The 57,099-nt window shown below is 71.1% G+C and carries 50 protein-coding genes and 5 tRNA genes (2 of these 55 only partly in view); 21 read left to right on the top strand and 34 right to left on the bottom strand.

What is annotated here, in order from left to right; translation table 11 throughout:
• The 4 genes from EDD39_RS07735 to EDD39_RS07720 form a co-directional block, all read left to right on the top strand.
• Positions 1-39 carry the final stretch of a hypothetical protein gene (locus EDD39_RS07735; protein ID WP_030905420.1) on the top strand. 210 nt of this gene lie to the left of the window's left edge, so 39 of the gene's 249 nt are visible here — the last part of the coding sequence; its start codon lies beyond the left edge, outside the window; its stop codon occupies positions 37-39.
• A 280-nt stretch (positions 40-319) separates the two neighbouring features.
• On the top strand, positions 320-883 hold the full coding sequence (locus EDD39_RS07730) for a tRNA adenosine deaminase-associated protein (RefSeq protein ID WP_123560217.1): 564 nt from the start codon (positions 320-322) through the stop codon (positions 881-883).
• 29 nt (positions 884-912) lie between these two features.
• Entirely contained in the window at positions 913-1,503 is a 591-nt protein-coding gene (locus EDD39_RS07725) for a nucleoside deaminase (RefSeq protein WP_123554259.1), read from the top strand.
• 52 nt (positions 1,504-1,555) lie between these two features.
• Positions 1,556-1,645 (top strand) — tRNA-Ser (locus tag EDD39_RS07720).
• Between the two features lie 129 nt (positions 1,646-1,774).
• Here EDD39_RS07720 and EDD39_RS07715 read toward each other — a convergent pair.
• The 13 genes from EDD39_RS07715 to EDD39_RS07660 form a co-directional block, all read right to left on the bottom strand.
• On the bottom strand, positions 1,775-2,170 hold the full coding sequence (locus EDD39_RS07715) for a hypothetical protein (RefSeq protein WP_123554257.1): 396 nt from the start codon (positions 2,168-2,170) through the stop codon (positions 1,775-1,777).
• Positions 2,171-2,241: 71 nt separating this feature from the next.
• Positions 2,242-3,468: a tyrosine-type recombinase/integrase gene (locus EDD39_RS07710; RefSeq protein ID WP_123554255.1), complete on the bottom strand. Its 1,227-nt coding sequence runs from the start codon at positions 3,466-3,468 to the stop codon at positions 2,242-2,244.
• 13 nt (positions 3,469-3,481) lie between these two features.
• The gene (locus tag EDD39_RS07705; protein WP_123554253.1) at positions 3,482-3,724 is read right to left on the bottom strand and encodes a helix-turn-helix domain-containing protein; all 243 of its coding nucleotides are present in this window, start codon (positions 3,722-3,724) and stop codon (positions 3,482-3,484) included.
• A 516-nt stretch (positions 3,725-4,240) separates the two neighbouring features.
• On the bottom strand, positions 4,241-5,716 hold the full coding sequence (locus EDD39_RS07700; RefSeq protein ID WP_123554251.1) for an ATP-binding protein: 1,476 nt from the start codon (positions 5,714-5,716) through the stop codon (positions 4,241-4,243).
• A 3-nt stretch (positions 5,717-5,719) separates the two neighbouring features.
• Positions 5,720-6,574 (bottom strand): bifunctional DNA primase/polymerase, encoded by an 855-nt coding sequence (locus EDD39_RS07695; RefSeq protein WP_123554249.1) that lies wholly within the window; start codon positions 6,572-6,574, stop codon positions 5,720-5,722.
• A 196-nt stretch (positions 6,575-6,770) separates the two neighbouring features.
• A complete protein-coding gene (gene traB, locus EDD39_RS07690; RefSeq protein ID WP_123554247.1) occupies positions 6,771-8,831 on the bottom strand; it encodes a plasmid transfer protein TraB in 2,061 nt (686 codons plus the stop codon).
• Positions 8,832-8,850: 19 nt separating this feature from the next.
• Complete coding sequence (traA, locus tag EDD39_RS07685) at positions 8,851-9,372, bottom strand: plasmid transfer protein TraA (protein ID WP_123554245.1); 522 nt, start codon at positions 9,370-9,372, stop codon at positions 8,851-8,853.
• A gap of 100 nt (positions 9,373-9,472) precedes the next feature.
• The gene (locus tag EDD39_RS39405; RefSeq protein ID WP_162869971.1) at positions 9,473-9,610 is read right to left on the bottom strand and encodes a hypothetical protein; all 138 of its coding nucleotides are present in this window, start codon (positions 9,608-9,610) and stop codon (positions 9,473-9,475) included.
• Positions 9,611-9,649: 39 nt separating this feature from the next.
• Entirely contained in the window at positions 9,650-9,991 is a 342-nt protein-coding gene (locus EDD39_RS07680) for a hypothetical protein (protein WP_123554243.1), read from the bottom strand.
• On the bottom strand, positions 9,988-10,266 hold the full coding sequence (locus EDD39_RS07675) for a hypothetical protein (protein WP_123554241.1): 279 nt from the start codon (positions 10,264-10,266) through the stop codon (positions 9,988-9,990). The genes EDD39_RS07680 and EDD39_RS07675 overlap by 4 nt, the downstream gene beginning before the upstream one ends.
• A 17-nt stretch (positions 10,267-10,283) precedes the next feature.
• Positions 10,284-10,640 (bottom strand): RRQRL motif-containing zinc-binding protein, encoded by a 357-nt coding sequence (locus EDD39_RS07670; RefSeq protein WP_123554239.1) that lies wholly within the window; start codon positions 10,638-10,640, stop codon positions 10,284-10,286.
• A 13-nt stretch (positions 10,641-10,653) separates the two neighbouring features.
• On the bottom strand, positions 10,654-11,529 hold the full coding sequence (locus EDD39_RS07665; RefSeq protein WP_123554237.1) for a DUF2637 domain-containing protein: 876 nt from the start codon (positions 11,527-11,529) through the stop codon (positions 10,654-10,656).
• Positions 11,526-11,810: a hypothetical protein gene (locus EDD39_RS07660; RefSeq protein WP_123554234.1), complete on the bottom strand. Its 285-nt coding sequence runs from the start codon at positions 11,808-11,810 to the stop codon at positions 11,526-11,528. Before EDD39_RS07660 ends, EDD39_RS07665 begins: the two co-directional genes overlap by 4 nt.
• A gap of 397 nt (positions 11,811-12,207) precedes the next feature.
• Here EDD39_RS07660 and EDD39_RS07655 point away from each other — a divergent pair, with 397 nt between their 5' ends.
• Together EDD39_RS07655 and EDD39_RS07650 are read left to right on the top strand one after the other, a co-directional pair.
• Entirely contained in the window at positions 12,208-13,056 is an 849-nt protein-coding gene (locus tag EDD39_RS07655; protein WP_123554232.1) for a GntR family transcriptional regulator, read from the top strand.
• Positions 13,053-13,739, top strand: coding sequence for an HAD family hydrolase (locus EDD39_RS07650; protein WP_123554230.1), 687 nt, complete (start codon positions 13,053-13,055; stop codon positions 13,737-13,739). The genes EDD39_RS07655 and EDD39_RS07650 overlap by 4 nt, the downstream gene beginning before the upstream one ends.
• 24 nt (positions 13,740-13,763) lie before the next feature.
• On the opposite strand, the gene EDD39_RS07645 is transcribed toward EDD39_RS07650, so the two are convergent.
• Entirely contained in the window at positions 13,764-15,269 is a 1,506-nt protein-coding gene (locus EDD39_RS07645; RefSeq protein ID WP_208765463.1) for a TIR domain-containing protein, read from the bottom strand.
• 524 nt (positions 15,270-15,793) lie between these two features.
• Between EDD39_RS07645 and EDD39_RS42660 the strand changes: the two genes are divergently transcribed.
• From EDD39_RS42660 to EDD39_RS07625, 3 genes are all read left to right on the top strand, one after another.
• Complete coding sequence (locus tag EDD39_RS42660) at positions 15,794-15,970, top strand: hypothetical protein (protein WP_162869970.1); 177 nt, start codon at positions 15,794-15,796, stop codon at positions 15,968-15,970.
• Positions 15,971-16,107: 137 nt separating this feature from the next.
• On the top strand, positions 16,108-18,648 hold the full coding sequence (locus EDD39_RS07635) for a toll/interleukin-1 receptor domain-containing protein (protein ID WP_162869969.1): 2,541 nt from the start codon (positions 16,108-16,110) through the stop codon (positions 18,646-18,648).
• A 640-nt stretch (positions 18,649-19,288) separates the two neighbouring features.
• A protein-coding gene (locus EDD39_RS07625; protein WP_425269741.1) for an IS5 family transposase occupies positions 19,289-20,082 on the top strand; the annotation gives its coding sequence in 2 pieces (ribosomal slippage) (positions 19,289-19,628 and positions 19,628-20,082; 795 coding nt in all).
• 494 nt (positions 20,083-20,576) lie between these two features.
• Here EDD39_RS07625 and EDD39_RS07615 read toward each other — a convergent pair.
• The gene (locus EDD39_RS07615; RefSeq protein WP_123554223.1) at positions 20,577-21,734 is read right to left on the bottom strand and encodes an IS701 family transposase; all 1,158 of its coding nucleotides are present in this window, start codon (positions 21,732-21,734) and stop codon (positions 20,577-20,579) included.
• Between the two features lie 365 nt (positions 21,735-22,099).
• The gene (locus tag EDD39_RS07610; RefSeq protein ID WP_162869968.1) at positions 22,100-24,124 is read right to left on the bottom strand and encodes a DUF7507 domain-containing protein; all 2,025 of its coding nucleotides are present in this window, start codon (positions 24,122-24,124) and stop codon (positions 22,100-22,102) included.
• A 543-nt stretch (positions 24,125-24,667) separates the two neighbouring features.
• Here EDD39_RS07610 and EDD39_RS39395 point away from each other — a divergent pair.
• The 5 genes from EDD39_RS39395 (at position 24,668) to EDD39_RS07585 (ending at position 28,612) form a co-directional block, all read left to right on the top strand.
• Positions 24,668-24,832, top strand: a complete 165-nt coding sequence (locus EDD39_RS39395; protein ID WP_162869967.1) for a hypothetical protein — start codon at positions 24,668-24,670, stop codon at positions 24,830-24,832.
• 76 nt (positions 24,833-24,908) lie between these two features.
• Entirely contained in the window at positions 24,909-25,202 is a 294-nt protein-coding gene (locus EDD39_RS07600; protein WP_123554217.1) for a Dabb family protein, read from the top strand.
• Positions 25,203-25,405: 203 nt separating this feature from the next.
• Positions 25,406-26,263: an RNA polymerase sigma factor SigF gene (locus EDD39_RS07595; RefSeq protein WP_123554215.1), complete on the top strand. Its 858-nt coding sequence runs from the start codon at positions 25,406-25,408 to the stop codon at positions 26,261-26,263.
• 156 nt (positions 26,264-26,419) lie between these two features.
• Positions 26,420-27,274, top strand: coding sequence for an RNA polymerase sigma factor SigF (locus EDD39_RS07590; protein ID WP_123554212.1), 855 nt, complete (start codon positions 26,420-26,422; stop codon positions 27,272-27,274).
• 102 nt (positions 27,275-27,376) lie between these two features.
• Entirely contained in the window at positions 27,377-28,612 is a 1,236-nt protein-coding gene (locus EDD39_RS07585; RefSeq protein WP_123554210.1) for an IS701 family transposase, read from the top strand.
• 282 nt (positions 28,613-28,894) lie between these two features.
• On the opposite strand, the gene EDD39_RS07580 is transcribed toward EDD39_RS07585, so the two are convergent.
• Together EDD39_RS07580 and EDD39_RS07575 are read right to left on the bottom strand one after the other, a co-directional pair.
• On the bottom strand, positions 28,895-29,743 hold the full coding sequence (locus EDD39_RS07580) for a tyrosine-protein phosphatase (RefSeq protein ID WP_208765462.1): 849 nt from the start codon (positions 29,741-29,743) through the stop codon (positions 28,895-28,897).
• Positions 29,744-29,847: 104 nt separating this feature from the next.
• A complete protein-coding gene (locus EDD39_RS07575) occupies positions 29,848-30,048 on the bottom strand; it encodes a hypothetical protein (protein WP_030457470.1) in 201 nt (66 codons plus the stop codon).
• A gap of 150 nt (positions 30,049-30,198) precedes the next feature.
• Between EDD39_RS07575 and EDD39_RS07570 the strand changes: the two genes are divergently transcribed.
• A complete protein-coding gene (locus EDD39_RS07570) occupies positions 30,199-31,155 on the top strand; it encodes an aldo/keto reductase (protein ID WP_123554208.1) in 957 nt (318 codons plus the stop codon).
• A 119-nt stretch (positions 31,156-31,274) separates the two neighbouring features.
• Here EDD39_RS07570 and EDD39_RS07565 read toward each other — a convergent pair whose 3' ends face one another.
• From EDD39_RS07565 to EDD39_RS41950, 3 genes are all read right to left on the bottom strand, one after another.
• A complete protein-coding gene (locus EDD39_RS07565; protein WP_123554206.1) occupies positions 31,275-32,243 on the bottom strand; it encodes a C40 family peptidase in 969 nt (322 codons plus the stop codon).
• The gene (locus tag EDD39_RS07560; protein ID WP_123554204.1) at positions 32,240-33,631 is read right to left on the bottom strand and encodes an SPFH domain-containing protein; all 1,392 of its coding nucleotides are present in this window, start codon (positions 33,629-33,631) and stop codon (positions 32,240-32,242) included. Before EDD39_RS07560 ends, EDD39_RS07565 begins: the two co-directional genes overlap by 4 nt.
• A gap of 211 nt (positions 33,632-33,842) precedes the next feature.
• A complete protein-coding gene (locus EDD39_RS41950; protein ID WP_162869966.1) occupies positions 33,843-37,274 on the bottom strand; it encodes an Ig-like domain-containing protein in 3,432 nt (1,143 codons plus the stop codon).
• A gap of 316 nt (positions 37,275-37,590) precedes the next feature.
• On the opposite strand from EDD39_RS41950, the gene EDD39_RS39390 reads away from it, so the two are divergent.
• Complete coding sequence (locus EDD39_RS39390) at positions 37,591-38,007, top strand: globin family protein (RefSeq protein WP_162869965.1); 417 nt, start codon at positions 37,591-37,593, stop codon at positions 38,005-38,007.
• A gap of 10 nt (positions 38,008-38,017) precedes the next feature.
• The gene (locus EDD39_RS07545) at positions 38,018-39,217 is read left to right on the top strand and encodes a globin domain-containing protein (RefSeq protein WP_123554198.1); all 1,200 of its coding nucleotides are present in this window, start codon (positions 38,018-38,020) and stop codon (positions 39,215-39,217) included.
• Positions 39,218-39,322: 105 nt separating this feature from the next.
• On the opposite strand, the gene EDD39_RS07540 is transcribed toward EDD39_RS07545, so the two are convergent.
• From EDD39_RS07540 to EDD39_RS07530, 3 genes are all read right to left on the bottom strand, one after another.
• Positions 39,323-39,398 (bottom strand) — tRNA-Arg (locus EDD39_RS07540).
• 34 nt (positions 39,399-39,432) lie between these two features.
• Positions 39,433-39,508: transfer RNA gene (locus EDD39_RS07535), tRNA-Arg, on the bottom strand.
• Positions 39,509-39,693: 185 nt separating this feature from the next.
• A tRNA-Ser gene (locus EDD39_RS07530) sits at positions 39,694-39,784 on the bottom strand.
• A 201-nt stretch (positions 39,785-39,985) separates the two neighbouring features.
• Between EDD39_RS07530 and EDD39_RS07525 the strand changes: the two genes are divergently transcribed.
• Entirely contained in the window at positions 39,986-43,312 is a 3,327-nt protein-coding gene (locus EDD39_RS07525; protein ID WP_123554196.1) for a PAS domain-containing protein, read from the top strand.
• Positions 43,313-43,319: 7 nt separating this feature from the next.
• Here the strand turns inward: EDD39_RS07525 and EDD39_RS07520 are convergent, their stop codons facing one another.
• Complete coding sequence (locus tag EDD39_RS07520; RefSeq protein ID WP_208765461.1) at positions 43,320-44,741, bottom strand: HAMP domain-containing sensor histidine kinase; 1,422 nt, start codon at positions 44,739-44,741, stop codon at positions 43,320-43,322.
• A 49-nt stretch (positions 44,742-44,790) separates the two neighbouring features.
• Positions 44,791-45,468, bottom strand: a complete 678-nt coding sequence (locus EDD39_RS07515; protein ID WP_030457479.1) for a response regulator transcription factor — start codon at positions 45,466-45,468, stop codon at positions 44,791-44,793.
• 134 nt (positions 45,469-45,602) lie between these two features.
• Here EDD39_RS07515 and EDD39_RS07510 point away from each other — a divergent pair, with 134 nt between their 5' ends.
• Positions 45,603-46,346 (top strand): hypothetical protein, encoded by a 744-nt coding sequence (locus EDD39_RS07510; RefSeq protein WP_123554194.1) that lies wholly within the window; start codon positions 45,603-45,605, stop codon positions 46,344-46,346.
• A gap of 108 nt (positions 46,347-46,454) precedes the next feature.
• On the opposite strand, the gene EDD39_RS07505 is transcribed toward EDD39_RS07510, so the two are convergent.
• The 3 genes from EDD39_RS07505 to EDD39_RS07495 all read right to left on the bottom strand — a co-directional run bounded on the left by EDD39_RS07505 (position 46,455) and on the right by EDD39_RS07495 (position 50,197).
• A complete protein-coding gene (locus EDD39_RS07505) occupies positions 46,455-47,042 on the bottom strand; it encodes a DUF4396 domain-containing protein (protein ID WP_123554192.1) in 588 nt (195 codons plus the stop codon).
• Between the two features lie 121 nt (positions 47,043-47,163).
• Positions 47,164-48,837 carry a long-chain fatty acid--CoA ligase gene (locus EDD39_RS07500; protein ID WP_123554190.1) on the bottom strand — a complete coding sequence of 558 codons (1,674 nt, stop codon included), beginning with the start codon at positions 48,835-48,837 and terminating at the stop codon, positions 47,164-47,166.
• A 283-nt stretch (positions 48,838-49,120) separates the two neighbouring features.
• A complete protein-coding gene (locus EDD39_RS07495) occupies positions 49,121-50,197 on the bottom strand; it encodes a DUF1906 domain-containing protein (protein ID WP_123554188.1) in 1,077 nt (358 codons plus the stop codon).
• A 140-nt stretch (positions 50,198-50,337) separates the two neighbouring features.
• Here EDD39_RS07495 and EDD39_RS07490 point away from each other — a divergent pair, with 140 nt between their 5' ends.
• Entirely contained in the window at positions 50,338-51,348 is a 1,011-nt protein-coding gene (locus EDD39_RS07490; RefSeq protein ID WP_123554186.1) for an EamA family transporter, read from the top strand.
• 213 nt (positions 51,349-51,561) lie between these two features.
• Here EDD39_RS07490 and EDD39_RS07485 read toward each other — a convergent pair whose 3' ends face one another.
• A complete protein-coding gene (locus EDD39_RS07485; protein WP_123554184.1) occupies positions 51,562-51,894 on the bottom strand; it encodes a hypothetical protein in 333 nt (110 codons plus the stop codon).
• 585 nt (positions 51,895-52,479) lie between these two features.
• The gene (locus tag EDD39_RS07480; RefSeq protein ID WP_123554183.1) at positions 52,480-53,844 is read right to left on the bottom strand and encodes an FAD-binding oxidoreductase; all 1,365 of its coding nucleotides are present in this window, start codon (positions 53,842-53,844) and stop codon (positions 52,480-52,482) included.
• Between the two features lie 223 nt (positions 53,845-54,067).
• On the opposite strand from EDD39_RS07480, the gene EDD39_RS07475 reads away from it, so the two are divergent.
• Positions 54,068-55,006, top strand: a complete 939-nt coding sequence (locus EDD39_RS07475; RefSeq protein WP_123554181.1) for an SRA domain-containing endonuclease — start codon at positions 54,068-54,070, stop codon at positions 55,004-55,006.
• 53 nt (positions 55,007-55,059) lie between these two features.
• Here the strand turns inward: EDD39_RS07475 and EDD39_RS07470 are convergent, their stop codons facing one another.
• From EDD39_RS07470 to EDD39_RS07460, 3 genes are all read right to left on the bottom strand, one after another.
• A complete protein-coding gene (locus EDD39_RS07470) occupies positions 55,060-55,959 on the bottom strand; it encodes a YDG/SRA domain-containing protein (RefSeq protein ID WP_244256633.1) in 900 nt (299 codons plus the stop codon).
• A gap of 148 nt (positions 55,960-56,107) precedes the next feature.
• Positions 56,108-56,193 (bottom strand) — tRNA-Ser (locus tag EDD39_RS07465).
• A gap of 63 nt (positions 56,194-56,256) precedes the next feature.
• Positions 56,257-57,099, bottom strand: the final stretch of a protein-coding gene (locus tag EDD39_RS07460) for a S1C family serine protease (protein WP_123554179.1). 852 nt of this gene lie beyond the right edge of the window; only the last 843 of its 1,695 coding nucleotides appear in the window; its start codon lies off the right edge, out of view; the stop codon is at positions 56,257-56,259.

Genomic DNA, 57,099 nt, shown 5'->3' with positions numbered 1-57,099 from the left:
ATGCGCGAAGCGCTGCGGATGCGCACCTTCCGGACCTGACCGCGGGCCGCGCCCCACAGCCGAGTTGCGCCCCCGTGAGTACCCGAACGCCCCCGCACAAGGGGCCGGACGGTCAAGATCCGCACCCGGAGCGGCCGGAAGCCGACCATTCCGACACGACCTGCGAAGACGCGCTGCCGAACACCCCCCGCAGCGGCGGCCTTTCTGTCACGATGCGGTGGGACGGTCCGAACAGCGGACCGCCTTCTGGCGCGGGGGCGGCCGGACCGCACCCGCCCGAGATCGCCGACAGCCGAGACCAATCTTGGGAGTGTCCCTGGTGGCGTACTTCGCTGCAGTGCTTGCTCGCACCGGTGCCGGGTGGGACGTGAGCGAAACCGAACTCGACGACGTAGAGACCCTGGCCGACCTGACCGACCTGGCCCGCGAAGCGGCCGAGGACGAGGACACCGTGCTGGTCTTCATCGAGCAGGAGGACGCGTGGTTCGCCGTCCTGCGCATCGACGGTGAGGACGACCCGCGGATCTTCGTCTCCGACGCGGCCGCCGCGGCGCGCAGCTCGTACGGCTCGGTGCTCACCGACGAATTGATCGAACAGGACGGGGAGGCCGACTTCGACGACCTCGACGGGCTCGTCGCCGGGCTCGACGACGAGGACGGCGCGACCGCCGAGGACGACTCCGACGAGGACGACGAGGAGCCGGCCGGCAGCCGGGCCGCGAGCCCGGTCGGGCCGATCGGCGACTCCGAGCTGCTGACCGAGTTCGGGATGGCCGCCGCCGACCTGCTGGAGCTGGCCGGCGAGGGCTCCGCGCCGGGCGACGCGCTGGGCGAGATCGCCGAGGCGCTGGGCTGCGGCGAGGTCCTGGAGGCCGTTCGGTAGCGGCGGGCCCGGTGCCCGACACTGGGTCCATGCAGCCCGCCCCCCTTTCGACCACCGACCTCGGTGCGCGGCCGCGGATCGCCCCGCTGCCCGCCCCCGAACGCCCCGATCCGGTCCGCGACCGGTGGCGGGGCCGGATGCGCCTCGCCATCGAGGAGGCCGCACTGGCCACCGCCACCGGTGACGTTCCGGTCGGGGCGTTCGTCCTCGCCCCGGACGGCACCGTGCTCGGCCGCGGCCACAACGTCCGCGAGGCGGACGGCGACCCGACCGGCCACGCCGAGGTGGTGGCGATCCGCGCGGCCGCCCGGGCCCTGAACGAGGCCGCGCGGAGCACCCCCGGCCGGGACGGCGACGCCCGCCGGGCCGGCGAGTGGCGCCTGACCGGCTGCACCCTGGTCGTCACCCTCGAACCCTGCACCATGTGCGCGGGCGCGATCGTCCTCTCCCGCCTCGCCCGGGTCGTCTTCGGCGCCTACGACCCCAAGGCCGGCGCGGCCGGCTCGCTCTTCGACGTGGTCCGCGACAACCGCCTCAACCACCGCCCCGAAGTGGTCGGCGGCGTCCTCGCCGAAGAGTGCACCGCCCAACTGCTGGCCTTCTTCGACACCCAGCGCTGACCGCCCCGGAACGGATTTCGCCCCGTCCCCCCGATCCGGTAGAGTTCCCCTCGGTAGCGTGTCCGAGCGGCCAAAGGAGCACGCCTCGAAAGCGTGTGTGGGGGCAACTCCACCGTGGGTTCGAATCCCACCGCTACCGCCACTGAGCAGGACAGACGAAGGCCCCCGACTGGAGACAGTCGGGGGCCTTCGTCATGGTGGTCTCAAATATGGTCTCAGTTGGCCCGAGACGATCCCAGTCGGCAGCAGGCTGGCTGAGGTACTTCAGTGCCTACTGTGACTCAATCCATGCGTTGCGTTCCCCCCAAACCTCGCTCCAATCCTTCCCGCTCTTCTCGATCGCGTCGAAGATGTCATCGACGCCATAGGTCTCGGTCAACCACTGGCGTTCGAGCTTGTCACGGCGGATCCGATCCGCTTCCCGCTGGGCTGCCCGGCGTTCGTCCTCTCGGCGTCGCTTGTCGGCTCGCTCGGCCGCTGCCTCAACCGCCGTCCGGTCCTTCTTGGTCCGCTTGGCTGCGCAGTCCAAGCCAACATGTGAGTAGTGGCCCAGTGGGTTACCATCACGGTCCGCAGTCTCCAGAATGATCGGACGTTGAACCGACTTCTGGCACGCATCGCAGTCTGCTGGCCGCTCGGCGGTTCCTCTGATGATGTACGTCTCCACTGCCGTCCCTCACCTCGGCTGCTGATCGGCACAGTCTCGCGGAAGCAGCGCTTCATGGATGACCGGTTTGGTCAATCGGTCTGCTCCTGAGCCACCGTCCAGATGAGTCCACCGATCTGCTGGGCCACGTCACGGCGGACCCGCTTCGTCACGTGCTGGTACCGGTGGGCCATGGCGGTGCTCGACCAGCCCATGATGTCCATCACGATCCGCTCGGGCACGCCGAGGATGAGCAGGATCGTGCCGGCAGTGTGGCGAGCGTCGTGGAGACGGCCGTCACGGAGCCCGGCGGCCTGAAGCAAGCGCTTCCACTCGTCCCAGTCGGTGCGCGGGATGAGCGGCTGGCCGGTCTCGGTGGCGAAGACCCACCCACCGTCCTGCCAGAGCTGCCGGGCCTGGAGCCGCTCCCGCTCCTGCTCCTCCTGGTGGAGCCGCAGCACCTTGATGAGCTGGTCGGGCAATCCGATCAGCCGCTTACCCGCCTTCGACTTGGTGGGGGCCGCCTGCTTGTTCGTCCGAATCCGCTCGGGGCACCGGCCGGCGTGCTTCTTCCCGCAGGACTCGCCCTCGCAGCCGTGACGGTACTTCGGCCGCTGCATGCTCTGGCGGACCCAGAGAGTTCCTTCGTCCAGGTCGATGTCCGTCCATTGGAGTCCGAGCGCTTCGCCCTGCCGCAGTCCGAGCGCGAGGGCGACCGCCCACCGGCCGCTGTTCCGGCGCTTGCCCGCCTCCAGCAGAAGCCGCTGCACCTCCTCGACCTCGTACGGCGTCACCTCCTCCTCTTCCACCTTGGGCGCCGTGGCCAGGGAGGCGACGTTGCGAGTGATGTGCCCGCGCCTCACCGCCTGGTTGAGCGCGGCCCGGATGGTGCGATGGGCCTGGTGAGCAGTGGCGGGCTTGCTGCCGTTGTCCTGCATCTTCTTGTAGAAGCGCTCCAGATGTTCCGGCTCAAGCTTCTCCAGCCGGTGAGCGCCCAGCCCGGGGATCAAGTGGACGTTGACCGCCACCCGGTAGCCGGACAGGGTGTTCGGCCGGACGGACAGAGCCGCAATGTTCTCGACCCAGTGGGTGAGCCAGGACGTGACGGTCCACTTCTTGCCGGCCTTCGGGATGTTACCCTCGTCCCGCTTCTTCTCCAGCTCCCGAACCTTCTTGGTTACCTCGGCCCGGTTCTTGCCCCTGATGTGACGCCGGTCGGGGGTGCCGTCGTCCTTCACACCGACGGTCACGCGGCCGTGCCATTTGCCGTCCTTGTCCTGGTAGATGCTCGAAGCGCCGTTGGGCTGACGGGTTGCCAAGGGTGAAGCCTCCTCAGGCTGCGATCGGGGCGAAGCCGGACTCCTGCATCCGGCGGCGGACGTACTGAGTCAGCGCCTCGGCCGGCACACGGTGGAGGCGACCGATGGGGATGCTCGGGACCTCGCCCGTACGGATGAGGGCGAACATGGTGGTGCGGCCGACACCGAGGCGGCGGGCCGCCTCTTCGACCGTGAGGGCGATGAGGGTTGAGTCGTGGTCCTGCGTGGCCGAGAGCTGGGGCAGGCTGGTGCTCAATGTGGTCCTCCCTGTGGCTCAGGCAGGCCGGACCGCTGACACATCCACCAGAACCGACTCAACCTGTGCTGACCGGTTCTGAGCTGGTGTTCGGAGCCTTCTTGCCGTGCGTGTGTCCGAGGTGGGGATTTCTGCGTCACAGCGTCACCGTCGTCACGCGGGCTTCTGACCTGTGGTTTTGTGTGGCGCGGGGGTTGGGGTGTGCGTCATGGGTGTGTCACGGGCTGCGTCATCTGGTGACGCGGTGACGCAGGGGTGACGCAGCGTCCGTCGTCTGCGTCACGGCTTTCGCCGCAGGTCGGGGGTGGTTTTCCGGCCGGCGTGACGAAGGTGACGCAGCGTCTTCCTACTTAGGACAAAAGAAGGGGTTTCTGTTCTGGGGCGGGTGCGCCTCAGAACGAGAAGGAGGAGCCGCTGCGCGGCACGTTCTGGGGCGGCGCAGCCGCCGAACAGCAAGAGGAGCACCCGTGCGTGGCGCGGCCGTGCTCCTCTTGCTGTTCGGTCTTTGAGGCTGGGTCAGAACAGCGGGTGCCGTTCGTGCGGGGGCGTGGGGGCGGGGCGGGCCATCTCCAGGTAGCGGCCTTCGCGGGTGCGGCCGGTGTCGATGAGGACCCGGCGGGCGGCGAGGGTGGGCTGGAGGCGCTTGAGCCGGTCGGAGAGGACCTTTCCGGTGGTGGGCCACCCCTTGGGCAGGGAGCGGAGTTCGTCGCCCGCGTAGAGGCGGCTGAGGGACGCCAGCCACTCGGTTGAGGTCATGCGCTGTGCCCCGCCCGGCTCGATGGTCTCGGCGTGCTTGAGAACGGTCTGCGCGAGAAGGTCACCCTCGATCACGTCATCGTTCAGGTCGTCCAAGCTGGCTCGGTAGGCGGCCAGCGCGCCGAGTCCGGTCGCGGCGTCGAGCTGCGCGCACAGGTGGGCGAAGTCCGCCATCCGCAGGTCGGTCGGGGTCTCCGCCTCGGCCGCCCGGACCTTCACCGTCAGGTCGAGCAGCGACCCGAGGACGACGGGCAGCACCTCTGCGTACTCGGCCCACAGCTCCGCCTCGGTGCGGCGGACGGCGGGGCGCTCCAGCCGCAGGGGCAGGAGCCGCTCCGCCAGGTCGGGGCGAATCACGCCGACGTCGATGCCGGTCAGCAGCAGCGGCCGGCGGTAGGAGGCGCGGTGGACGTCGCCGTCGGTGAACAGGGCGCGCTTGACGCTCTCGGCACCGGTGACGATGCAGCACATGGCGTCGGAAAGGTCCGGGGTCATGTGGCTCAGGTTGTCGAGGGCGGTGACCCATCCGGCCGCGACGGCGGCGATCAGGTTCTCCTCGTCCTTCGGGGCGCGGCGCAGGTCACCGCTCATGCCCTCGACAATCCGCACGAGCATCCGGCCGCCGGTGGACTTGCCCGCGCCCTGCGGCCCGGTCAGGAACGGGGCCGGCACGGGGACGGACGGACCGAGGCAGCCGATCAGCCAGGCGATGGCCAGGCACTCGGTCGGCGCGTCGGCGAAGTTGCACAGCCTCAGCAGCAGATCGAGCCCTTTGCCGTCGGTGTCCTTGACGGGGAGGGGGAGTTCGCCGGTGAGCTGGGTGCGTCGCCAGCACACCTCTCGCGGGTCCGGGGTGAGGATGTCCCAGCCGTTGGGGTGGATCCGCACGGACTTTCCGTCGGCGCGGCCGAGGTCGAGCCACGTCGCGCCGTCGAAGCCGGGGGCGACGCGGATGTGGACGGGCTGGACGTCCTCGGACAGGGCGAGTGCTTCGATCAAGTCCAGTGCCTCCTTGAGCGAGGTGCCGTTGAACACGCCGAGCCCGTCCCGGTAGAGACCGACCATGAGTTCCTGGCGGTGGCTGCCGGTCGTGCCCTGGGAGCGGATGGGCCGGGCCACAGGGTTGCCGTTGCGCTGGGCGTAGACGGTGCCGTCAGCGGTGCGGAAGTACCTGAAGTGGGAGTGGGCGTAGTCGGCGATGACCTCACGCCCCGGGTTCTTCTCGTCCTCGGCCACGGTCTACATCCCCAGCCTGTGGACAGCGTTCGCCCACGCGTCGGCGCAGTGCCGGGCGCTCTCGCCCTTCGCGCCGGCGGCGGCGAACAGCCGGGCGATGTGCGCCTCCGTCAGGCAGCCGCACCGGCCGTGGGTGGAGAGGACCGCCAGGAACGCCCCGAAGACGGTGGCGTGCACCGCGGCGGTGGCGGCGGCGATGCGCTGCTCGGCCATCGCGATCCCGCGCTCCAGGAAGGTCGGCGTGCGGTGCGGGCACTGCCCACCCCCGGCGGACGCGGTCACCGTGACGGGCGTCGGTCGGGCGGGGGCGGGCTCCCGCACCACCAGGGCGCGCACCGCATCGGGGAGGGCGGCCGTGGTGCCGGTTCCGGGGCCGAGCCACCGGGCGTAGGACATGGCCGACTTGATGTCCACGCCCGGGCGGACGGCGTTGGCGGAGGGCATGACGCCCCGGTAGATCCAGTGCTCACCACGGGTCGTCGGCACGGTCCGGGTCCCGGGCAGGTGCTCCCTCGCCCAGGCGATGGCGTCGGGGTTGTCGAGGTCCACGACCGTGACTCCGGCGCCGCCCGGGTGGTAGGCCACAGCGGCGGCCTGCTGCCAGGCCCGGGCCCACTCGGCGGAGTTGAGGGTGCCGGGTTCGGTGGTGGCGGCGGCCCAGCCGTGGCAGGGGGCCAGGCACGTGCAGGGGCCAGGGGTCTTCATGTTCGGCCGGCCGCCGCATGCGTTGCCGACGCAGTCCGGGCAGTTGCCGAACGGCACCTTCCCGGCCCGCAACGGCAGCACGGGCACGCCGGAGACGGCCAGAGAGAGCGCCACGGGCAGGTGCTCTCCCCGGATGAGGGTGGGTTGGGTCATGCTGGGTGTCTCCAGTTCTCTTCGCGGATGCTGGAAGACGGCGGCCCCGGTTCTTGGCAGAGGGGGGCCGCCGTTGTCGTTCGCCGGACTGTCAGAGCAGGTGTCAGACGCGGGTGTCAGAGAGGTGTCAGGCCGCTCTGACACCCGCGTCTGCCTAGGGGTTTGGGTGTCAGCGGGTGTCAGGTGTCAGGGGGTGTCAGACCAGCGCCGCAGCGGGGGTGATGCGGTACCGGCCCTTCTGCGCGGCCGGCACCAGACGGCCGTCCTCGACCATGCGACGGAACTCGCCCGACACCCACGGACGGGAGCGCCCGAGGCGGGCGGCCTGGTCCATGACGTCCTTCGGGCCGATGACCATCACGCCGCGCTGCTCGAACTCGGCGATGATGCCTTCCATCGCGGCGCGGGCTTCCTCTGGCGTGAACTCCGGCGCCGGCGCGCCGAGCGTGATCGCGGCCAGGGTGCCGGGGACCGGGGGGAGTTCGGCCTGCGGGTCGAGGTGGGCGTCCTCCGCGTCCACCCGCCCCGCCGCCTCCGGCTCCGGCTCGCGGTCGTCGTCGCTGTCGGCGAGGTACACGCTGTCCTCCGCCTGCTCGTCCTCGGTGGGGTGGCGGTGGGTGTAGGCGTTGCCGACGGCGGCGGCCGCGGCTTTCGCGGTGATGGGGTCGACGGTGGCTCCGTTGCGGCGGGCCCACGCGGCGAGCTGTTCCATGACCCGGGCGGCCTGCCCGGTGAAGCGCAGGGTGCGACTCGGGGCGCTGTAGCGCTGCTCCTCGACGCCCGGGGTGACCAGGTAGCAGTAGCCGGGGCGGCGGTTGCCCCACGCCCCCGGGTGTGCACCCGCGTCCAGCACCGACGGCGGGAGCGCCATGCCTTCGTCGCGCGGGTCCAGGCCGAAGCACAGGACCGACGGGATGGACGCGCGGGTGCTGGTGGAGATCTGGTCGTGGCTGGGGCGCTGGAGCGAGATGACCAGCGAGATACCGGCTGAGCGGGCTTCCTGGGCGATGCCGGTGAAAGTGTCTTCGCCCATGAACCGCAGGGTGTTGGCGGCTTCCTCGAACCACCCGACCAGGAACGGCATGCCCTCGCACCCGCACGCCCCGCCCTTGCGGCAGGAGTGCGCGCGGTCGGTCTGCGGCTCAGCAGCGGCCGGCACCCACTGGCGGTAGCCGTGCTCGCCGAGCCACCGGGTGCGGGCGGGAATGACCGCCTGCAGAGCGGTCACCATGGTCTCGGTGGCCGCGCCGCCTTCGACGGCCCAGTCCATTCCGGGCCGCAGCGGGCCGAAGTCCTGGAACGACTTCGGGTCGGAGAACCACACGATGACGTCGCGGCGGCCCATGATCTCGGACACCACGTTCAGCGCACCGTCGCCCTTGCCCGAGCCGGTCCCACCGCAGATCAGCAGGTGCGTCGAGTTGCGGCCTGCCTGCGGGTTGCCGGGCAGCCACAGCATCAGCGGCGACCCGTCGTCGTAGCGGCCGATGACCAGCGGATCAGCGATCGAGCCGCCCACCTGGGTGGGCATCTCCCACTCGACCACCTCGGCGAGCATGTCCTTCGGGACCACGGTGAGGGTGCCGCGCCGGGCGGAGTCCGGGTCGGGCAGGTACCGCACGGCCGTCGGCGCGACGTCTAGCGCGGACGCGATGTTGCCCAGCGACCGGGCCACGTCATCGTTCGTCAGCTCACCCGCCGGCAGCAGGAGTTCGGCGTTAACCCGGTTCGGCTCCACCTCCGCCTTGCGGATCTTCGCCCCGGCGAGCTTCACCTTCTCCAGCAGCGACCCGTCCGCGTCGGTACCGGCCTGGACTGCTTCGGGGTTGCGGCGCATCACCTGGCGCACGTTCCACGACAGCGCCAAAGCGCCGCCGCCGATCCAGAATGCCCCCAGGGTGAAGGAGTTCCACCCGGCCAGCGCCATCGTCGTGAACCATGTGCTGCCGGCCGCCACAGTCACGGCGGAGTGGAGGCGGCGCTGCTGCCTGGTGGACTTCCCCGCCCACGCGGTCACCCTGGTCACCGCGACGGATCCGAGGGTCAGGCCGACCGCGTAGCCGGGGGAGCCGTGCGCCGGAACCCACGCCACCGACCCCGCGACGCCGGTCGCGGCGGCCAGGATCCACGGCGGGGTGTAGGGCTTGGCCCGGTGCGCGACCCACGCGCCGATGCCTTCCAGGGTGCTGGCACCCTCCAGGGACTCCCGGTGCTGGGCCTCGGCGTCGCTGTTCTTGCTCGTGCTGTTCCTGCCCATGACGGGGCCTCCTGTCGGATCAGAACTGGAAGGGGCGGTGCTGGGGCTGGGGGCGCTGCGGGGTCATGACGTCGGCGTACTCGCGCTGGAACGCGGCCCACGCGGCGGCGGCGTCCTTCGCGGCGTCGGCCATCGCGTCGGCGGCCTTGGCGAGCTTCCGGGCCACCGAGCGAGCCCGGGTCTTCTGGCGGAACGCGTGGTCGCCGGGCAGCGGCGGGGCCTGCTCCAGGGCGGCCTTGAGGATCTCCGCGCCCACCTCGATCTCGATCGCGGAGTACGCGGCGAACGCCCGCAGAGCCTCGCAGTACGAGCGAACGTCCGCCGCGCTGTAGAACGCGGGCTCTGGGAGGGCGAGTTGGCTGCTGCGGCCCACCCCGGTGCCGGGGTTCGCCGCCGCGCCCATCTGCGGGCCGCCGGTGGTCTTGTTGACGTTGATGTTCAGCCCGGGAGAGAACGTCGCCCCGGAGCCGAAGCCGTTACGGGTGCTGCTCGTGCCGGTGCTGCTTGCGCCGCTGTTGGGTGCGGACGGGCGGTTGGCCATCGCGGTGCCTCCCCGATACGGGGCCGGGACTATCCCGACTCCCCACCCCCGCCCGGCCCTTGAAGGGTCGGGAGGGGACGGGCAGCCGTCAGATCCGCTGCTAGATGTCGTCGCAGCGGATCTGTTCGCAGTCGTCGCACATCGGGACGATCCAGACGGTTCCGTTGATCTCCAGGTCGAACGGGTCGGTGCGGGCCATGACGTCCGGCTTGGCCTGGCCGCAGAAGGTGCACTTCATGAGGTCTCCTCGACCGACAGGGGGGGTGGTATTGAGTCGTCAGTTCTGGCGCATGTCGCGGATGATCCACCGGATCACCAGCGCCGCCACCGCCAGCGCCAGCGCCGACATGCCGACCGCCAGCAGCGCGGCCGTGGTGGCGAGCAGCACCGGGATCAGCACCGCCGCCGCACCCGCGCCGGCCGCGACGTAGCCGCCCATGCGGGAGACGACCGCACCGGCTTCGGGCCGCGCGGCCACCGGCGCCGGAGCGGGGGCGGGGGCGGCGAGAAGCTGGGCGTTCTGGTTGGTGCTCAGTTGGGCGGCGACCAGCAGCGCCAGGCGCTCCAGGTCGACCGGTTCGCCGTCCGGGGCGGGGACGGCGGCGAGGTGACGGTTCATCGGGCGACTCCTTCGCGGATCGGTGCGGGCAGGGTGATGGCGCGGCACTCGCCGTCGTGGGCGTTGGCGCGGCCCCGGACGGTGCCGCGCTGGTCGGCGTAGTGGCTGCGGTCACCGCACCCGAGGCAGTGCCACAGGAAGGTGGGGCGGCCGTACTCGGTGCTCCCGCCGCTCTCGTAGAGGGAGACCAGGGCGGCGCCGAGGGTGAGGAACACGGCGACGGTCCCGCCAGGGAGCCCCGTCGCCGGGTCGATGTGCACGATCAGGTCGGACATGGCGTGCTCCAGAGAGGTCAGGCCGCGAGAGCGGCGCTGTCGGCGCAGGGCAGGCAGGTGCCAAGGTGCGCGGGGAGGACGTATCCGGCGTCGCGCTGGCAGGTGGGGCAGGTTCGGCGGGCCCGATTCGCGGCGTCCAGCGCAGTGGCCTTGGCGGGGGTCATCTGCCGCACGCGGGCGGCGAGTTCGACGCGGTACAGGTATGCGGCGCGGGGCTGCTTGGAGCGGCGGGAGCGGCAGAGGATCTGTGCGGCGACGGGTTGACCGCCCGGGCGCAGGCCGCAGGCGCGGAGTTGGCGGCGGGTCATCAGCCCTGCCGGTGCCATCCGCCACGGGTAGGTCGGGGTGCCGAATCGCTCCCCGTTCGGTCCCAGAAACGGGGGCGGCTCACGACGCCAACTCCCCGGTCGGCTCGGCGTCGGCGTGGTCGGGGACGGCGTGCAGGGCGGGCCGCTCGGCGGCGGCGCGTTCGGCCTTCAGCGACTCCCGCAGCACCCGCGCACGGACCGGGGAGGTCCGCAGTACAGTGCGGATCCGATCGGCCGTCAGCTCCAGCTCGCTCCAGTCGGCGGTCACCGATCGGGCCTCGGAGAGGAGTTCCTCCTCCGTGCGGATCGGCAGCCGGGTGCGGGCCGAATTCGGAACCGATCCGGTCGCCCGGCGCGGCCGTGACGGCACACCCGTCGACGCCCGCTTCCGCACCGGCTCCGGCGCGGGAGCGGGCTCGGGGATCGGCTCGGGATCGGCCGACTCGTACAGCGGCCACGCGTCGGTGGGGTCGGCCGATTTCGGCACGTCAGACCCCGACCGGTTCGCGGTGTTCTGGGTGTTTTCTGCCGGTTCGGGCTTGTGATGGAGGACCTTCGCCACCAGGTCCGATCCGAAGAAGATGCTGCCGACCGGCAGGCAGGACGCGAGCAGCACCAGCCCGTAGTGCGCGGGCGGCCAGTCGGCCAGCCGGACCCGGCCGCCGCCGTGCAGTGCCGGCACGAGCCCGTGCACGTAGTTCAGCACCAGGGACGCGGCGGTGTAGCCGCCCAGCACCCGCAGCGCGAACCTCCGATCCGATCCCGTCAGGATCAGCGCGGCGATCAGCGCCAGCGCCATCAACCCGTCCACCACCAACGGGTAGAGCCCGGCAGCGAGTTCGTCCGCGCCAATCGCACCGGCCACGTCCTTCAGCGCGTTCCACGACACCCGAAACGCCATCCCCACCACACCGAGCAGGGAGGCCACCATCCAGAACTTTCCCGCCCGACTCACGCCACCACCCCCAACACCGCCGACGAACGACGGCCGGCACCACGGCGGCCCACGTGGAGCGGGCGCGGGGCCGTGTCCATCAGGCGCTCGGCGTACGCGGCCAGCTCCGGGTCCTCCCGGCGCAGGTCCGCCAACACCTCCACCGCCACATCCGTCCGGGCCCGATACTCGGCCACCGACTCGCCCACCACGCCGGCGAAGAGTTCCGAGTCCACACCCAACGCCAACTCCGCGAACTCCTCGGAGCCCACGGCACGCTGGCCTGCAACAATCGACTTCACGGGTCTACCTCTTCTCGAAAGGCTGAGTAGGCCCACAGGGGCCGTCGCGCGACCGGCCAAGGAATGCGCGACGGCCCCGACTCGGGCCGAGACCACTCGTCACTCACGAGTAGCCATGACCCCCGACCCGCCACGCGGCGGCACGGATCGGGGACCAAAGACACTCGTTCGTTGATCAGCACACTGTTGAGTTCTCAAGGAACAGCCGCTTCCTTCGGGGGGCTGTCACCCCACCCCTCCAGGCACGTTCGTGGAGGTCAGAGCAGCCCGAAAAAGGCCCCTCTCTGCCGCTCCCGCATCTCCCGGTGGCGACACACTCAACATAGACAACCTGCCTAGGCAGGTCAAGATGCCTGGGTTTCTCGCGTGAGTTGGGCATCTGCCTTAGCATGAGTGCATGAGCCTCGACCCGGATGACTCCCGCCCGCCGTATCAGCAGGTCAGCAGCTCTTTGCGGGCCTCGATCCTCACGAAGAAGCCTGGCTTCGAAACCGGCGACAAGCTCCCGTCCGGCCCTGAGCTCGCCAAGCACTTCGGCGTGGCACGCGGCACGATCGACAAGGCCCTTGACCTGCTCCGGACCGAGGGGTTGATCGTGACCCGGCAGGGCAGCGGGTCCTTCGTGCGGGAGCGCACCTCGCGCCCGGTCGGTCTTCGCCCCCACCTCGAAGCAGCCTTCGAGCAGCGGCAGGTGACCCTCGACTTCGCGGGCTTCTCCAGTGAGACACTGCACAACGCCATGCAGGAACCCCTCGACAAGGTGCGCTCCGGACGGCTGGCGCCGGAGTCCATCACCGTGCGACTCCTGTTGCCGGACACGTCCGAGCCCATGGCCGTGCCCGTCCTGGTGGATGGGCTCAAGGACGAATCCGCGCTCCGGGAGCGCGCGCGCAATATCGCGCTGACCAACGCAGGCGGCATTGCTCACTCAGTCGAGATGCTGGCGGAGCTTGGTCTCGTACAGTCGGCCACGGTTCAGGTAAAAGTGCACCGGGCGTCCAGCCTGTTCAAGCTATACATCCTGAACCGCTCGGAGACGTTCTTCGGCTTCTACCCGCTCCGAGAGCGAACGGTGGCCGTCAACGGCAGCGACCACACGTTCTACGACGTCACCGGCAAGGACACGACGCTCTTCCACCAAGCCTCCGGTCCGGACGATGCCTCGCTCGGCTCGCAGTACGTCCAGCAGGCACAGATGTGGTTCGACAGCGTGTGGTCCACCATCGCGTACGAGCGTCAGCCGTGACCGACGCCCCCCCATCGCTCGCCGACGTGCTTCGCCCGGTGAAGCACGTCCTCCTCGACTTCGACGGCCCGGTCTGCTCGGTGTTCGCCGGACTTCCGGCGCCGGAAGTCGCACGACGTCTCCGTCTGAGCTTGCTCGCCGCTGGCAAGCAAGCCGTGGCCGGGGCGGAGACCGAGACCGACCCACTCGCGCTGCTCCGCCTGATTGCATTCGCCCGCCCAGATCTTGTCACGGTGGCCGACAACGCGTTGGCGTCACTTGAAATGGAGGCGATGCGGTACGGTCGGCCGAATTCGGGGGGCGAATCGGTCCTGCGGGCCTGCGCCAGGTCTGGCCGGTCAGTCTCAGTGGTCAGCAACAACGCGGGCGCGGCGATCGAGACGTACCTGGCCGATCAGGGGCTAGACGGCTATGTAACCCGTGTTTTCGGTCGAGCCCCTGGCGATCCGTCGTCCATGAAGCCGAATCCCCGCCTCCTCCTGGAGGCGATGGATTCGATCAAGAGTAAGCCGGAAGAGACCATCTTTATCGGTGACGCAGTTCGGGATGTGGAAGCTGGGAACGCGGCGGGGGTCTCAACCCTCGGCTACGCCAATAAGCCAGGCAAGGACACGAAGCTAGCCAAGGCTGGCGCACTAATCATCGTGAACTCGATGCAGGAGATCGCAGACTTTATGACATAGCCAATGTCAGCATTAGCTTCGCACCTAATCTCGCTCCGTGCTAGCCGCAATTCGGTACTCGCGAATCTTGGAGACAAGCCTATCGGCCATCGCAGCCGCCTGCGGCTGAATCGGCGATCCCCTGTCAATCATCTCGCCACCATAGTCTCGCGAGACATCAAAGACCCCGCACTGCGCTTCACTAAACCAGACGGGAATGACGGCATTCTCGCCAAATCGCTCCCGAAATTGCTGCGACTCAAACTTGGTCCAGATCCTCGACGGGTAATCCGGGCCAAGAATTGCAACTACAAAAGTGGCTTCACTCTTGTAGATTGGCGCGAGATACTCCTCAACGTTAGCAGCCAGGATCCTGTCCTGCTCGTTCGCATCGTAGAATACCTCGAGCTCCCGCTCCGTCAGCTCATCGAAAATCGCCTGCGCAACGTCCCTGTCCGACCCAGCAAAGGACAGCGCGAAGTCATATCGCGCAGAGAAAGTGACATCAAGGTAGCCAAGCCGTTCAGCAAACCTATTCCAGGCGAGATTCTTGATAAAGAAGAAAAACTTAGGATCCTCAGCGGCGAGAACCCGGGAATCGCTGTCATAGTGCAGAAGATCTCGAATTGAATCAATCTCTTCAAGCAGGTTGGTAAGGTGCCCCTTATCGACCACTTGCCCAACACTTCCCCTGAGAGCCGGCCTCTTCGACATCTCCCTATCGAGGTCAATTGTCCATTCGTCAGCCTCGGAAAGCCACTTCAGGATCTGGAGATAGGGCGCCCGCCCTTCCCTTCGAAGCTTCTTGCCCTTAGCGAACGTTTCCGCCCGGCGATAGAACGACTCGGATAGGCGGTCAAGAGCCCTCTCCCTGATGAGCTCAAACGAGACAGCGAGATCCGCCCGTTCAGTGCGAGTCTCCGTCAGGTCAGCCGTGAGACAGGCATCATGACAAAGCATTTGGGCAATGTTGAAGCTCCCATCCGCCGCGTGGACGATGTCCTTGGTGATGGAGAACTCGAAATTCAGCGCCACAGAGCCGGCGTCGACCAACGCCTCCACGCGATCATCAGGATTCCGGCCGAACTTGATGACCTCAATCCGGCCAGACAAATCCGGGGCGAGCGAAATTAGAGATTCGCCAGCACGGTTGATGCCGACGACAACAATTTTTGTATCTGCACGCTCTTCATCGGCCAGAACCTTCAGGTGGTCGGCAATCCTCAATTTAATGCGCGAGTTCAGCCGATGGAAATCGTCGATAATGACTAGCCCAGCGGCGTCAATGTCAGGGAGCTCGGAAATCAGCTCGCGGTCATTCGCCTTTCTGGCGCTGAGGATCAAGACCTTATCGCGAATGGAAAGCTGCTCAAGAGCCTTTGTTACCGCACTCGTCTTACCGATGCCAGATGGTCCTTCAATCACGACGCCTCGCCCTGGCGTGCGCAAAGCGACCAGCAATCGCGGGAACTCTACGGGTTTCACGAAGGTGATATCTGGAACGCCGTTGAGCTTAAATACCTCTTCGAGCATGTAATTGCCTGCGGCCATGGGGCTAATGTACCGCTAGGCTCCCACTCCGGGTACCACGCTCGCCGTCCTGGTCGCACCGGACCTCGATGGGCTCGCAACACGCGCAAGGCGTGGCCGTCAGCTAGTGCCGTTGGCGACCTCGCGGGTAGCGTAAGGATGTACGAAGGGAGCAACGATGGTGCGCGCGCCCAAGAGCGTGGACGTAAAGCTAAACCTGCGGGTGCTTGAGGTCTCAGGCACCTGGGAGCCTAACGACGCAGAACAAGTCGGACCGCATCGCGGAGCTCTTCGGAGGATTCCGCATCTGGCGGCCGGAAGAGGCCCTGGCCGAGGCCACCGCTCGCTCCACAACATGCTCACGCTCCACACTCTCCGACCGGAGAGAGGCACCCTGCCGATGTGGCCGGGACAGCACGACCTCCCGAGGCCCACGGGCGACGAGTAGGACGAATCGCAGCCTGGCCCTCCACCCCGACAGCTCGGATAGCGGTCTCAGTTTGGCACCGGCCGGCGTGCTTCCGCCCGCATGACTCCGAGCAGCCGTGACCGTACCTCGGGCGCTGCCGGGCCTGCCGGACCCGCAGGGTGCCCGCCTCCAGGTCGACGTCACGCCGCTGGAGTCCGAGCGCCTCGCCCTGCCGCAGACCGAGCGCCAGCGCGATGGCCCATCGACCGGCGGGCAGGTGATCACACTGGCCGCAACGACAACTGTCATGTGAGGCGCGAAGTAACGTGTGGGCAGCCGCCACCCTCAGTAGCCTTGCACCAGAAGAGCGCAGCCGCTGAAGGATCGATGCAACTCGGCTGGGCTTGCTCCGGCTCGAGTATGAACGGACATGGACGAGGTGAGCGGCACATGATCAAGGCATTCTTTTCATACTCCACGAAAGATGCCGACTTCGTCAGTGAAGTTGCCTCGAAAGTCGGCCGCCCATTTGTGCATATTGACAGAATGAGCTTCGCTTCAGGCGAAGACATTCTAGCGTCCATCGATGCCGCAATTCGAGAATCTGGCCTGTTCGTTCTCTTCTTGACAAGGAGCTCACTCGAATCGGAGTGGGTCAACCACGAGGTCAATGAAGCAAGATTCAACGCCGCTGTTGGTCGAATCAAGAAAACTCTTGTTGTATTGATGGATCAAAGCATCACAATCGATCAGGTTCCGGAATGGCTTCGGCGCGCCAAGTCCATAACCTCTCGGGCATCAATGCCGGTTGCCCGCAAGATCAGCAGCCTCGTCGATGATCTGGTCCGGGAAAGCCAACACTCATTTTTCGTAGGCAGAGCTCGGGAAATCGCCGAGCTTCAGCGGGCATTTGTTCCATTCGATTCCATGACCCTCCCTCAAGCTGTTTGCATCACCGGCCTGCTTGGAATTGGCCGCAAGACAGTGCTGGCTAATATCGCAAGAAGTTCACTGAACTTCGAACGGATTGTTCCAATCGCTGTCGAGCCGGGTGACTCGATCCAGACAATTGCCGCTAAGGTTGCGACCCAAGTCGACTCGCCAAGCACTCCTAGCGCATCGATGGCGAGTACGCTACGAATCGAGGAGTACGATAACAGCCAAGCGCTCGGCGAAGTGCTTTCCGGACTTGCCAAACTTGCTGGCGATTATCGCGAGATGCCAGTTCTATACGACGAGGGCGGGATCCTTGAGAGTGACGGAAGGATCTCAGAGGCAGTCCTCTCAATCCTTGGCGCCCTGAAGGACTATCCGACGGTAACCATTTCGATAATGACTAACCGCCGTCCAGCTCGGGAATTTTTGCTGGCGCATGATCTAACATTGCCAATTGTCGATGTGCGGCAATTGCTGGATGTCGACGTAAACCAGCTGATTGCGATTATTGCGCGTAGCTGGAATCTCAAGATCGCGACGGAGACGGCCCGTAGTATTGCGAGCGCCGTACGCGGATATCCGCCTTCAGTTATGTACGCACTTGAGCTCGTTCGCTCGTATGGAGCGGACGTGGCAGTCAGCCAGACACCCTTACTGGTTGAATTCGGAGCACGCCCATTTGTCCGGTACCTGCGCGCCAGTGCGATAAGTGATTTGGAACGGAAGATCCTGCGGATCATTTGCGCCAATAGTCCGCTTCCGCTGCCGCTTCTCCAGTCCGTCACTGAGACGAGTGACGAGGAGATTGGCCAAGCGTTGATGCATCTCATCGACGTCTCTCTAATCGTGCCTACAGATGCTGGCTGGTACGAAATCTCAGGTCCGGTTGCGACTGCCGTTCAGCGTGAGTATCAAGCGTGCTCAGCCACGGAGTACGCGGCGGTTGCAAGCTATCTCGATGATTTCCTGGATTCATCCGTAGACAACAGCGATTACTTGGCTTTGCAACGCGTTCTCTTTCGGGCGCTACGACTGGCTGGCAGAGAGAAGTCATCCAGGGCATATTCGTTTACCGCCGACTACGTGCACCTTGCCAAGCGCTTTTATCACCAAAATCGTGACTACGAAAGCGCCCGAAGCGCCGCTCAGACGGTCGTCGACGCATACCCAAACCTTCATGAGGCACGATTCTTGCTGACGCAGGCAATGGTTAAGCTCGGTGATTACGATTCAGCCGATTTTCAAATTGGCTATCTTATGCGGGAGGGACAACTCAAGGATGCCTTCTATCTAAATGGTTTTCTCGAGAGGCACCGAGGGAATCATCGGCGGGCCGTCGAACAGTATGAGAAAGCAATTGGTCACGGCAGGGGAGGGGTGTCCGTACATCGTGACATGGCTGACTGCTACGTCCAGCTTGGAGATCTCGAGCGCGCAGAACGTCATATTGCTGTAGCACAGCAGCGCCAGCCCGATAACAAGTTCATCATCGACCTCCGCATCAGAATCGCGTGCATGCGGCGCGATGAGGAGCAGGCCCGCGAATTGCTAGGTTTGCTGCGCGAGATCGAGGATCCGGTGTTCTGGAACCATCGCGCTTCGCGAGTCGAGTACGCTTTTGGGGATGTGGAGCAGGCATATCAAATGGCCAAGACGGCGCGAGATGCGTCCGACCACCCTTCATTTGAGATCCTAGCCAACTTTACACGCTGCGCAATTAAGACCCATCGCAGCGGCGAGGCTGCTGAAGTCCTGGACAGACTCGAAAAGGGTTACAAACTTCAGAAGCCTGACGTGAGAAACGGCCTACGGGCACGCCTGGCTATTACAGAGGGCCGTTTTGAAGATGCGCAAGCGTACATTGCTAGGATTATCAACAGGGAATTGCCGGTGCATCTGACACTGGAGCGCGATTCCATTCGTGGAATTATTGATAATCGGGCTGTAACTGATACGGTCAGGGATGAGCTCCTGGGGCGCCTCAGGATAATCGACGAGAGCATTCTTGCCAAGCCTTCTAAACGCTTTAATCAATACGATGATATAGAATACTGACGTTCTGGTACTGGCAATTTCATCCACTCGACTCTTGCCATCCTTTTCTCAGATAGGAGACCGACTCATGCGGGCCCCCAAGAGTGTCGATGTAAAGCTGAAACTGTATGTTCTAGAAATTTCGGGCACTTGGGAGCCAAATGATGCCGAGAGGAAGGCTGCATGGGAGCTGTATGTTGAACTCGTGACCCGCATTGCTGTCGTGCCTCTGAATCCCCAGGATGGCTTGCTTCGGGAGGCTCTGGGCAGCCTCTACTCCTTGTTCGCCACCACGCGTGAGGTGCTGAGGCGTCATGGGCCAGAGGTGGCCGAGCCAAAGAAGGATGGCCAGTACAACTTCGGCTACCTCTCTGTGGCAATGTTGAACTTCGGAATCCGGCCGCTACTGGCCTACTGGCATCCCGTCTTGGAGGATTGGGAAACCCAACGGCCAACGGATCGATCTCGCCATGACCATGAACTCGCCTGGCCGCGGGTGGAAGAACTACGCACCAGCTTGAACAACACGCGCCATGTTCTCGCCGCGTACGCAGATCTTCTGGCTAGCGCTTGCGGTGTCCCTAGCCTTCTAGCCGCAGTTCCAGGCCCTCCCGCTTAGAAGTCATCTCATTTGGATGAGTAGACTCCGGGCGTGCTGATCGTGGAGCGTCTGGTGCCGGACGAGTTGTGGGAACTGTTCCAGTTGGTGGCCCCGGAGGCGCCGACGCGTCCGCAGGGTGGTGGTCGGCGTCGCCATGGGGACCGGGAGGTTCTGGCGGCGATCGTGTTCGTCGCGACCTCCGGCTGCACCTGGGCCCAACTGCCGCCTTGCTTCGGCCCGTCCGGGCCAACCGCTCATCGCCGCTTCACCGAGTGGAGCAAGGCTCGGGTATGGGCGAAGCTCCACCGCGTCGTCCTGGACGAGTTGGGCTCGCGGGGCGAGCTGGACTGGTCGAGGTGCGCGGTCGACTCGGTGAACATGCGAGCTCTGAAAAGGGGGAGCTGACGGGTCCGAATCCTGTTGATCGGGGCAAGTGCGGGTCGAAGATCCACCTGCTCACCGAACGTACCGGTTTACCCCTGTCGCTCGCGATATCCGGTGCCAACGTCCACGACAGCCAGGCCCTGATCCCGCTGACCGACGCCATCCCGCCCATCCGCTCGCGGCGCGGCCCGAGGCGACGCAGGCCCGGGAAGCTGCACGGCGACAAGGCCTACGACCATCGGTTCATCCGCTCCTACCTGCGGGGACGGCAGATCCCGGCCCGCATTGCCCGCCGAGGCGTCGACTCCTCCACCCGGCTCGGCCGGCACAGATGGGTCATCGAGCGGACCATGGCATGGCTCGGCGGCTTCCGTCGGCTCCACCGCCGGTACGAACGCAAGGGCGAACACTTCGCCGACTTCGCCAGCATCGCCGCAGCACTCATCTGCCACCGCCGACTATCCAAATGAGATGACCTCTTAGATTGGCCAGCACTCGGCGAGGGCCGGAGAATCGAGCCGGTACGTCTACCCCCGATGATCGATGCCGGGTAAGACGTTACGATCCCGCGTCTGACGGACAAGTCTGCGTGGCGGGCCTTGGAGGCGACACTGCGCGCCGGACTGACGTTCTACTCGTGTGGGTGTGGCGGACCTGGACCGAGGACCAGCGCCGAGGTCCGAGATCGGCGAAGAGCTGCACACGGGCTCGGCCTCACAGAGCCGGTAGCTCTCAAGCGCTACGGCCCCCTGGAAGCCGAGGTGGGCTTAGTACTGCAACGGTGCTTAGGGTGACGAGGTTTCAGCTCTTGGGCTGTGGCCTCGTCTCTTGTAGTGGCTGGTCCGGGCCTGGTGTTGGCGTCGGCGGCGCCAGCGGGACCAGTGCAGGACGTGGTCGATGCTGCGGCGGGCAGGCCGGGTGAGGCCGGTGATCAGTCGGCGGATCTCGGGGAGGGTGAGGGGTATCAGGTCTGGCGTTCGATCTGGTCCGGCCCCTTTTCGAGCTGCTGGGCCCGCAGGACGGTCAGGTAGGCGTGGGCGGCCATGGCCAGGGTGATGTGCCGGTACCAGCCCGGGTGGCGGCGGACCTGGTAGTCGTCCAGGCCGCACTGGCCCTTCGCGGTCTGGAAGCACTCCTCGATCGCCCAGCGGGCACCCGCGACGGCGATCAGCTCGTTCAGTGTGGCCTCGGCGGGCGCGTAGGCGATGTAGTAGGCGATCTTCGCCGGGTCGGTGATGCTGCGGCGGGCCAGGACCCAGTGCCTGCGGTCGGGGCGGTGCCAGGGCCGGACCTCCACACGCGCCCAGTCGTAGATCCGCAGGCCGTGGGCGCCGTCGCCGCAGGATCGGCGCTTCCACTTCTGCCGGGGCAGATCGGCCATCAGGTCGTGCAGCCGGTGGTCCAGGGCCCGCCGGGTGACGACGGTGTCGTGCCGGGTGGTGGCCACGACGTGGAAGACGTCGGCCTGCTCCAACTCGGTCCGCCAGCCCTTGCTGCAGCCGTAGCCGGCATCCGCGGTCACCCAGCGGAACGGGATCCGGTCGTCGATCGCACGGCGGACCATCGCCCGCGCGAGCTGGACCTTGGTCGCGAACTCGACCTCGTCACCGATCCCGGCCGCCCGGCAGCGCTCGCGGTCGTCCGTCCAGGACTTCGGCAGGTAGAGCGCCCGGTCGATCAACGTCCGGCCCAACTTGCCCGAGTAGGCGAGGAACACTCCGACCTGGCAGGTCTCAGTCCGGCCGGCGGTGCCGGAGTACTGCCGCTGGACGCCGGCCGACCGCACGCCCTTCTTCAGGAACCCGGTGTCGTCCACGATCAGCACGCCGCCCGGGTCCGCCAGGTGCTCGACCACGTACCCGCGCACGTCGTCGAGCACCCCGTCGGCGTCCCAGTCGATCCGGTTCAGCAGCCGCTGGATCCGGTCCGGCCCGCCGTGACCTGCCTCCTCCGCCACCGTCCAGCCGTTCTTGCGCTCCAACGACGCCAGCAGGCCACGCATGTAGGCCATTGCCGACTCGCGCGACTCGCTCCGCGCGAACCGATGAGCAAACCGCTCATGCAACCCGGCCAGCCCATCCGACCAGCGACGAGCATCGACCTCGGATATGTCCCCACCCATGAACAGCCCAACGAACGAACCCAACAACCGACACGATAAGCACCGTTGCAGTATTAGGTGCCCGGACCGACGTGTCCGTAGGCGACCCATAGGGCAGGAGCTACGGATCAAAGCGTCAGTCCACCCGGCCCGATCAAGTGGTCTCAGTTCTGGTCTCATTCATGAGCGTTCAGGTGGGTCCGCCAGCACTCAAGGCAACTTCCCTGGCCTGGGAAGGGAACCCCCGCAGCCCGCCGCGAACAGCGGATCACAGACCTCGAAAGCGTGTGTGGGGGCAACTCCACCGTGGGTTCGAATCCCACCGCTACCGCCACTCGAAGGGCCCGACCGGTTCACCGGTCGGGCCCTTCGGCGTGCCGCCCGGCTCAGCCCCGGCGCCGGGCCAGCCGCAGCAGCACCAGCCCCGCGAGGCCCAGCCCGGCGGAGGCCAGCAGCGGCAGCAGCGGCGCCCCGCCCGTCCCCGGCAGCGTTCCGGGCGGCGGCCCGGCCGGGTGCGACGCGGACGGGGACGGCGACGGCGATTGCGACGGCTGCTCCGACGGGGACGCGGAGGGCGAGGGCGACGGGGAGGGCGACGGGGTCGGGCTGGGGCTCTCGGTGGAGCCCGGTTCGGGCTCCACCGCGATCACCTCGTCGTCGGGCGGCGAGGTGACGGTCCGTTCGGTGGTGCGGCCGGTCGCGGTCGCGGTGTTGTGCACCGTCCCGGCCTCGGCGTCGGCCTCGGTGACGGTGTACGCGGCCGTGCAGGTGGTGACCGCGCCGGGGGTGTTCCGCGGGGTGAGCACGGTGGCCGCGCAGCGCACGCCGGTGAGCCGGTCGTCGGCCACCGCGAGGCCGGTGACCTCCCGGTCGGTGGTGTTGGTGACGGTGTAGGTGTAGGTGGCCTGCTGGCCGGGCCGGTAGACCCGGGTGTCGTCGACGTGCTTCTCCAGCAGCAGCCCGTAGTCGTCGTTCAGCGGCAGCACCTGCTCGGCCTCCGGCGACTCGATCGGCTCGCCGCCGGAACTGCCGCGCGCGATCGCCCGGTTGGTGATGTGCCCGGCGCGCACGTCGGCGTCGGTGACGGTGTAGGAGGCGGTGCAGGTGACGGTGGCGCCGACGGCCAGGACGGTGGCCGGGCAGCCGACCGGGCCGACCCGCGGGTCGGTGACGGCGAGGTCGCGGATCTCGGTCTCGCCGCTGTTGGTGACCACGAACTGGTAGGGGACGACCGTCCCGGCGGTGACCGGGTCGGGCAGCGGCTGGGCCCGGTCGATCTGCTTGACCAGGTTGAGCCGGGGCAGCGGCGCCGCGCTGCGGGCGGTGACGTGCCGCAGCAGGTGCACGTCGGTGAACGCGCCGGTGGACGAGGCGAAGCCGAACTTGTAGGTGGCGGGCACCGGTTGGGGCGCGGCCTGGCTGAGCACCCGGACCGGTCCGGCGCCGAAGTCGACGTCCACCTCGATCTGCGGGTCCGGTCCGGGCGTGACGGTGACGGTGACGGTCCGCCTGCTGGGTTCGAGCGCGGTCTCGGCCTGCGCGGGGGTGGTGCCGGGCGGCAGGTCGGCGGCGGTGGCGGGGCCGTGCAGCTGCCCGGGCAGGGTGGACGGCCACGGGCCGGTGGTGCCGGTGTTGCCGGTGGTCGCGCCGAGGAAGCAGTAGCCGGTGGTGCCCTCGCCGGGGCCGCGCAGCGTGACCATGTTGGCGCCGGGGGCCGGCACCAGGAAGGAGGTGCCGGCCGGGGAGCGGGTCGCGCAGCCGTCGCCGCGGTGCTCCCAGTCGCCGAAGTAGTTGCCGAGCACGTCCAGGCCGACGCCCAGGTAGCCGCCCTCGACGCCGGGCAGGAACGGGTTGGCCGGGTTGTCGTCGGGCAGTTTCTGGGCGTACCCGAGGCTGCCGCCGAAGGCGCCGGGGCGGGTGAGCCGGGCGGCGCCGTCGACCAGGAAGAAGGCGATGCCGTCGGCGGGCGAGGGCTTGCCGGTGTCGCCGCCGTACTGCCACTGCTCGAAGGTGACCCGGAGGCCCTCGTTGGCGGGCAGCGGGTGCTCGTAGAGGACGGCGGCGGCCCGGTCGTTGCCCGCGTCGGTCATCCGCAGGTAGCCGTGCGGGGCGGCGGAGTTCGGCGGGACGGGGCCGACCGCGCCGGCCGGGCAGCCGGTCAGCGGGCGCGGTTCGGCGACCGGGAGGGCGGGGATCTCGGCGGCGCCGGTGAGGCAGGCCCCGTCGGTGGCGACGAAGCCGCTGTCGGCGCTCGTTCCGGTGAAGTCCTCGTCCACCAGCGGGGTGCCGGTCCGGGGCGCGGGCGGCGCGGCCGCGGCGCCGGGCGGTGCGGTGGGGCCGAGGGCGGCCGCGGCGCAGAGCGCCGCGGCGAGCAGTCGGTGTCCGGCCCGGTGGGCCTGTCGGTCGGTCACGTGCGCTCCGCCTCTCCGGTCGATGCTTCGCAGTCGACCTTCACGGCGGGCGGGAGCCCCGGCGCACACGCGGGCGACCGCGGGTAAGCACTCGGCCGGCGCAGCGGCCGGGCGGGGGAGGCGCCCCGGAAAAGGCGAGGGGCCCCGCGCTCCCGGGCGGTTGACCACCGTGCCCAGGGGAGTGCGGAGCCCGGCCGGAACCTCGCGGTCCAGCGGTGGGGGCAGCAGCTCCGGGGGGACGAGCTGCTGCCCCGGCGGAGGTCCCACAACCGGGTCCGCGTCGGGGGAAGCCGCGGTGCCCGGTCCCACAGCGGGGACCTCCGGATCGCCGTACCGGGGATTCCTGCCAGATCCTCGGTACATCAACCATCCTGCCGCGCCTCCCCGGTGGAGACATCCGGAGAAAGCCCCGTCCGCGCGGGACCTTCGTCCCGGCGGGTGAACACGGCCCTCACTCCTTGCGCCGTCCGGTGGATAAGCTGCGGGTGGCAGGGCCGTGCGGGGAGAGGGCGGCGGCCCGACTCAGGGAGGCAGGCCCGTTCGATGGCTCAGGCGAAGAAGGTGGCCGTGTGGATCGTGGTCATCTTCGTCATCTACACGATCATCACCTCGCCGGAGCGCTCGGCGGACCTGGTGAAGTCCGGTTTCGTGGGCATCTCGGACGCCGCCAAGGCGGTCGGCTCGTTCATGACCGGACTGGTGCGCTAGTACCGTTGCGGGGTCCGTCCGTCGGGGGCGCACCCGTGACCGCGCGCGCCCTCCCCCACCCGCGAGGAGCGGCATCGTGATCCGGCACCTGGTCCTGTTCAAGCTCAACGAAGGCGTCACCGAGGAGGACCCGCGGGCCGTCGCGGGCGCCGAGGCGTTCGCCGAGCTCGGCGCGCTGATCCCCGAGCTGCGCGAGTGGGAGTGCGGCTGGAACTTCACCGAGCGGGACATCGCCCAGGACTTCGCCATCAACAGCCTGGTCGAGGACCGCGCGGCGCTGGCCGCGTACCTCGGCCACCCGGCCCATCAGGCCGCCGCCGCGCAGTGGCGCGAGTTCGCCACCTGGGTGATCGCCGACCTGGAGGTCTGACCCCCTCCAGCCACTCCTCGTACACGCACGACCCTTCTCCCCCCGCCCTCCGCACGTGAGCGGGGGGCCTGGCGCGCTCCGCCGAATGCTGGACGGCCCGTCAACACGCCTCTACCGGGTGCTTGCCCGGCGACAGAGCGACTTGTGATGCTATGACCGGTTTTGCCGGAAATTGGCGAGGTGGTTCACGAGGGAGGGGTGACGTGTCCGTGCGGACGCAGCAGGGCAGTGCGCCGGAGGACCGGATCGAGGACCTGCCGGACCCTGTCGAGCTGGCCGCCCGACGCTCCGGCGGACGCGGCGCCGTGGACGTCCGCACCCTCACCCGGGTCCTGTTCGAGCGGCTCGCCGAACTCCCGACGGGCGCCCCCGAACGCACCCGGGTCCGCTCCGCCCTGATCGAGATCAACATCCCGCTGGTCCGCTACGCCGCCACCCGCTTCCGCAGCCGCAGCGAACCGATGGAGGACATCGTCCAGGTCGGCACCATCGGCCTGATCAACGCCATCGACCGCTTCGACCACGAGCGCGGCGTCCAGTTCCCCACCTACGCGCTGCCCACCATCCTCGGCGAGATCAAGCGCTACTTCCGCGACAACGTCCGCACCATGCACGTCCCGCGCCGGCTCCAGGAGCTCTGGGTGCAGGTCAGCGGCGCCATGGAGGAGCTGACGGTCACCCATGGCCGGGTCCCCAAGGTCCCCGAGATCGCCGCCAACCTGCGCATCCCCGAGGAGGACGTCCGGGCCTGCCTGGACGCCGGCCGCGCCTACAACGCCGCCTCGCTGGAGGCCGCCCAGGAGCACGAGGGCGGCCTCGCCCTGCTCGACCGGCTCGGCTACGAGGACTCCGCCCTCACCGACGTCGAGCACCGCGACATGGTCCGCCACCTGCTGGTCCAACTCCCCGAGCGGGAACGGCGGATCATCATGCTCCGGTTCTTCGCCAACCTCACCCAGTCGCAGATCTCCACCGAGCTCGGCATGTCCCAGATGCACGTCTCCCGCCTGCTGTCCCGGATCCTGTCCCGGCTGCGCACCGGCAACTCCTGGGAGGAGTGAGCCGCCTCCTGTTGCCCCGTGTCACCGCCGGATGACGAGTCACGACGTTCGGGTTTGCCGGGGCCGGTGTGCCGGTATTGAGCAGGAAGACCCGTCGACCGGGAACCACCGTACGGTGGCGGCCGTTCGACAGACAGTCACGAGGGGGGTGGGCGCGTGTTCACAGAACCGGGCAGTGCGGTCATCGAAGCCGAAGCCGTCGCCGTACAGATCCCGGCCCAGGCCGGTCCCGCCGAGGCCCCCGACCGGGCCCTCGACACCCGCACGCTGTCCCGTGCGCTGTTCCGCCGGCTCGCCGGGCTGGAGTCCGGCAGCGCGGAGCACACCTACGTCCGGGACACCCTGATCGAGCTCAACCTGCCGCTGGTCCGGTACGCGTCCGCGCGCTTCCGCAGCCGCAACGAGCCGATGGAGGACATCGTCCAGGTCGGCACCATCGGCCTGATCAAGGCCATCGACCGCTTCGACCCGGACCGCGGCGTCGAGTTCCCGACCTTCGCCATGCCCACCGTGGTCGGCGAGATCAAGCGCTTCTTCCGGGACACCAGCTGGTCCGTGCGCGTCCCGCGCCGCCTCCAGGAGCTGCGCCTGGCCCTCACCAAGGCCGGCGACGAGCTCTCCCAGCGCCTCGACCGCTCCCCCACCGTCCCCGAGCTCGCCGGCTACCTCGGCGTCTCCGAGGAGGACGTGGTGGAGGGCCTGGCCGTCGGCAACGCGTACACCGCCAGCTCGCTCGACTCAAGCCCGGCCGAGGACGACGGCGGCGACGGCCCGCTCGCCGACCGCCTCGGCTACGAGGACCTCGCCCTCGAAGGCGTCGAGTACCGCGAGTCCCTCAAGCCGCTGCTCGCCAAGCTCCCGCCCCGCGAGCGCCGGATCATCATGCTCCGCTTCTTCGGCAACCTGACGCAGTCCCAGATCGGCGAGGAGATCGGCATCTCCCAGATGCACGTCTCCCGGCTGCTCACCAAGACGCTCGCCCACCTCCGCGACGGCCTCACCGCCGAGTAGCGGCAGGTGGAGGGGCCCGGCGGCAGTCGGGCCCCTAGTAGTGCTTTGTTAGGTGGTGCGTGGGCTTTGGTCCCGGGTGTGTTTCGGGGGTTCTCTGGAGGTATGACTCCGGATGAACTGGGTTCGTTACGTGATGAGTTGCAGGCGTTCGCGGCGGAGGTGTTCGCTCCGCTGCGACGCTCGGACCAGCAGGACAAGGGCGTCAGCTACCTCCGTGGCCTGCTGCTGGACGGCCGGCGCAAGTCGATGCAGCCGATGGCCGAGCGGCTCGGCATCGACCACCAGCGCCTGCAGCAGTTCATCTCCTCCTCGACGTGGCCGGTGGAGCAGATCAGGTCCAGGCTCGCCGACCGTGCGACACGCGTCCTGGGAGCGGATGCGTGGGTCGTGGACGACACCGGCTTCCCGAAGGACGGCGCCGGTTCGCCGGGCGTGGCCCGCCAGTACTCGGGCACTTTGGGCAAGGTCGGCAACTGCCAGGTGGGGGTGAGCGTTCACGCGGTCACCGACAGCGCGTCCTGCCCGCTGAACTGGAGACTGTTCCTGCCCGAGTCCTGGGATCCGGCGAAGGCCGCAGACCCGGCCGGGGCGGCCTTCGCCGAACGCCGCCGGGCCCGCTGCGGAATCCCGCCCACCGAGGGCCACCGACCGAAGTGGCAACTGGCCCTGGAGATGCTCGACGAGCTCGCAACGTGGAAGCTCCTCCCTCCGGTCGTGGTCGCCGACGCCGGCTACGGCGACAACGCGCACTTCCGCGCGGCCCTCGACGAGCGCGGGCTGCGGTGGATCGTGCAGGTCAAAGGTCTGACGACCGCCCACCCCATCGACGCCGTCACCCACCGACCGCCCTACGGCGGACTCGGCCCCCGGCCCAAGCCCCGCTACCGCACCCGTCCCGTTCCGTTGGCCGAGCACGTCCGGGCCGCAGGTCGGGAAGCGGCCCGGACGGTGACCTGGCGGCGTGGCTCCCGCGACCACCTGACCTCGACCTTCGTCGTGCTGCGCGTGCGTCTGGCCGGACGTCGTCCACGGATCGAGGAGGACGGCACCCTGCCGCCGTGCTGGCTTCTTGCCCAGTGGCCGCCGGAGGTGTCGGAGCCGTCCCACTACTGGGTCTCGAACCTGCCCGAGGACACCCCTCTCGAGGAACTCGTGCGGCTCGCCAAGATCCGCTGGCGGATCGAGCACGACTACCGCGAGCTCAAGACCGCCCTCGGCCTGGACCACTTCGAGGGCCGTTCCTGGACCGGCTGGCACCGGCACGTCACGCTCGTCACCGCCGCCCACCTCTTCGTGACCCTGACCCGGAGCCGCCCAAAAGTCCCTGCTCGGGCATGACCCTCTACCAGACCGTCAGAGCACTCCAACAGCTCCTGGCCACCTGGAACGGACCATGCCCGACATGCCACCGCCCCGCCGCCACACCAACCCCAGCCCCGACCTAACAAAGCACTACTAGGCCCTGTCCGGTCGATCTTGCCGGGCGCTCGACGCCGGATCATCCCGCCTGGAAGCACCGGCCCGACACCCGAGTACATCCAGTACGAGGGCGTCGGCCCGGCACTCCCAGCCGGGCGCCCGACGCCGCGCGCCGATCCGACAAGACCGGCCGGACAGGGCCTAGACGGTGCAGGACGCCCGGAGGGCCGCCAGGTGTTCGGCGGTGAGACCCAGGCCGTCGTGCCAGAAGTGCTCGAAGTCGTCCCAGCCGCGGGCGAGTTCCTCGAAGGCCGCGTCCAGGTAGGCCTCCTCCGCGCGGGCCAGCGGCCGCATCAGCGGGTCGACCCGGGCGATCAGGGCCGCCGAGCGCTCGTTGGTGAGCAGGTAGTCCGCGCGGACACTCTCCCGGTCGACCCCCAGGGCGGTGAGCAGCAGGGCCGCCGTCCAGCCGGTGCGGTCCTTGCCGGCGGTGCAGTGGAAGAGCACCGGCGCGCCGCCCGCCTCGGCGGCCAGCCGCAGCACGGTGGCGAAGCGGGAGCGGGCGACGGCGTCGGTGACGAACCAGCGGTACATCGAGGTCATCATCGCGGCGGCCCGGCCGTCCCCGAGGGCGGCGTGCACCGCCGCCGGGTCGCCGCTGCCCAGCGCCCGGCGCAGTTCCACGTACAGGTCGAAGTCCGCGGAGAACACCGGCAGGTGGTGCAGGGTCGGCCCGAGCCCGTCGGCCGCCGCGACGGTGAGCGTCGCCGCGGCGTCCAGCGGCAGCACGGCCGCGGGCAGGCCGGGGACGAGGTCGGCCCCGAGGTGGCGGACCTCGTCGAGGCTGCGCAGGTCGACGACGTGCCGCAGCCCGAGCGCGCCGAGCAGCACCCGGTCGTCCTCGCCGAGCCGGCTGAGCGCCTCGGCGCGCAGCAGCGCGCCGGGGCGGACGGTGCGGCCGTCCGCGGTGCGGTAGCCGCCGAGGTCGCGGGCGTTGACGGCGGCGGCCAGGCCGAGGCTTCTGGCGGTCTCGGTGGACGGCGCGGTCACGGGTGCCTCCTCGCGGCGGTGCGGCGGACCCGGCCAGTGTAGGCACGCCCGGCGGCGGGACCGCCCGGGGTGTCCGGTCGGCCCCGTGCGGGCGGTCCCGGGTGCTACTTGACGGCCAGCCAGATCACGCCGGCGACGACCGCCAGGACCACGATGGCCCCGATGACGACCATCGGGGTGCGGCTCGACGAGGAGCTGCTGCCGTAGGTGGTGACGGTGCCCGGGGCCTGCGCGGCCGGGGCCTCGTCGACGAACGCCCGGAACATCTGGGTGGAGCCGGCGGGGTCGTAGTCGTTGTCAGCCATGGACGGGACTCTAGCCCGCCCGGGCAACCCGACGACACCCCGGTCCCCCGTCCCCGGGCAGGTCTGCACGCTCCCCTCACCTCGGGCGACCGGGGGGTGAACGCACGGTCCGCCGGAATCAAGCCGGACCCGAACGGGTTCTCTCCCGTCATGACCAACAGTGACGCCCCCCGGGTGACCCTCGGCCCCTCCGACCTCGCCGTCTCCCCGCTGGCCCTCGGCGGCAACGTGTTCGGCTGGACGGCCGACACCGCGCAGTCCTTCGCCGTGCTCGACGCGTACGCGGCGGCGGGCGGCAACTTCCTCGACACCGCGGACGTCTACTCGGCCTGGGCGCCGGGCAACTCCGGCGGCGAGTCGGAGACGGTGATCGGCGAGTGGCTGCGCAGCCGCGGCAACCGCGGGCAGATCGTGGTCGCCACCAAGGTCGGCATGCTGCCGGGCCTGGACAACCTGCGCCCGGAGACCATCCGGCGCGGCGCGGAGGAGTCGCTGCGCCGGCTCGGCGTGGAGCGGATCGACCTGTTCTACACCCACCGGGACGACCCGGAGACCCCGGTCGAGGAGATCGTCACGACGCTGGACGCGCTGGTCCGCGAGGGCAAGGTGCGCGAGGTCGCCGCGTCCAACATCGGCCCGGAGCGGCTGGCCGCCTCGCTGGAGTTCGCCGCCCGCGAGGGCCTGGCCAAGTACGTCGCGGTGCAGCCGCACTACAACCTGGTCTCCCGTGACACCTACGAGGGCCCGCTGGCGGACGTGGCCGCCGAGCACGGCCTGTCCGCCGTCCCGTACTACGCGCTCGCCTCGGGCTTCCTGACCGGCAAGTACCGCCCGGGCACGGCCGTCGACTCGGCCCGGGCCCAGGGCGCGGGCCGCTACCTGGAGGAGCCGCGCGGCCTGCGGGTGCTCGCCGCCCTGGACGAGGTGGCCGCGGCGCACGGCGCGCAGCCCGCCGCGGTGGCGCTGGCCTGGCTGGCCGCGCAGCCGACGGTGGCGGCCCCGCTGGCCAGCGCCCGCACGGTGGAGCAGCTGCCTCCGCTGCTGGCCGCCGCCGGGCTGGAGCTGACCGGGGCGGAGCTCAAGCTGCTCTCCGAGGCGTCCGCCTGACGTCCCGTCGGGCCGCACGACGGCGCCCCTCCCGCAGCACGCGGGAGGGGCACCGCCGGTTTCCCCGCCGTCCGGTTCCCCGGCCGTCCGATTTCCCGGCCGTCCGGTTCCCCGTCCGTTCAGGGGCGGCCGAAGAAATCCGGGTAGTAGCCGCTGTTGAGGCGGGAGACCCGGACGTCCTTGCCGGGGCGCGGGGCCTCCACGTACGTCCCGTCGCCGAGGTAGATGGCCACGTGGTGGATGCCGGATATCCGGCCGTTGCTGGACCAGAACACCAGGTCGCCGCGCTGCAACTGCCCGGAGCCGATCGGGGTGGCGGCCCGGTACTGGTCGTCGGCGACCCGCGGGGTGGAGACCCCGGCCCGGCGGAACGCCTGTTGGACCAGGCCCGAGCAGTCGAACCCGTTCGGCCCGTTGCCGCCCCACACGTACGGCTTGCCGACCTGCGCCAGCGCGTAGGACACCGCCGCCTCCACCCCGCTCGTGGCGGACTGGCCGGTCTGGCCCGACGAACCGGCGGACTGCCCGGAGGAGCCGCCGTCACCGGTCCGGGCGACGTAGATGTCGTGGTGGCTGGTGTAGCGCCACTCGCCGGCCGCGTTCCTGAACCAGTAGACCTTGCCGTCCCAGCCCTGCCGGATCCCGCCGGAGGACTGCGCGGGGGCGGACTTCGCCGGCGGGGACTGCGGCTGCGCGCTCTTCGCGCCGCCGGTGCGGTCCAGGTAGACGTTGCGCCACTTGGTGTAGCGCCACTCGCCGGCCGCGTTCTTGAACCAGTAGACCTTGCCGTCCCAGCCGGGGCCGGACGGCGCGGGCATGGCCTGCGCGGTACCCGCGTCGAGGCCGAGGCCGACCGCTCCGACGCCCGCCAGCACGGTGCCGGCCAGCAGGGTCGACCGCACGGCGCGGTGTATTCGGCCCACCCGCTCGGCCGCGCCGGACCCGCCGGTGCGGACGGCCGGCCGGGCGCACGCGGCGCAGTGGCAGGTCGGCGCACCGTCGGATTCGGCGAAGCCCAGCAGCGGGGCCCCGGCGAAGCCCGGGAGGTCGGTGGGGTCGGTGGATATCGAGGCGAGCGCGGTGGTCACGCGGGTTTCCCTTCCTTGCGGTGCGGGCGGGCGGCCGGGGCGGGCACCGAGGCGGTGACCCCGGCCGGGGCGACGAACGCGACCAGCAGCTGCTCCATCAGGGCGCTGCGCGCGCTGTCGTCCAACTCGTGGGCGGTGGCGCGCTCCAGGCGTCGCACCGCGAGGGCGGCGGCCTCCACCGCGTCGTCCACCAGGACGGTCCGCAGCCCGGCGTCCAGGTCGGCGAGCCGGCGGCGGCGCATCGACTCGGCGACCTCCGGCGCGTAGTCCAGGGCCAGCGGCTGCACCGAGTACACCTCGACCCCGGCCGGGGCGGTCTCGGCGGCCAGCGCCCGGGTCAGCTCGTCGGCGAACCACTGGCCGTCGCGCAGCGCGGGCCCCGGCGCGGAGTTGGAGTCGCACGGCAGCAGGGAGGCGGTTCGGGTAAGGACGGCCTGCACCTGCTCGCGCAGATACGTTTCGTGTTCGGCGATGCCCAGCGTCACCCGGGCGGTGTCCTTGACCCGCCAGACGATCAGCAGCCGCACCACCAGCGGCGTCCCGGCCCGGTCGGTGACGTGCACCGGCTCGCTGCGCCAGTGCCGCAGCCGGACGTCCACCCGGCGGCGGCGCAGCAGCGGGTTCACCCAGAGCAGGCCGGTGCGGCGGACGGTGCCCCGGTAGCGGCCCCAGCGGGTCAGCACCCGGGTCTCGCCGCCCGGGTTGGAGAGCATCCCGCCGAGCGCGGCCAGCATGACCAGCCCGATCCCGCTGACCGCGGCGACGGTGCCGTCGCCGACCTGGGCCCGCCCGCTGTCCAGCGCGGCCGGACCGCGCAGGTCCGGCACCCCGGGCAGTTGCGGGAGCGCCCCGGCCCGGGCCAGCACCAGCAGCACCCCCGCCGCGCCGGCCAGCAGCACCAGCAGCGGCAGCCAGCCCGGCAGGGCGAACGCGCGCCGCTCGCGCAGCGACTGGTCCGCGCGCGGCGGACGGCGGTGGGTCGCGGACTCGGCCGCGGTCGGGTGCGCCGCCGGCTCGGCCCCGGCCGCGCTGAGCCGGCGCAGTTTGCCGGACGGGGCACCGACGGGCTCGACGGTGACGGGCTCGACGGTGACGGGCTCGGCGGTGACGGGTTCGACGGCGGGACGGGGCGCGGGCGGGAGCACGGACGGGTCGTCCGCGCCGACCGGCACCAGGCGGGCCGGGTCGACGGCCGGGTTCACCACCGGGAGCGGCTGGGTGGCCGGCCCCCGGTCGAGGCCGTCCTCGGCTGGCGGGGCGGCGGTGATCAGCGGCTTGGCCACCGCTCTGGCGACCGCCTTGGACAGTTGGGTCGCACCGACCGGGGGCTCGGGTGCGGCGGGGGGCCAGGAGTTGGGTCGCGGCGACGAGTCGCGGGTGACGTCCATGCACGTGTCCTAAGGGTCAGAGTGTCGCGCACCGGGAGGCCCGGATCTGACGGGCAGTGCCAGACTCAGGCTAAGTTGATAAGTCATCAAATGCGACATTTGCCAAGAGGTGTGTCGGTATGTCCGCTCAGCGGAGACGGATCGGCCCGCCCGCGCTGAGCTGCGGGAACGAGCGGACCGACCGGAGCTCGGGACCGGAACGGACGGGCCGTCAGCGACGCCGGGTGCCACTCCCCCGGCCGAACACCCGGCGGGTCAGCAGCCCCACGCCCGCCGCGATCAGCAGCGCCCCGCAGGCCAGCCCGCGCCACCCGGTGGCCGCCGCCCGGTGCGCCGCCGCCACCACGTCCGGCGGCGGCGCGGCCGGCGTCCGCGACTGCGGCTGCGCCTGCGCCTCGTCGTCCTGCGGCTCCGTGTCGGGAGCGGCTGCTGACGGGTCGTCGGATGCCGGGGACAGGGCCGACGCCGACGGGGCCTGGGACGGCGGAACGGACGGCGGAGCGGACAGGACCGTCACGGCGGCCGAGGCCGCCCGGGTCGACGTCGGCACCACCGGCGACGGCGGACCGGCCGGAGACGTCGCGGCGGGCGGCGGCGTGGTCGCGGCCGGCGTGCCCCGGGTCGGCGCGACCGCCGCGGGCTCCGCCGGACGGTCCGGCGCCCCGGGCGGCGCGGGCGCCGCAGCGAGCTGACCACCCGTCGGACCGACGACCGACGGCACCGCAGGGGCCGCCGGAGCGGCCACCGGGGCAGGGGGAATCGGCGGCGCCACGTCCGACGGCACCGGCAACGTCAACGCGGGCCCGGCCACCCCACCGGAAGACTCCGACGCGGATGCGGACGGCGAAGGCGACGCACTCGGCACCGCGATCGGCAGCACCACGTCCGGCGGCACCGGCAACGTCAGCTCGGGCTCGGAAGCCCCACCGGACGGCGAGGACGACACGGACGGGGAGGGAGACACCGATCCGGACGCGAACGCGGACGGCACCGGAGCTGCGGACGCGGACGGCACCGGAGCTGCGGACGCGGACGGCGACGGCGACGCACTGGGCACGTCGTTCTGCCCACCCGTCGGCGGCACCACGATCGGCAGCACGTCGGGCGGCACCGGCACCACCGGAGTGGGCACCGCCGGGATCGGGACGGATGGCACTGCACTTGACGGTACGTCAGGCACAGCCACCGCCGACACCGACGCCGACGCCGAACCGGACGGGGACGCGGAGGCCGACGCACTCCCACTCCCACTCCCACTCGCGCTCGCGCTCGGGCTGACCGTCGCCTCGGCACTCGCACTCGGCGCCGCACTCACACTCGGACTCGCGCTCGTGCTCACACTCGTGCTCACACTCGGGCTCGGGCTCGGGCTCGAACTCGGGCTCGGGCTCGGGCTCGGGCTCGCGCCCGGTGTCGTCGCCGCCGCGACGCGGACCGGCACCGGGTCGCCCGGGGTGCCGTTGCCCGCCGGGTCGGTGGCGGTGGCGAGGAGGGTGAGGTCGCCGGGGGCGAGGTCGCGGGCGGGGGTGCAGGACCAGGTGCCGTCGGGGGCGGTGACGGCGCTGCAGGCGGTGGTGCGTTCGTCGCCGTGGCCGGTGGTGGCGGTGACGGTGACGGTGGTGCCGGGTTCGGCGCGGCCGGTGAGCTTGGGGCGGGTGGTGTGCAGGAGTTCGCCGCTGCCGGGGGTGGTGAACTGCGGGCGGTCGGGGGCGGCGGTGTCGACGGTGAGGGCGACCGCCTTGCCGTCGGCGTGGTTGCCGGCGCCGTCGTCGGCCCGCGGGGTGAGCTGGTAGCGGCCGTCGGCGAGGTTCTCGACCGGCAGGCAGGACCAGGTGCCGTCGGCGGCGACGGCGGTGGAGCACAGGTCGCCGCGGCCCTGGCCGGGGGCGTCCGCGGTGACGGTGACGGTGGAGCCGGGTTCGCCGAGGCCGGTGAGCAGCAGGCCGGGGTCGTTGGTGTAGGCGGGCAGGGTGAGGACGGGGGCGGTGGGCGGCGTGGTCCGGACGGTCAGCCGGAACTCGTCGCCGCGCAGCACCATGCCGGTGCGGGTGGTCTCCACCGGGACGAGGGTGTGGGTGCCCTCGGCGAGCGGCCGGTCGGGGCGGCAGCTCCAGGAGCCGTCGTTGCCGGCCTTGGCGGTGCACAGGGTGGTGCCGTTCTCCTGGACGGCGATGCTCGCCCCGGCGACCGCGCCGTCGCCGCGGAACTCGGGGCGGGGCTCCCGGGTGGTGCTGCCGGGGACGGGCAGGCCGACCTGGGGTTTGGCGGCGCCGATCGAGATGCCGACCTTCTGGTCGACGACCTGCCCGGAGTCGGCGAAGCCGCCGGGGGCGACGAGTTGGGAGCCGCTGCGGGCCAGCCGCAGCCGGACCCAGGTGTCGCCGCCGGCCGCTCCGGGCGGGACCTGCCACTCCAGGGCGGCGTGGTCCGCCCCGGCGGGGACGTCGGCCTGCACCCGCTCGAGCGGGTCGAAGCGGCCGTTGTGGTCGAAGTCGATCCAGCCGGCCAGGACGGCGGGGCCGCCGCCCGCGTTGACCGGCACGTCCAGGTGGTAGTACCGGCCGACGGCGGTCTCGGTGGGGAACTTCAGCGTCGGGTCGGCGCCCTGGTACTCGGCGCGGCCGGGCTGCAGCAGCGGCGGGGGCGGGCTGGCCCAGGGGCTGCGGCGGCTCTCCCCGCCGTCGATCTCCACGCTGGGGGCGACCGGCCCGGCGTCGGGCGGCGGCGGGGGCGGGCTCGCGGGCGGGCCGGGCTGCAGCGGCTGCTCGACGGACTGGGCGAGGCCGGGGCGGGCCCGGGTCGCGGAGGTCGCGGCGTCCTGCCCGAGGAACAGGTCGGAGACCAGGTGGGAGACGTTCCCGTACTCCTGCGGGGCGCTGCCGAGGCCCTCGTCGAGGGTGACGGTGTAGGCCTGGCGGAGCGGGGCGGGCGGGGTGGTGGAGCCGTCCCGGGCGGTGGAGCGCTGCTCGACGCGCAGGGACACGGTCGTGACGGTGCCGGCGAGTTCGAGGGTGCCGGTGCCGTCGGCGGTGCCGTCCGGCCCGGCGTCGGGGGCGGGGGCGAGCTCGCCGGCGCCGACCGTCCAGCCGGACCAGCCGGTGCGGCCGACCAGGGCGGGGGCAGCGGGGCTGCCGCCGGTGACGGTCAGCCGGGTGCTGGTGCCGGTGCTGCCGTCCTTCGAAGTGGCCGTTCCGGCAAGGCCGCTGACGTGCAGTCGGGGGTTGCGGACCGGGCGGGAGAAGGAGAGCTGGAGGGTGCCGAGGGTGTGCCAGGAGCCGTCTGCGCGGGGACGGCGCTCGGCGGCCTGGAAGGTCTCGGCCGGGTCGCCGGGACGGATGCCGTCGGTGTAGGGGCCGCCGCCGCCGGTGCGGCCGGCGAGCTTGCCGGGAGCGGTGTCGACGCCCACCCCGGGGAGGGCCGCGTAGTCGAACTGGACGGTGAGGCCCGAGGGCAGGACGGCGCGCCGCTCGGCGGACCAGCTGTCCGGGGTCTGCTGGGCGGCCACCGGCGGGATGCCGAGGCCGGTGAGCAGCCCGGTGGCGATCAGCGCGGCGGTGCGCCGGCCGATGCGGGGGTGCGGCCGGTCACGGTCGGCCGGGCGGGCGTCGGGGGCCGGGGCCCGGTGCGGGAACTGTCGGCACATCCGACTCTCCTCTCGGTGTCGTCGTCCGCCGGCATCGCGGTCCGATCACCATCGCGGTCCGATCGCCCTTCGCCCGAACGGTCATGACGATCCGACAAAAGGTAATCACGATCTGGTTTCGGTCATACCGCAACACCCGCTCATTTCCCCCGACACCACCCGATTGGCGTCCACTCGGTCAGCAGCATCTGGATACCCACCCGACTCATCGTCAACTCCCACGAACAGGTACCAATCGGGCGCTACCGCCCAGTTGTTGACTTCCTGTCAATCTGCCCTGTTCGAATTGGCGGGTTTATCAGTAGAGTCGGCGGGCGTGACAATCGATCCCACTCTCATCAAGAGCAGCTTCGCCGTCGTCGAGCCCCACGGCAGCGAGGTCACCGCCTACTTCTACGCTCACCTGTTCGAGCACAACCCGGATGTGCGCAAGCTCTTCGCCGAGCACATGAACGACCAGCAGGACCGCCTCTGGGCCGCGATAGGCACCCTGGTCAACCGGCTCGAGGACACCGACACGGTGGTCAACGTGCTCCAGGGCCTGGGCCGTCGGCACATCGGCTACGGCGCCCTCCCCGAGCACTTCCCCGCCGTCGGCGGCAGCCTGCTCGCCTCCCTCTCGCACTTCGCCGGCGACGCCTGGACCCCGGAGGTCGAGGCCGCCTGGACGGCGCTCTACGGTGTCATCACGGATGTCATGAGCGCGGCAATGACCGAAGAAGCCGCGGGCTGAGAGCCCCCCGGTGCCCTTCGACCCCGCGGTCATCCGCGCCAGCTTCGCCGTCGTCGAGCGCCGAGCCGATCAGCTGACCAAGTTCTTCTACGCCCACCTGTTCACCAACAACCCCGGTGTCGAAGAGCTTTTCCCGGCCAGGCTCGCCGAACAGCGCGACCGCCTCTTCGCCGCACTCACCCAACTCGTGCTGCGGCTGGAGGAACCGGAGAAACTCACCGGCTACCTGGCGGCACTCGGGCGCGACCACCGCAAGTTCCAGGCCGCGCCCGAGCACTACCCCGCCGTCGGCGCCAGCCTGATCGCCGCGCTCAAACACTTCTCCGGCCACTACTGGACCCCCGAGATCGAGAAGGCCTGGACCGAGGCCTACACCGTCATCTCCCAGGCCATGATCGACGCCGCCGCGGCCGTCCCCGCCTCCACCCCGCGCTGGTGGGACGCCGAGATCACCGGCCACCGCCGCGCCACCTCCGACCTCGCGGTGCTCACCCTGCGGCCCGACCGGCCGTACCCGTTCACCGCGGGCCAGTACCTGACGGTCTGCTCCGACCGCCGGCCCCAGGTCTGGCGGCCCTACTCCGTCGCCTGCGCACCCCGTTCCGACAACACCCTGGAACTGCACGTCCGCCGGGTCCCCGACGGGACGGTCTCCACCGCCCTGGTCGACGAGGTCCGGCTCGGCGAACGGCTCCGGCTCGGCCCGCCGCTCGGCGAGGCCGTGCTCGCGCCCGACTCCGACCGGCCGCTGCTGATGGTCGCGGCCGGCAGCGGCTGGGCCCCGGTCCGGGCCCTGCTGGAACAGCTCGCCCAGGACGGCGGACGGCCCGCCACGGTCTTCATCGCCGCCCGCGGCGACCGGGACCTGTACGACCTGGACTCCGTGCACGCCATGGTCCAGGAACACGCCTGGCTGCACGCCGTGCTCTCCGCACCCGACCGCGGCGCCTCCCGCAACGAGGCCGTCCGGCTGCTCCGCGAGGGCCTGCGCGAGTACGGCGACTGCTCCGGGCACGACATCCACCTGTCCGGCCCGCCCGACCTCGTCCCCGCCGTCGGCGCCCAACTCCTCGAGCAGGGCGCCGAGTCCGCACTCCTCCGGCACGACCCGGTCACGCCCACCTTCAACCGCAGCCGCCCGCTCACCCCCGCGGAGTGGTTCCTCGAAGAACGCGACGTGCCCTGGATCAACCGGACCGAACTCGGCTGACGCCGGTCCTGCCGCCCCCCGGCCACCACAACGGGGGGCGGCAGGACCGGCGACACCCGGCGGGAGCACGACGAAGGCCCCGGGCGGGAACCCGGGGCCTTCGGCTGGTGCGCTCAGCAGGATTCGAACCTGCAACCTCTTGATCCGTAGTCAAGTGCTCTATCCGTTGAGCTATGAGCGCTCGGACGGCCCCTTGCGGAACCGCGAGCGGAGATTGGTGCGCTCAGCAGGATTCGAACCTGCAACCTCTTGATCCGTAGTCAAGTGCTCTATCCGTTGAGCTATGAGCGCTCGCCCCGGCGGACTGGCCTCCTGGGCGGTGCGGGGACAACATTACATGACCGGCGACCTGGGACGAAATCGATTGCCACCGGCCCCGTCGCCCCCGGCCGGGGCCCTCCGGGTAGCCCCCGGATGAACTTCCGGCGACAACGCAGGAGCCCCGCCGGCCTGTGACCGACGGGGCTCCCGGTGAGCGGAGGCGGAGGGATTTGAACCCTCGATGGACGGTAAAGCCCAAACCGCATTAGCAGTGCGGCGCCATAGACCGGACTAGGCGACGCCTCCAACACCCGGACCGCGACCGGCACTCCGGCGCGTTCCGTGCGACTGCGATGATGCCACAGCCGACGGCCCCGGCACCAACCACCACAACGATACTGGCCGGGTCGTCCACGGCGCAAAGAAGAATGAGATACTTCCCTCTCCGAGGAGAGCCAGAGCCGCCCGTCGCAGCGGCGGCCCGAAGCCGTGAGGAGACCTGTCGACGTGAGCAGCAGGCCGACCCGAGGCGCTGCTCGCCTCGCCGCGATACTCGATGCACTGCCCGACCCGCTGCTGCTGGTGAACAGCAACGGCACCGTGGTCGACGTCAACAAGGCCGCCGTGGAAAGCCTGCAGGCACCCGGCACCTCGTTGGTCGGGATGGGCGTGCTGGACCTGCTGCCGGAGTTCGACCCCAGTCGGATCCCGGGTTCCATGCGGCCCCCCGCGAGCGAGACCGAGAGCCTTGACCGACCGGTCCGGATGACCGCCCGCCGCACCGACGGCACCGCCTTCACCGTCGAGGTGTCCGGCAACGACTTCACCGACGAGGGCGGCGGGGAGGCGCACGGCTTCCTGTCCTTCAGCACCAACGACCAGGGGCTGCTGCTGCTCCTGGTCCGCGACATGTCGGCCCGGCTCGGGGTGGAGTCCGAGCTGCGCCGCCAGCACAAGCAGACCGAGATGATCCTGCGCGCCGCCGCCGAGGGCGTCCTCGGCGTCGACCTGGAGGGCCGCGTGGTGCTGGTCAACCCGGCCGCCGCGCACATCCTGGACTTCCGGGCCAGCGAGCTCGGCGGCCGCGAACTGCACCCGCTGATCCAGCACTCGCAGCCCGACGGCAGCCCGCTCGCCGCCGAGAGCTCCGCGCTGATGGACACCCTGCACTCCGGCCGCAAGCACCGGATCCGCAACACCGTGCTGTGGCGCAAGGACGGCCGGCCGGTCACCGTCGACCTGACCACCGCCCCGGTCCGGGACGGCGAGCAGCTGGTCGGCGCGGTGATGACCTTCACCGACCGCACCCGCGAACTCGCCCTCGCCGCCCGCAACGAGCACCTCACCGCCGTCCTGGAGACCGAGCTCGGCGGGGCCCTCACCGCGCTGCACGGCCGGATCGACGCGCTCGCCGCCGACCCCGCCGGGCAGCTCTGGCCCGAGGCCAACTGGACGCTGCGCCGGCTCGCCGACGAGTGCCGCCGGTTCGGGAAGCTGATCGACGGCGTCCTGGAGCACCAGCGCTTCGAGGCCGCCGCCGACCGCGGCAAGGCCGCCCTCGACCGCGAACGCGTCGGCCTGGACGAGGTCGTGCAGCTCGCCGTCGAACGGGCCGGGGAACTCGTCGGGCCCGGCCGGGTCCGCTACTCGGTGCACGCCGCCGCCGTGAAGGTGCTCGCCGACCGCGAGCGGCTCGCCCAGGCGCTCGCCCACCTGGTGGCCGACGTCAGCGGCGTCACGCCGGTGCCCGAACCCGCCCGGGCCGAGGGCGAGTCCGCCCCCGCCGGGGTCCCGTTCGCCGGGCCCGCGCCGGCCGGCGATCAGCCCCCGATGGTGGTACTGGCCGCCGCCCGGCGCGGCGACGTCGCCCGGGTCGAGGTGCGCGGCCCGGCCCGCGGCTCCAGCGCCGTGCACCTGCCGATCGCCCGGGCCGCCGTCCAGCGGCACGGCGGCGTGCTCCAGCGCCACGACCTGCCCGACGGGGCCGGCGCCACCTACGTGGTGGAACTGCCGCTCGACCCCGACGGCGACGCGTCCGGCGGGCCGGACAAGCAGCAGCACGTCCCCAAGGACTCCGACACCGCGATGATCCCGGACCTGCCCGGCCAGCCCGCGCCGGTCGAGCCCCGGCCGGACGGCGACGAGGCCCCCGGTGCGAAGCCGGAGGCCGAGGCGCGCGCCGACGACACCCAGGGGTCCGGCCGGCGCCGGGCCCGGGCGGCCGCGGAGCGCGGCGGCCAGGACGCGCCGGAGCAGCCGGCCCCGCGCGGGCCGATCGCGCTCGGCGCCGGGCCGTCCGCGGACGACACCTCCGGCGGCGGCGCGATCGCCCTCGGACCGGCCGAGGGCGCCGAGGGCGGCACCCGTTCCGGCCGACGGGCCCGCCGGGCCGCCGCGCAGCCCGTGTCCGGTGACAGTTCCGGGGCGCTGCACATCCCCGGCGTGCCCGACCCCGGGACGCCCGTGTACCCGGGCCTGGAGAGCGCGCTGGCCGCCTCGACGCCGGAGCCGGTCACCCCGACCGCCCAGCCCACCGGGCGCCGGCGGCGGCTCGCGCTGCCCGCCGACACCGCGCAGAGCGCGGAGGAGGTGACGGCGGTCCTGCCGCCCGTCCCCGCCCTGGACCCGGCCCCGCCGGCCGCGCCCGCCCCCGACGCCGGGGCCGCACAGGCCGCGCCGTCGAACGGCGCGCTGGAGGTCGCCCGGCCCGCCGCGCCGGCCCTGCCCCCCGCCGCCCCGGACGCCGCCCCGGCCCCCGAGCCGGTCGGCAGCGGGCTCGGCGAGCTGCTGCCGCCGCGGCCGATGGGCGGCTTCCAGGCCGCCTTCCCGGCCGCGTTCCCCAACGCCCCGGTGCCGGGCCCCGCGCCCGCGCCGAACGCGCTGCCCGCCGGCGGGAGCACCCCGTCCGCGGTCGACCCGGTGCTGCTGAACGGCCAGCGCCTGAACGGGGCCGCCCCGCAGGGCGAGGGCGGCGGGCCGGGGGCGGCCCTGGCGCTGCCCGCCGCGGCCGGGGCGCCCGGCGGCCCGGTCGAGGGGCGCACCCCGCCCCGGCCGGTCGCCGAACTCGCCCCCGCCAAGGACCTCCCGCCGGACGGCCCGCGCCCGCTGCTGGTGTGGCCCGAACCCGACCCGTCCACCCGGGGCGCGCTGGAGGTCCGGGGCTTCCGCCCGGTCGTCGTCGCCTCCCGCGAGGAGGTGGACGCGCAGGTGCCGCAGGCCCCCGCCGCGCTGTTCGTCGACCCGCTGACCGGGCCGATCACCCGTACCGCGCTGCAGTCGCTGCGCACCGCCGCGCTGGCCGGGCGGGTGCCGGTGCTGCTGGCCGCCGGCCTCGGCCAGGCCACCCGGGACGCCGCGTACGGCGCCGACCCGGCGGTGCTGCTGCGGGCGCTCGCGCCCCGGGACGGCGAGAACCACGCGGCCCGGGTGCTGCTGGTGGAGTCCGACCCGGAGGTCGCGGCGGCGCTGGTGGCCAGCCTGGAGCGGCGCGGCATGCACGTCGAGCACGCCGCCGACGAGAGCGAGGCGGTGGCCCGGGCCAGCAGCCTCCAGCCGAACCTGGTGGTGCTGGACCTGCAGCGGATCGAGCGGCAGCACCTCGGCCTGCTCGACTGGCTGCGCGCCAACGACCGTCTGCACCGCACCCCGCTGGTCGTCTACACCTCGGCCGACCTGGACCCGCAGGCCCGGGCCGGGCTGCGCACCGGCGAGAACGTGCTGTTCCTCGCCGAGCGCTCCACCACCGAGGACGTGCAGGGCCGGATCGTCGAACTGCTGGCCCGGATCGGCGCGTTGGGTCAGGTCGTGACGGCGGGCAGCGGCGCTTCGTTCTGACGACCCGTCAACTCGCCTCTGCGGGTGGCCCGGCCAGCGGGAGGCGGGCCACCAGGCGTGCGCCGTACGGGTGTTCGGCGACGACCAGGGTGCCGCCGTGGTGCTCGGCCAGGTCCCGGGCGATGGCCAACCCGAGCCCGGCGCCGCCGAGTTCGCGGCTGCGGGCGTCGTCGAGCCGGGTGAAGCGCTCGAACACCCGCTCCCGGTCCGGCTCCGGGATGCCCGGGCCGTCGTCGCGCACCTCCAGCACCACCTCGTCCGCCTCGACGGACAGTTCAACCTCCACCCGGCTCGCGGCGTAGCGCTGGGCGTTGTCGACCAGGTTGGTGAGCAGCCTGGTCAGCCAGGTGCGGCTGCCCAGCACCCTTGCCCCGTCGGCGAGTTCGGCCCAGACCTGGACCCGGTCGGCGATCCGGGCGTCCAGGACGTCGGCGAACAGGACGTCCAGGTCGAGGAGTTGGGTGGCGACCGGGTCGGCGGCGTCCAGCCGGGCGAGCAGCAGCAGGTCCGTGGCGAGGTCCTGCAGGCGGACGGTGTCCTGGAGGGCGTCGGCGAGCAGTTCGGGCCACAGCTCCGGGTCCGGGTGGGCCAGCGCGACCTCCAGTTGGGTGCGCAGCACGGCGATGGGGCTGCGCAGTTCGTGCGAGGCGTCGGCGATGAAGCGGCGCTGGCGCTGCCCCGCGTCCTCCAGCCGGTCCAGGGTGGAGTTGACGGTGACGGCGAGCCGGGAGACCTCGTCGCCGGTGGGCGGCACCGGGACCCTGCGGTGCAGGTCGTGGCCGGTGATCTCGGCGACCTCGGAGCGGATCGCCTCCACCGGGCGCAGCGCCCGGCCGGTGACCCGCCAGGTCACCAGCGCCACCAGGGCCACCAGCAGCGGCAGTCCGACGGCGAGCGCGGCGGCGGCGGTGCGGCCCGCCGCGTCCACCGTGCCCAGGGAGGCCGCCGCGTAGACGGTGAGCTGCCCGTCCGGGCCGGTGACGGACACCGAGGCCACCCGCTGCCGCGGGTCGTCGGTCGGTCCGTCGGCGTACAACGTGCCTTCCCCGTCCAGGAGTCGGCGCTTGTAGGGCGGGGCGGGCAGCGGGACCTCGGGCGGTACCGGGGCGTCCGGGCCGAGTTCGCCGGCCAGGTCGGGCGTGGTGGCGACCAGCCGTCCCGTGCTGTCGACCACCTGGACCGACCCGCCGGGCCCGCCGATGATCGGCGGCAGGTGCTGGTGCTCCGCCATCGCGGCGATCTTGGAGGCCTGCCGGACGGCGGTCTGCTGGACGTCGCGGGCCAGGTTGGCGTGCAGCACGCTGAGCAGGGCCAGCGCGGTGCCGCCCAGGGCGAGGGCCACCACGGCGGTGGCGGCGAAGGTCGCCCGGGCCCGCACCGAGCGCGGCACCAGGCGGCGCAGGGGCCTCCGCTTCCGGTCGGCCGCCATCCGGTCAGTCACCGTCTGTTCAGCCTCCGCCCGGCCAGCCACCGCCCGGTCAGCCACCGTCCACCGCCAGTCGGTAGCCGGCGCCGCGGACCGTGCCGACCGCGCTGCGGCCGAACGGGGCGTCGATCTTCCGGCGCAGGGCGCTGATGTGCACCTCGACGATGTTGGGGTCGCCGTCGAACGCGGAGTCCCAGACGCTCTCCAGGATCTCCCGCTTGGACACCACCCCGCCGGACGCCCGGGCCAGGCATTCCAGCACCGCGAACTCCCGTGTGGTGAGCCGCACTTCGGTGCCCGCCCGGGTGCAGGTGCGGCGGGCCGGGTCGATCGCCAGGTCGCCGAACTCCAGGGTCTGCGGCAGCCGGCGCCCGGTGCGGCGGACCAGGGCGCGCAGCCGGGCGACCAGCACCACGTACGAGAACGGCTTGGAGAGGAAGTCGTCGGCGCCGGTGTCCAGGGCCTCGGCCTCGTCGAGTTCGCCGTCCTTGGCGGTGAGCATCAGGATCGGGGTCTCGTCACCGGCCGCGCGCAGCCGGGCGCAGACCCGGTAGCCGTTCAGCCGGGGCAGCATGATGTCGAGCACGATCACGTCGTAGTCGTGCTCGGTGGCCAGCCACAGGCCCTCCTCGCCGTCGTGGGCGAGGTCGACGGCGAAGCCCTCGGCCCGCAGCCCGCGTTGCAGTGTGGCGGCGAGCCGCCGTTCGTCCTCCACCACCAGTACGCGCATGGGGGACAGCGTCGCAGGCGTCCGGCGGAACGGGGAGGGCGGCTTCAGCCTGGCTTCAGGAGGGCGGCGGCATGCTGGGCGCCCGGCCGGACGGGAACCGTTCCGGCCGCGTTCCCAGGAGGGGGTCCACCCGCATGTCCGAATCCCATTCGCAGTCCCCGCAGTCCCAGCCGCAGCCGCAGCCGCAGCCCTCGGAGCCGGGGCCGGAATCGATCGACCTGACCAAGCTGCCCGCCCCGGAGCCGTCGTCCGCGGCGGCCGGGCCCGCCCCGGCCCCGGGGGCGTCCCGGCGTTCGCTGCGGCTGCCGGGGCGGCGCGGGGTGCGCTGGGTGCTCGGCGCCGCCGTGGTCATGGTGCTGGGCGTGGCGGCCGTCGGCACCGGTGTCGCGCTGGAGCGCCACCACGAGCGCGGGGTGCCGGTGTTCGACCGGGCCTACGTCGGCAGGGGCCCGCTGGCCGCCCCCGGCGTGCCGAAGGCGCCGGGCGTGCCCGGCAAGGTGGTGGTCCGCGGCGCGGACGGCTCGGTGCAGGTCTTCCCCGGTGCCGGTGCCGAGCAGTTGCCGGAGGGCGTCGCCGGTCTCCCGGGCTTCCAGGGCTTCCAGGGCTTCCGGGGTTTCCAGGGCGTCCAGGGTGGCGACGGCCCGGCCCAGGGCCTCGCCCCGGCCGCGCTGCCCGCCGTCCCCGCCGACCAGGCCGTGGCCAAGGCCGCGGCGGCCGTCCCGAACGGCAAGGTCGACGCCCTCGCGGTGGTCGGCCGGGAGGGCGGCGGCAGCTCCTGGTCGGTGGAGGTGCTCGGCCCGGACGGCGTCCGCCACCTGGTGACGGTGGACGGCACCGACGGGTCGGTCACCGGGAACACCGTCGCCGCCGGGCGCTGAGTCGGCGCCCGGCGGCGCGGCCGGAGTCGGTGCGGGGTTCGGAGTCGGTGCGGACCGTAGTTGGTGCGGGCCGGGGTCGGTGCGGGCCGGGGTCAGTACGGGCCGGGGTCAGTGGTAGGCGTGGACCACCGCGTGGCCCCGGCCGCGGCCGATCAGCCAGCGATTGACCGGGACGGTGACCAGGAAGGCCAGCACCAGGGAACCGGCCAGCGACAGCCAGAACAGCAGCTGGCCGAGGCCCGCGTCCATCGCCCCCGGGACGGCCACCATGACGCCGTTGTCGATCAGCTCCATGACGATGATCGACACGGTGTCGGCGGCCAGCGCGACCTTCAGCGCGTCCCGGAAGGGCAGGCCGGCCTTCAGCACGCCGCGCATGGTCAGCGCGTAGCCGAACACGAAGGCGAGCGCGATCGACAGCACCACGGTCGCGCCGTTGTGCAGGCCGAAGCCGACGCCGATCACCTGGCCGAGCACCTCGCCGATCGCGCAGCCGGTGAGGCAGTGGAGCGTCGCCTGCGCGGCGGTGCGCCAGCTGCTGCCGCCGCCGTGGTGGTGCTGCGCGTGGCCGGTGTGCTGCGCGTGGTCCGGGTGGTGTCCGCGCTGCTGCTCGTGGTGCGCGTGGTGCGCGTGCTGCTGCTCGTGGTACGCGTGCTGTGCGGGGTGTTCGTGCTCCTGGTGCGCGCTGTGCTCCATGACGGCCCTCCTCGTCCGACCCGGTGGGTTCCCCCGGCCACCTGCGGAACGTTATACCCCCATGGGGTATTCCGAACCGGTTTTCGGGATCTTTCCGGGGAGGGCCGCCCGGCGGTCCGCGTCAGCCCTTGTCGGCGGTCTTGCCGATCACCGTCACGTCGAGGCGGTCGGCCGCGTAGTCCGCGCGGATCACCTTCTTGTCGAACTTGCCGACCGAGGTCTTCGGCACCGACTCGATCAGCGACCAGCGCTCCGGCAGCTGCCAGGAGGCGACCCGTTCGGCCAGGAAGGCCCGCAGCTCGGGGAGGCCGGCCGTGGCGCCGGGCCGCAGCACCACGGTGGCCAGCGGGCGCTCGCCCCACTTCTCGTCCGGGACGGCCACCACCGCCGCCTCGGCGACCTCGGGGTGCGCCATCAGGTGGTTCTCCAGCGCGACCGAACTGATCCATTCGCCACCGGACTTGATCACGTCCTTGGCCCGGTCGGTGAGGGTCAGGTAGCCGTCGGAGGTGATGGTGCCGACGTCGCCGGTGCGCAGCCAGCCGTCGGGGCTGAACTTGTCCTCGGGAGCCTCGGCCGCGTTGCCCGTGCCGCCGAAGTACGCCGCGGCGATCCACGGGCCGCGCACCTCCAGCTCGCCCTCCGCGACGCCGTCGTGCGGCATCACCTCGCCGCCGGGGCCGATCAGCCGGGCCTGCACGGAGGACGGGAAGACGCCCTGGGTGACCCGGTAGGCCCACTCGTCCTCGCCGGTGACGCCGGCCGGCGGGTGGGCGACGGTGCCCAGCGGGGAGGTCTCGGTCATGCCCCAGGCGTGGATCACCCGGATGCCGTGCCGCTCCTGGAAGGCCCGCATCAGGGCGGGCGGGCAGGCCGAGCCGCCGATGACGACGGTCTCCAGGGTGGAGGTGTCGTAGTCGCCCGCGTCCAGCTCGTCCAGCAGGCCGGTCCAGATGGTCGGAACGGCGGCGCCGAAGGTCGGCTTGACCCGGTCGATCATCTCGGCGAGCGGCTTGGGCTGCAGGAAGCGGTCCGGCATCAGCAGGCTCGCGCCGGTCATGAACGCCGCGTGCGGGATGCCCCAGGCGTTGACGTGGAACATCGGCACGACCGGAAGCACGGTGTCGCGGGCGGTCAGGCCGAAGCTGGAGGCGGCGATGATCTGCATCGAGTGCAGGTAGATCGAGCGGTGGCTGTACACGACGCCCTTGGGGTCGCCGGTGGTGCCCGAGGTGTAGCAGAGCGCGGCGGCCTGCTTCTCGTCGATGTCGGTCTGCCACGGGTAGTCGGCCGGCCGGCCCGCGATCAGCTCCTCGTAGTCGTGCACCGTCCCGCCGAACCCGGCCAGCAGCGCCGGGTCGTACGCCCCGGACACCACGATGTGCTCGACGGTGCCGGCCAGCTGCGGCAGCACGGCGGCCAGCAGCGGGAGCACCGTCCCGTTGACGATGACCACCCGGTCCGCGGCGTGCTTGACGATGTAGACCAGCTGGTGGGCGGGCAGCCGCAGGTTCAGGGTGTGCAGCACCGCGCCCATGGACGGTATCGCCAGGTACGCCTCCTGGTGCTCGGTGTTGTTCCACATCAGCGTCGCCACGACGCTGCCGTCGCTCACCCCGAGCTCGTCGCGGAGGGCGTGCGCGAGCTGTCCGGCGCGGGCGCCGATCTCGGCGAAGGTCCGCACCACCGGGCCGTTCTCGGTCCAGGTGGTGACGGTGGACCGGCCGTGGATGGTGGAGCCGTGCTGCAGAATCCGGGCAACCGTGAGCGGAACGTCCTGCATCGTGCTGTACACGCGGGTCCTCCTTGACCGGCCGGCACGTTGCTACCCGCAGGTAGCAAGCGATTTCTCCGATTGTTTCCCCGGCGCACCCCCGCTGTCAGTAGTCGCAACCGAGATGAGACCGACCCCTCCCCCGCAGGTCGCGGGGCGTGTCCGGCCGGGTCCGGGGTGTGGCAGGGGACGGCGGGGCGCGGTGGGGGCGCGACGGGGCACGTCCGCCCGGCCGCGCGTCCACCCGTTCGCGCGTCCGTTCGTTCGCGCGTCCGTTCGGTACCACTGTCCGCTTCCTACCCGCTCAGCGGGCGACCGGACCGTCCACCTGGTTGCGGTCGACGGCCAGCGCGGCGCCGCCGTAGCTCTCCCGGGCGTTGCCGTGGTGCTGGTGGATCCGGGCGTGGTCGGTCCACAGGTCGTCGCCCAGCCGGCCCGCGCCGTCGGTGGTGGTGGCCCGGTCGTCCCAGTTGGCGTACCAGACCGCGTCCGGCAGCGGCCCGCTGCCGGCCCGGGCGGCGGCGGCCAGGTCGGCCACGCCCGAGTTGGTGGAGGAGTAGAAGCCGGAGCGGAAGCCCGCCCCGTGCAGCGCCTGCGTCCAGCCGACGGTGAAGTCCATCACCGCCTGGCTGCACGCCGAGTCGCCGCGCGGGTACGCCTCGACGTCCAGGTACACGGGGGTACCGACGCGCAGCCCGAGGCCCTGCACCGCGCGCACCGCCTCGGCCGCCTCCTCCCGGCCCTGCTGCACCGCCTGCGCCGGGTCGATCCGCTGCGTCTTGCTGCCGCCCGCCATGCACGGGGCCTGCCGTCCGACGTGGGTCGGGATCAGCTGCCAGCCCATCTCCCGGACCTCGCGCACCCAGTCCGCGGTCAGCCGGGACTGGCCGCAGGCCCGCTGCCGCCCGCTGGTGTAGATCCCGACCGCGCCGTACGGGGAGGTGCCCCACCAGGCGCGCATGGTCTCCACCGGCGGCGCGGAGCAGGCGTCGAACCCGGCGCCGGTGAACACCTCGGCGGGCAGCGGCTCCCGGCGCGAACGCAGCGGGTCGGCCAGCAGCCTCGGGCGCAGGCGGACGGGCGGCGCCCCGGCGGCCGTCCGGCCCTCGGTCAGCGCGGCGGCCTGGTGGGCCACGGCGGGCGCGGCCTGAGCGGGGAGCTGCTGGGCGGTGAGCTGCTGGGCGGTGGGGGCCGGGTCGAAGGCGGAATCGAGGGCGGGATCGAGGGCAGGGCCCGGGGCGAGGCCGGGGGCGGTTCGGGCCAGGACCCGGGCGGGGGCGGCCGCCGGGCCGGCCGTCGACATTCCGACGACCGCCTGGTCGGTGGCGAGCAACAGGACGAGTGACGCGGCCGTCAGGGCCGCCGGGCCGAGGTAGCGCATCTTCCAGGACTACTGACGGGCCGCCAGGGCCCCCGGCAGGACACGCCGTCGCCGTCGCCAGGTCACCCGGGTGGCCCCGCCGGGTCAACCTCTGGTAACCGGCTTTGACCATTTGCACTCCTTACGACAGACTCGATCGCATGCCAGGCGCGACCCTCACCGTTGAAAGCACAACCGAACTCCCGGCAGTCGCCTCCGTTTCGAAGGCCGACACCGGCTCCCGTCAGGCCCGGGCGAGCGGTCTGCGACGACCGGCCGCCCAGCGGGTGCGCGGGGTCCGGCAGCGGGTGGGGCGCGTTCCGGCCCCGGTGCTGTGCCTGGTGTCGATGCTCGCGGTGCAGCTCGGGGTGGCGGCGTCCAAGCCGCTGTTCGGGGTGCTGGGGGTGGCGGGCGCGACCTTCCTGCGGATCTCGTTCGCCGCCGTCGTGCTGCTCGCCGTCACCCGGCCCCGACTGCGCGGCCGCAGCCCGCGCGACCTGGCGATGGCGGGGCTGCTCGGCGTCGCCTCCGCCGGGATGACCCTGCTGTTCGCGGGCGCCGTCGACCGGCTGCCGATGGGCACCGCCGCCACCATCGAGTTCCTCGGCCCGTTGGCCGTCGCCCTGGTCTTCGCCCGCCGGGCCGGCCACGTGTTGTGGGCGGCACTGGCCGCCGCCGGGGTCGCGCTGCTCACCCTGCTGGGCGGCGAGGGCGGCTCCGGCCCCGGCGGTCTCGACCCGGTCGGCCTGGCCTGCGCGTTCGGCGCGGCCGCCTGCTACGCGGGCTACATCCTGTTCACCGACAAGGTCGGCGCGGCCTTCAAGGGCTTCGAGGGCCTGGCGGTCTCGTTCACCATCGGCACCGTGGTGCTCGCCCCGTTCGGCGCCGCCGAGGCCGTGCACGGCCTGTCCGGATCCGACTCCCCCGCCCTGCTGCTGCTCGCCGTCGCGGGGGTCGCCCTGCTCTTCCCGGTGCTGCCGTACGCGCTGGAGATGACCGCGCTGCGCCGGATGTCGCAGCGGGTGTTCAGCGTGATCGTCAGCCTCGACCCGGCGGTCAGCGCCCTGGTCGGCCTGCTGGTGCTCGGCCAGGTGCTGGGGCTGCCGCAGCTGCTGGGCATCGGTTGCGTGGTCGCCGCGAGCGTCGGGGCGACGCTCACCGCGCGCCGCTGACCCGGCCGCCCTCCCCTCCCCCCTCCACCCTCCCCGGAACGCGCCTCGGGGGCGCGGCGGCCGCCGTAGCGGCACCGCGCCCCCGAGGGGTTTCGATCGTCGTGCGCTGTACGCCCCGAGGCGGTGACCCTTTCCACTCCCGGGTGCTCCGGCGGTCCGTGCTCCGTCCGGTCCGGCGCCCCCGCCGGTCCGTCCGCACCTCCCGCCGGGAGGTCAGTACGAGTAGACCGGCGCGAAGACGAAGTTGAAGTTCTTGTCGGACTGGTCGGCGTAGACGACCCCGGTGTTCCCCTTCACCCCGAGGGTGTTGTTCTGGTTCGACGCACCGGCACCGGTCGCCGTCTGCTGGGTGGAGTTGTAGTTGCCGTCGACCGACCCGAAGATGTTTCCGCTGCCGAAGTCCGAGACCACGCTGCTGTTCGAGCCGTGGCCGGCAGCCGCACCGTTGTCGGCCGCCGCGGCACCCGCCCCGGCCAGCAGCAGACCGGCTGCGAGCGGGACGGACGCGACCAGCGCGGCCAAGCGGATGGTGCGGAAGCGCGCCATGGGGATTCCCTCCGTTGGTTCTTGCCAGGTAGTGCGAGATGGGAAAAGCGTTTCCGGAGTTCGCGGCCAGACGAGGCTCCGGGGGCTGCGACGCCGAGGAACAGACTTCCGCAACAAATCGACAAAGCACCAGCACCACTGAGTCTTTTCCCCCATTAGCGTGACGCGGTGGCATCGGCGCATAATCCCCGGCCGATCGGTTCGTCGGCAGACACACCGCCTGCGAGCTGGACGTTCGCCCGGACGGCGGCGCCCCGCCCCCCGTCCGAGCGGGGGCGGGGCGGGCCGGTTTCCGGCGAGTCGCGCGATCCCCTGGGCGTGCGAACAGTCCGTCCACGCCCCGCCAGGGTCGCGCGACCACACAAAGTCGATATTCAGCCACTTCCGGAATTCCTCATACCATCCGGATGCCACATGATGATGGTCGGTTCAACGGCAGGACAATTTCCCGACCATCATCTTGTGACGATCGGTCAATATCCCGCCCGGCTCGGCGCCGACCGCCCTCCCTGGACCTCCCGAACCCCCGGGACCTTCCGAACCCCCTGGACCGCCCGCGCCCCGGGCCTCCCGCGCCCCTCCGGGTCAGAGCACCTTCCCCGGGTTGAGGATGCCCAGCGGATCGAACGCCGTCTTGATCCGGCGCTGCAGTTCTAGCCCGACCGGGCCCAGCTCCCGGGCCAACCACTCGCGCTTCAGCAGGCCGATGCCGTGCTCGCCCGTCACCGTCCCGCCCAGCTCCAGGCCGAGTGCCATGATCTCGTCGAAGGAGCTGCGGGCCCGGGCCGCCTGCTCCTCGTCCTTCGCGTCGAAGATCACCACCGGGTGGGTGTTGCCGTCGCCCGCGTGCGAGACCACGCCGATGGTCAGCCGGTATCGGTCGGCGATCTCCGCGACGCCGTTCAGCATCGCGGCCAGCGAGCTCCGCGGCACCGCCACGTCGTCGATCATCGTGGTACCCAGGCGCTCCAGCGCGGGCAGCGACAACCGCCGTGCCTGCAGCAGCAGTTCGGACTCGGCCCGGTCCTCGGCCGGCACCACCGCGGTGGCCCCGGCGGCGGTGCACAGCGCCGCCACCTCGGCCAGCCGCTCACGCCGGTCCGAGCCGTCGAAGGCGACCAGCAGCAGCGCCCGGGTCGACTCCGGCAGGCCCATCCGCGCCATCGCGTTCACCGCCCGGACGGTGGTGGCGTCCATCAGCTCCATCAGCGAGGGCGCGTGCCCTGCCGACATCACCTCGCACACCGCGTGCCCGGCGGCGTCCACCGAGTCGAACTCCGCAGCCAGCACCAACTGCGGCCCCGGCGCGGGCCGCAGCGCCAGCACCGCCTCGACCACCACGCCCAGGGTGCCCTCCGAACCGACCAGCAGCCGCGTCAGGTCGTACCCGGCGACGCCCTTCGCGGTGCTCCGCCCGGTCCGCAGCAGCTGCCCGGCCGCCAGCACCACCTCCAGGCCGAGCACGTACTCGCTGGTCACCCCGTACTTCACGCAGCACAGGCCGCCGGCTCCGGTGCCGATGTTGCCGCCGATGGTGCAGGACTCCCAACTCGACGGGTCCGGCGGGTAGGAGAGCCCGAGGGCCTCGGCGGCGCGGGACAGCTCGGCGTTGACCACCCCCGGCTGCACCACGGCGATCCGGTCCACCGGATCGAGGCGCAGGATCCGGTTCATCCTGGTCAGCGACAGCAGGATGCAGCCGTCCACCGCGTTCGCCCCGCCCGAGAGCCCCGTCCGGGCCCCCTGCGGCACCACCGGCACCCGCAGCTCGGTCGCCGTCCGCAGCACGAACCGCACCTGCTCCACCGTCTCCGGGAACACCAGCACCGCCGGCTCACCCACCGCACAGAACCCGGCCATGTCCCGCGCGTACGCGGCCGTCACGTCCGGATCCACCGCGACCGCCCCCTCCGGCAGCCCCGCCCGCAACCTCTCGACCAACCCGCCCACGGCAACCTCCACTCGCCTCGTCCCCACGCCCCTCCCCTCCCCCACCCCCGACCGGACAACCACCCCACCGCCCCTGTCGCGCTGTCGGTCCGCTCCGGGAGGCCCGGAGGCCAGCATCCAAATCGGATACCGATATTCGCTATCCGATTCCAATATTCATCTCATATGCTTAACCTCTGGCCCTGGGCGACCGCCAGGCCCACCGACTCGAGGGGACGAGCACATGACCGAATCGCAGCACGACGCGTGGGACCTCAAGCCCGGCGACACGATCGAACGCAAGCAGCTCCACCAGCGCTTCGGTGGGCGCACTCAGGGCGGCATCGGGCCTTCTGCGAAGTCTCCGAACGTCATGGTCTTCACCGATCCCGTCGCCGGAGAGAAGCACGGCTACTACGACGGCTGGATGCCCGACGGACACTTCCACTACAGCGGCGAGGGCCAGTACGGCGACCAGCGGATGATCTCCGGGAACGCCAGCATCCTGAACCACAAGGCCGAGGGCCGCGCGCTGCGCGTCTTCAAGGGCGCCCGGGGGCTGGTGACTTACCTCGGCGAGTTCGAGATCGCCGCTGACGACCCGTACTACGAGGCGGACGCTCCGGAAACGAACGACGGGCCGATCCGGAAGGTCATCGTCTTCCGGCTCCTCCCGGTCGACGCCGAGCCCCAGGACCCGACCTCCCGGCTCGGCCGGCTGCTCGAAACCGCTGACGGGGCCGGCCCGGTGCAGAGCCTCCCCCTGGAGCAGCAGCTGACGGAGAAGATGTTCGTCGAGCCTAACCGCGAGGCGTACGAGGCCGAGCGGAAGGAGTCGAAGCTCGTTACCGCCCTGGCCGACTACCTGCGGACCAAGAACCACCAGGTGGGGCGGCACCAGATCCTGCCCGCCGGCGAGACCCGCCCCCTCTACACCGACGTCTACGTCGAGGGCCTGAACCTGCTGGTCGAAGCCAAGGGCAGCGTCACCCGCGAGAACATCCGGATGGCCATCGGCCAGCTCGCCGACTACTCGCGGTACCTCGACAACCCCGTCAAGGCCATCCTGGTCCCGAGCCGTCCCCGGGCCGACCTGCTCGATCTGGCTGCCAGCCAGGACTGCACGGTCATCTGGCCCCACGACAAGGGCTACTTCAGCACCGACCCCGCAATCGAGCTCTGACGCCCACGGGCCGGCCCTCCGATGGGCCGGCCCCGCACTCGTGCCGTCCTGGCTCAACCGCCCCAGCGTTCACGGTGGTTGCGGACTCGTGCGAGGTCAATGCGGTGCTGCGGATGCGTCCGCAGTACTCCCACCACCTCACCGTGCTTGACGATGTCCAGGCCGTCCGTGAGGACGATCGCGCCACCGTCGAACATGACGTGGCAAGTCGGACAGAGACAGAGGACGTTGTCCGTGGTGTCCGGCCCGTCGTACGGACTTCCCAACGCCTGGATGTGGGCGCCTTCGCTGTACACGCCGCCAGGCAGAACCACCGTCAGACCGCAGAGCTGGCAGGCGCCCCCATGCCAGGTCTTCACCCGCCGAACGACCGCACCGTTCCGGACGATCCGCTGCACGTCCGTCCGCACCCGCGCAGGCGTCGCGGCTCCGAACGGCGGGTCCGACACGGCGTCCAACGTCGGCTGCACGTCCTGGGTCGGAGGCTCGGGAACGCCGGTCTCGCGGTCGGCCTCCAGCCGGAACTGCCAAATCCGGTGCCCGTCCACGCCCATCGTGCTGCCGTAGCTCGCCACCCGGTACAACCCGTCGTAGCGGTACCCGCTGCGCGGCGCGAACTGCGATCCTCGGTGCGCTCCGCGCAGTACCCGGACGAGCTGTCCCTCGAGGTAACTGGTGACCAGCGCCGCGTTCCCCGGATCGTCCAAACTCTGGTCGCTGACCTGGTTGTTCGACGCGTCCTGCCCGCCGTGCCCCGTGTAAACGATGACATCGCCGTGGTCCTGGTCGTCCTTGTAACCGCCGGAGACCACGATCGACTCGGCACCACCGCGCTTGGTCCCGCAGATCCCCGCCTGCAACGGACGGTGCACACCGGCGCCGTGCGCATCACGACGCGTCCTGAACTCCTGGCCGACCTCGACCCCCGGAACCTCACCGATCACGCGCACCATGCTGTCGTACGGTCACGAAGGTTTCAAGAAGCACCGATGGGCCGCGCACCAGCCAGTGGCCGCCGACACCCACCCGCCCACCCACTGCACCACCACAACGGCAACGGCCCCCGTCCGCATCGCTGCTGGTCGGGGGCCGTTCTCGCGGCGGAGGGTGTGGGATTTGAACCCACGGTGGCGCGAAGCCACGACAGTTTTCAAGACTGGTCCCTTAGGCCGCTCGGGCAACCCTCCTCGGCGGAGGCCAGCCTAACGGGTCGGGGCCGCTTGGGTGCACACCGTTTCGGAGGGGAGGGGTCAGCTGTCGCCCTTGCGTTCGCCGAGGGTGACGGTGGTCTTGGCGGTCTTGCCGTCGCGCTTGTACTCGACCTCGACCTTCTCGCCGGGCTTGTGCGTCCAGATCTCGCTGACCAGGGTCGGGCCGCTGTCGATGGCGATGCCGCCGAGCTTGGTGATGACGTCGCCCGGCTTGAGGCCGGCCTGGTCGGCGGGGCCGCCGGGGGTGACGGGCTGGGTGCCCTGGGCGCCGGTGGTGGCGATCTGGGCGCCGTCGCCGGTGTACTTCTCGTCGCGCAGGACGCCGAGGATCGCGTAGACGGGGGTGCCGTCCTTGATCAGGGTCTGGGCGACCCACTTGGCCTGGTTGATCGGGATGGCGAAGCCGAGGCCGATGGAGCCGGCCCGGCCGGTGCCGCTGGTGTTGGACTGGATCGCCGAGTTGATGCCGATCACCGAGCCGGAGGCGTCGAGCAGCGGGCCGCCGGAGTTGCCGGGGTTGATCGAGGCGTCGGTCTGCAGGGCGTTCATGTAGGACGCCTGCGCGCCGGTCTCGTCGCCGGAGGCGACCGGGCGGTCCTTGGCCGAGACGATGCCGGTGGTGACGGTGCCTTCGAGGCCGTAGGGGGCGCCGATGGCGATGGTCGCGTCGCCGATGGCGACCTTGTCGGAGTCGGCCAGCGGCAGCGGGACGAGCTTGTCGGTGGGCGGGTTGTCCAGCCGGACGACCGCGACGTCGTAGCCCTTGGCCTGGCCGACCACCGAGGCGCTGTACGAGGAGCCGTCGGAGAACTTGACGGTGAGCTTGCCGCCGTTGGCGGCGGGGGCGACCACGTGGTTGTTGGTCAGGATGTGGCCCTCGGT

Source organism: Kitasatospora cineracea (assembly GCF_003751605.1).
GTDB classification, from domain to species: Bacteria; Actinomycetota; Actinomycetes; order Streptomycetales; family Streptomycetaceae; genus Kitasatospora; species Kitasatospora cineracea.
This window is presented reverse-complemented; position numbering and strand designations above follow the sequence as displayed.

Bases quoted from the DNA above. Each gene is read 5' to 3' on its own strand.
- EDD39_RS07560 (WP_123554204.1), bottom strand. From the start codon at position 33,631: ATGGACGTCACCCGCGACTCGTCGCCGCGACCCAACTCCTGGCCCCCC.
- EDD39_RS07585 (WP_123554210.1), top strand. From the start codon at position 27,377: ATGACTCCGGATGAACTGGGTTCGTTACGTGATGAGTTGCAGGCGTTC.
- EDD39_RS07655 (WP_123554232.1), top strand. From the start codon at position 12,208: ATGAGCCTCGACCCGGATGACTCCCGCCCGCCGTATCAGCAGGTCAGC.
- EDD39_RS07490 (WP_123554186.1), top strand. From the start codon at position 50,338: ATGCCAGGCGCGACCCTCACCGTTGAAAGCACAACCGAACTCCCGGCA.
- EDD39_RS07570 (WP_123554208.1), top strand. From the start codon at position 30,199: ATGACCAACAGTGACGCCCCCCGGGTGACCCTCGGCCCCTCCGACCTC.
- EDD39_RS39405 (WP_162869971.1), bottom strand. From the start codon at position 9,610: ATGAAGTGCACCTTCTGCGGCCAGGCCAAGCCGGACGTCATGGCCCGC.
- EDD39_RS07485 (WP_123554184.1), bottom strand. From the start codon at position 51,894: ATGGCGCGCTTCCGCACCATCCGCTTGGCCGCGCTGGTCGCGTCCGTC.
- EDD39_RS07645 (WP_208765463.1), bottom strand. From the start codon at position 15,269: ATGGCCGCAGGCAATTACATGCTCGAAGAGGTATTTAAGCTCAACGGC.
- EDD39_RS07470 (WP_244256633.1), bottom strand. From the start codon at position 55,959: ATGGTGCGCGTGATCGGTGAGGTTCCGGGGGTCGAGGTCGGCCAGGAG.
- EDD39_RS07495 (WP_123554188.1), bottom strand. From the start codon at position 50,197: ATGCGCTACCTCGGCCCGGCGGCCCTGACGGCCGCGTCACTCGTCCTG.
- EDD39_RS07475 (WP_123554181.1), top strand. From the start codon at position 54,068: ATGACCGAATCGCAGCACGACGCGTGGGACCTCAAGCCCGGCGACACG.
- EDD39_RS07675 (WP_123554241.1), bottom strand. From the start codon at position 10,266: ATGTCCGACCTGATCGTGCACATCGACCCGGCGACGGGGCTCCCTGGC.
- EDD39_RS07680 (WP_123554243.1), bottom strand. From the start codon at position 9,991: ATGAACCGTCACCTCGCCGCCGTCCCCGCCCCGGACGGCGAACCGGTC.
- EDD39_RS41950 (WP_162869966.1), bottom strand. From the start codon at position 37,274: ATGTGCCGACAGTTCCCGCACCGGGCCCCGGCCCCCGACGCCCGCCCG.
- traB (WP_123554247.1), bottom strand. From the start codon at position 8,831: ATGGGCAGGAACAGCACGAGCAAGAACAGCGACGCCGAGGCCCAGCAC.
- EDD39_RS07505 (WP_123554192.1), bottom strand. From the start codon at position 47,042: ATGGAGCACAGCGCGCACCAGGAGCACGAACACCCCGCACAGCACGCG.
- EDD39_RS07520 (WP_208765461.1), bottom strand. From the start codon at position 44,741: ATGGCGGCCGACCGGAAGCGGAGGCCCCTGCGCCGCCTGGTGCCGCGC.
- EDD39_RS07515 (WP_030457479.1), bottom strand. From the start codon at position 45,468: ATGCGCGTACTGGTGGTGGAGGACGAACGGCGGCTCGCCGCCACACTG.
- EDD39_RS07510 (WP_123554194.1), top strand. From the start codon at position 45,603: ATGTCCGAATCCCATTCGCAGTCCCCGCAGTCCCAGCCGCAGCCGCAG.
- traA (WP_123554245.1), bottom strand. From the start codon at position 9,372: ATGGCCAACCGCCCGTCCGCACCCAACAGCGGCGCAAGCAGCACCGGC.
- EDD39_RS07635 (WP_162869969.1), top strand. From the start codon at position 16,108: ATGATCAAGGCATTCTTTTCATACTCCACGAAAGATGCCGACTTCGTC.
- EDD39_RS07725 (WP_123554259.1), top strand. From the start codon at position 913: ATGCAGCCCGCCCCCCTTTCGACCACCGACCTCGGTGCGCGGCCGCGG.
- EDD39_RS07615 (WP_123554223.1), bottom strand. From the start codon at position 21,734: ATGGGTGGGGACATATCCGAGGTCGATGCTCGTCGCTGGTCGGATGGG.
- EDD39_RS07575 (WP_030457470.1), bottom strand. From the start codon at position 30,048: ATGGCTGACAACGACTACGACCCCGCCGGCTCCACCCAGATGTTCCGG.
- EDD39_RS39395 (WP_162869967.1), top strand. From the start codon at position 24,668: ATGGCTCAGGCGAAGAAGGTGGCCGTGTGGATCGTGGTCATCTTCGTC.
- EDD39_RS07695 (WP_123554249.1), bottom strand. From the start codon at position 6,574: ATGACCCAACCCACCCTCATCCGGGGAGAGCACCTGCCCGTGGCGCTC.